The 46913-nt window shown below is 45.4% G+C and carries 59 protein-coding genes, 14 tRNA genes and 1 pseudogene; 65 read left to right on the top strand and 9 right to left on the bottom strand.

Features of this window, described 5'->3' with window-relative positions:
- The first annotated feature begins 103 nt into the window (after window positions 1–103).
- The 19 genes from FEFB_RS04460 (at window position 104) to FEFB_RS04375 (ending at window position 9505) form a co-directional block, all read left to right on the top strand.
- Window positions 104–176, top strand: a tRNA-Val gene (locus tag FEFB_RS04460).
- Between the two features lie 41 nt (window positions 177–217).
- Window positions 218–290: transfer RNA gene (locus FEFB_RS04455), tRNA-Thr, on the top strand.
- Between the two features lie 7 nt (window positions 291–297).
- Window positions 298–369: transfer RNA gene (locus tag FEFB_RS04450), tRNA-Gly, on the top strand.
- 5 nt (window positions 370–374) lie between these two features.
- Window positions 375–458: transfer RNA gene (locus FEFB_RS04445), tRNA-Leu, on the top strand.
- A gap of 4 nt (window positions 459–462) precedes the next feature.
- Window positions 463–536 (top strand) — tRNA-Arg (locus FEFB_RS04440).
- Window positions 537–579: 43 nt separating this feature from the next.
- Window positions 580–653, top strand: a tRNA-Pro gene (locus tag FEFB_RS04435).
- A gap of 26 nt (window positions 654–679) precedes the next feature.
- Window positions 680–753: transfer RNA gene (locus FEFB_RS04430), tRNA-Met, on the top strand.
- 12 nt (window positions 754–765) lie between these two features.
- Window positions 766–839 (top strand) — tRNA-Ile (locus FEFB_RS04425).
- A gap of 22 nt (window positions 840–861) precedes the next feature.
- A tRNA-Ser gene (locus FEFB_RS04420) sits at window positions 862–951 on the top strand.
- Between the two features lie 28 nt (window positions 952–979).
- Window positions 980–1053 (top strand) — tRNA-Met (locus tag FEFB_RS04415).
- Window positions 1054–1055: 2 nt separating this feature from the next.
- Window positions 1056–1129 (top strand) — tRNA-Asp (locus tag FEFB_RS04410).
- Between the two features lie 21 nt (window positions 1130–1150).
- Window positions 1151–1223: transfer RNA gene (locus FEFB_RS04405), tRNA-Phe, on the top strand.
- A 21-nt stretch (window positions 1224–1244) separates the two neighbouring features.
- Window positions 1245–1315: transfer RNA gene (locus tag FEFB_RS04400), tRNA-Gly, on the top strand.
- Between the two features lie 21 nt (window positions 1316–1336).
- Window positions 1337–1410: transfer RNA gene (locus FEFB_RS04395), tRNA-Ile, on the top strand.
- On the top strand, window positions 1410–1616 hold the full coding sequence (locus FEFB_RS08595; protein ID WP_152666238.1) for a hypothetical protein: 207 nt from the start codon (window positions 1410–1412) through the stop codon (window positions 1614–1616). Before FEFB_RS04395 ends, FEFB_RS08595 begins: the two co-directional genes overlap by 1 nt.
- A gap of 230 nt (window positions 1617–1846) precedes the next feature.
- Entirely contained in the window at window positions 1847–3157 is a 1311-nt protein-coding gene (gene serS / locus FEFB_RS04390; protein ID WP_047975039.1) for a serine--tRNA ligase, read from the top strand.
- Window positions 3158–3306: 149 nt separating this feature from the next.
- Window positions 3307–5718, top strand: coding sequence for a preprotein translocase subunit SecA (gene secA / locus FEFB_RS04385; protein WP_047975038.1), 2412 nt, complete (start codon window positions 3307–3309; stop codon window positions 5716–5718).
- 48 nt (window positions 5719–5766) lie between these two features.
- A complete protein-coding gene (prfB, locus tag FEFB_RS04380) occupies window positions 5767–6885 on the top strand; it encodes a peptide chain release factor 2 (protein ID WP_047975037.1) in 1119 nt (372 codons plus the stop codon).
- Window positions 6886–7021: 136 nt separating this feature from the next.
- A complete protein-coding gene (locus FEFB_RS04375) occupies window positions 7022–9505 on the top strand; it encodes an ATP-dependent Clp protease ATP-binding subunit (RefSeq protein WP_047975036.1) in 2484 nt (827 codons plus the stop codon).
- 144 nt (window positions 9506–9649) lie between these two features.
- Here FEFB_RS04375 and FEFB_RS09005 read toward each other — a convergent pair whose 3' ends face one another.
- Window positions 9650–9985: a hypothetical protein gene (locus FEFB_RS09005; RefSeq protein WP_053068949.1), complete on the bottom strand. Its 336-nt coding sequence runs from the start codon at window positions 9983–9985 to the stop codon at window positions 9650–9652.
- Between the two features lie 96 nt (window positions 9986–10081).
- Window positions 10082–10327 (bottom strand): annotated as a pseudogene (locus FEFB_RS09185) (prepilin peptidase); the annotation flags it as partial.
- A 256-nt stretch (window positions 10328–10583) separates the two neighbouring features.
- Between FEFB_RS09185 and rpsL the strand changes: the two are divergent.
- From rpsL to rplQ, 35 genes are all read left to right on the top strand, one after another.
- A complete protein-coding gene (rpsL, locus tag FEFB_RS04365) occupies window positions 10584–10997 on the top strand; it encodes a 30S ribosomal protein S12 (protein WP_047975034.1) in 414 nt (137 codons plus the stop codon).
- A gap of 14 nt (window positions 10998–11011) precedes the next feature.
- Window positions 11012–11482, top strand: coding sequence for a 30S ribosomal protein S7 (rpsG, locus tag FEFB_RS04360; protein WP_047975033.1), 471 nt, complete (start codon window positions 11012–11014; stop codon window positions 11480–11482).
- A 126-nt stretch (window positions 11483–11608) separates the two neighbouring features.
- Window positions 11609–13720 (top strand): elongation factor G, encoded by a 2112-nt coding sequence (fusA, locus tag FEFB_RS04355; protein ID WP_047975032.1) that lies wholly within the window; start codon window positions 11609–11611, stop codon window positions 13718–13720.
- A gap of 133 nt (window positions 13721–13853) precedes the next feature.
- Window positions 13854–15008, top strand: a complete 1155-nt coding sequence (locus tag FEFB_RS09180) for an ABC transporter ATP-binding protein (protein WP_047975031.1) — start codon at window positions 13854–13856, stop codon at window positions 15006–15008.
- Entirely contained in the window at window positions 15008–15838 is an 831-nt protein-coding gene (locus FEFB_RS04345) for an ABC transporter permease (RefSeq protein WP_047975030.1), read from the top strand. Before FEFB_RS09180 ends, FEFB_RS04345 begins: the two co-directional genes overlap by 1 nt.
- Window positions 15835–16638 carry an ABC transporter permease gene (locus FEFB_RS04340; RefSeq protein ID WP_047975029.1) on the top strand — a complete coding sequence of 268 codons (804 nt, stop codon included), beginning with the start codon at window positions 15835–15837 and terminating at the stop codon, window positions 16636–16638. The genes FEFB_RS04345 and FEFB_RS04340 overlap by 4 nt, the downstream gene beginning before the upstream one ends.
- Window positions 16635–17717 carry a PotD/PotF family extracellular solute-binding protein gene (locus FEFB_RS04335; RefSeq protein ID WP_047975028.1) on the top strand — a complete coding sequence of 361 codons (1083 nt, stop codon included), beginning with the start codon at window positions 16635–16637 and terminating at the stop codon, window positions 17715–17717. The genes FEFB_RS04340 and FEFB_RS04335 overlap by 4 nt, the downstream gene beginning before the upstream one ends.
- A 373-nt stretch (window positions 17718–18090) precedes the next feature.
- Window positions 18091–18399, top strand: coding sequence for a 30S ribosomal protein S10 (rpsJ, locus tag FEFB_RS04330; RefSeq protein WP_047975027.1), 309 nt, complete (start codon window positions 18091–18093; stop codon window positions 18397–18399).
- 58 nt (window positions 18400–18457) lie between these two features.
- Entirely contained in the window at window positions 18458–19147 is a 690-nt protein-coding gene (gene rplC / locus FEFB_RS04325; RefSeq protein WP_047975026.1) for a 50S ribosomal protein L3, read from the top strand.
- Between the two features lie 28 nt (window positions 19148–19175).
- Window positions 19176–19799: a 50S ribosomal protein L4 gene (rplD, locus tag FEFB_RS04320; RefSeq protein WP_047975025.1), complete on the top strand. Its 624-nt coding sequence runs from the start codon at window positions 19176–19178 to the stop codon at window positions 19797–19799.
- Window positions 19799–20086: a 50S ribosomal protein L23 gene (gene rplW / locus FEFB_RS04315; RefSeq protein ID WP_047975024.1), complete on the top strand. Its 288-nt coding sequence runs from the start codon at window positions 19799–19801 to the stop codon at window positions 20084–20086. Before rplD ends, rplW begins: the two co-directional genes overlap by 1 nt.
- A 22-nt stretch (window positions 20087–20108) precedes the next feature.
- Window positions 20109–20942: a 50S ribosomal protein L2 gene (gene rplB / locus FEFB_RS04310; RefSeq protein ID WP_047975023.1), complete on the top strand. Its 834-nt coding sequence runs from the start codon at window positions 20109–20111 to the stop codon at window positions 20940–20942.
- A 16-nt stretch (window positions 20943–20958) separates the two neighbouring features.
- The gene (gene rpsS / locus FEFB_RS04305; protein ID WP_047975022.1) at window positions 20959–21234 is read left to right on the top strand and encodes a 30S ribosomal protein S19; all 276 of its coding nucleotides are present in this window, start codon (window positions 20959–20961) and stop codon (window positions 21232–21234) included.
- Between the two features lie 14 nt (window positions 21235–21248).
- Window positions 21249–21605, top strand: a complete 357-nt coding sequence (rplV, locus tag FEFB_RS04300) for a 50S ribosomal protein L22 (RefSeq protein WP_010691186.1) — start codon at window positions 21249–21251, stop codon at window positions 21603–21605.
- Complete coding sequence (gene rpsC, locus FEFB_RS04295) at window positions 21605–22273, top strand: 30S ribosomal protein S3 (protein ID WP_047975021.1); 669 nt, start codon at window positions 21605–21607, stop codon at window positions 22271–22273. Before rplV ends, rpsC begins: the two co-directional genes overlap by 1 nt.
- Before the next feature lie 14 nt (window positions 22274–22287).
- Window positions 22288–22701 (top strand): 50S ribosomal protein L16, encoded by a 414-nt coding sequence (rplP, locus tag FEFB_RS04290; protein WP_047975020.1) that lies wholly within the window; start codon window positions 22288–22290, stop codon window positions 22699–22701.
- On the top strand, window positions 22701–22907 hold the full coding sequence (gene rpmC / locus FEFB_RS04285) for a 50S ribosomal protein L29 (RefSeq protein ID WP_047975019.1): 207 nt from the start codon (window positions 22701–22703) through the stop codon (window positions 22905–22907). The genes rplP and rpmC overlap by 1 nt, the downstream gene beginning before the upstream one ends.
- Before the next feature lie 22 nt (window positions 22908–22929).
- Window positions 22930–23196 carry a 30S ribosomal protein S17 gene (rpsQ, locus tag FEFB_RS04280; protein ID WP_047975018.1) on the top strand — a complete coding sequence of 89 codons (267 nt, stop codon included), beginning with the start codon at window positions 22930–22932 and terminating at the stop codon, window positions 23194–23196.
- Between the two features lie 51 nt (window positions 23197–23247).
- Window positions 23248–23616 (top strand): 50S ribosomal protein L14, encoded by a 369-nt coding sequence (gene rplN / locus FEFB_RS04275; protein ID WP_047975017.1) that lies wholly within the window; start codon window positions 23248–23250, stop codon window positions 23614–23616.
- A 21-nt stretch (window positions 23617–23637) separates the two neighbouring features.
- Window positions 23638–23946 carry a 50S ribosomal protein L24 gene (gene rplX / locus FEFB_RS04270; protein WP_047975016.1) on the top strand — a complete coding sequence of 103 codons (309 nt, stop codon included), beginning with the start codon at window positions 23638–23640 and terminating at the stop codon, window positions 23944–23946.
- A gap of 40 nt (window positions 23947–23986) precedes the next feature.
- Window positions 23987–24529, top strand: coding sequence for a 50S ribosomal protein L5 (rplE, locus tag FEFB_RS04265; RefSeq protein WP_047975015.1), 543 nt, complete (start codon window positions 23987–23989; stop codon window positions 24527–24529).
- 127 nt (window positions 24530–24656) lie between these two features.
- A complete protein-coding gene (gene rpsH, locus FEFB_RS04260) occupies window positions 24657–25055 on the top strand; it encodes a 30S ribosomal protein S8 (RefSeq protein ID WP_047975014.1) in 399 nt (132 codons plus the stop codon).
- Window positions 25056–25079: 24 nt separating this feature from the next.
- The gene (gene rplF / locus FEFB_RS04255) at window positions 25080–25616 is read left to right on the top strand and encodes a 50S ribosomal protein L6 (protein WP_047975013.1); all 537 of its coding nucleotides are present in this window, start codon (window positions 25080–25082) and stop codon (window positions 25614–25616) included.
- Window positions 25617–25704: 88 nt separating this feature from the next.
- Entirely contained in the window at window positions 25705–26058 is a 354-nt protein-coding gene (gene rplR, locus FEFB_RS04250) for a 50S ribosomal protein L18 (RefSeq protein WP_047975012.1), read from the top strand.
- 20 nt (window positions 26059–26078) lie between these two features.
- Window positions 26079–26585: a 30S ribosomal protein S5 gene (gene rpsE / locus FEFB_RS04245; RefSeq protein ID WP_047975011.1), complete on the top strand. Its 507-nt coding sequence runs from the start codon at window positions 26079–26081 to the stop codon at window positions 26583–26585.
- A gap of 11 nt (window positions 26586–26596) precedes the next feature.
- A complete protein-coding gene (gene rpmD, locus FEFB_RS04240; protein ID WP_047975010.1) occupies window positions 26597–26779 on the top strand; it encodes a 50S ribosomal protein L30 in 183 nt (60 codons plus the stop codon).
- 30 nt (window positions 26780–26809) lie between these two features.
- Entirely contained in the window at window positions 26810–27244 is a 435-nt protein-coding gene (rplO, locus tag FEFB_RS04235; protein WP_047975009.1) for a 50S ribosomal protein L15, read from the top strand.
- 1 nt (window position 27245) lies between these two features.
- Window positions 27246–28544: a preprotein translocase subunit SecY gene (secY, locus tag FEFB_RS04230; RefSeq protein ID WP_047975008.1), complete on the top strand. Its 1299-nt coding sequence runs from the start codon at window positions 27246–27248 to the stop codon at window positions 28542–28544.
- Window positions 28545–28567: 23 nt separating this feature from the next.
- Window positions 28568–29134, top strand: a complete 567-nt coding sequence (locus FEFB_RS04225; RefSeq protein WP_047975007.1) for an adenylate kinase — start codon at window positions 28568–28570, stop codon at window positions 29132–29134.
- Between the two features lie 99 nt (window positions 29135–29233).
- Window positions 29234–29449 (top strand): translation initiation factor IF-1, encoded by a 216-nt coding sequence (gene infA, locus FEFB_RS04220; RefSeq protein WP_010691205.1) that lies wholly within the window; start codon window positions 29234–29236, stop codon window positions 29447–29449.
- A 50-nt stretch (window positions 29450–29499) separates the two neighbouring features.
- Complete coding sequence (gene rpmJ / locus FEFB_RS08455; RefSeq protein WP_074717856.1) at window positions 29500–29619, top strand: 50S ribosomal protein L36; 120 nt, start codon at window positions 29500–29502, stop codon at window positions 29617–29619.
- A gap of 78 nt (window positions 29620–29697) precedes the next feature.
- Entirely contained in the window at window positions 29698–30069 is a 372-nt protein-coding gene (rpsM, locus tag FEFB_RS04215; protein ID WP_047975006.1) for a 30S ribosomal protein S13, read from the top strand.
- Between the two features lie 175 nt (window positions 30070–30244).
- On the top strand, window positions 30245–30631 hold the full coding sequence (rpsK, locus tag FEFB_RS04210) for a 30S ribosomal protein S11 (RefSeq protein ID WP_047975005.1): 387 nt from the start codon (window positions 30245–30247) through the stop codon (window positions 30629–30631).
- Between the two features lie 46 nt (window positions 30632–30677).
- Window positions 30678–31622, top strand: coding sequence for a DNA-directed RNA polymerase subunit alpha (locus FEFB_RS04205; protein WP_047975004.1), 945 nt, complete (start codon window positions 30678–30680; stop codon window positions 31620–31622).
- 36 nt (window positions 31623–31658) lie between these two features.
- Complete coding sequence (gene rplQ / locus FEFB_RS04200; RefSeq protein WP_047975003.1) at window positions 31659–32042, top strand: 50S ribosomal protein L17; 384 nt, start codon at window positions 31659–31661, stop codon at window positions 32040–32042.
- Window positions 32043–32160: 118 nt separating this feature from the next.
- Here the strand turns inward: rplQ and FEFB_RS08990 are convergent, their stop codons facing one another.
- From FEFB_RS08990 to FEFB_RS04185, 4 genes are all read right to left on the bottom strand, one after another.
- The gene (locus FEFB_RS08990; RefSeq protein WP_161795090.1) at window positions 32161–32499 is read right to left on the bottom strand and encodes an IS3 family transposase; all 339 of its coding nucleotides are present in this window, start codon (window positions 32497–32499) and stop codon (window positions 32161–32163) included.
- 16 nt (window positions 32500–32515) lie between these two features.
- Window positions 32516–32716, bottom strand: coding sequence for an IS3 family transposase (locus FEFB_RS08985; RefSeq protein ID WP_152666237.1), 201 nt, complete (start codon window positions 32714–32716; stop codon window positions 32516–32518).
- Between the two features lie 88 nt (window positions 32717–32804).
- Window positions 32805–33398 carry a hypothetical protein gene (locus tag FEFB_RS08980; RefSeq protein WP_152666236.1) on the bottom strand — a complete coding sequence of 198 codons (594 nt, stop codon included), beginning with the start codon at window positions 33396–33398 and terminating at the stop codon, window positions 32805–32807.
- Window positions 33399–33457: 59 nt separating this feature from the next.
- Window positions 33458–34681 (bottom strand): NAD(P)/FAD-dependent oxidoreductase, encoded by a 1224-nt coding sequence (locus FEFB_RS04185; RefSeq protein WP_047975001.1) that lies wholly within the window; start codon window positions 34679–34681, stop codon window positions 33458–33460.
- 240 nt (window positions 34682–34921) lie between these two features.
- Between FEFB_RS04185 and FEFB_RS04180 the strand changes: the two genes are divergently transcribed.
- From FEFB_RS04180 to FEFB_RS04140, 9 genes are all read left to right on the top strand, one after another.
- Window positions 34922–35788 (top strand): ABC transporter ATP-binding protein, encoded by an 867-nt coding sequence (locus FEFB_RS04180; protein WP_047975000.1) that lies wholly within the window; start codon window positions 34922–34924, stop codon window positions 35786–35788.
- Complete coding sequence (locus FEFB_RS04175) at window positions 35788–36654, top strand: ABC transporter permease (RefSeq protein ID WP_047974999.1); 867 nt, start codon at window positions 35788–35790, stop codon at window positions 36652–36654. Before FEFB_RS04180 ends, FEFB_RS04175 begins: the two co-directional genes overlap by 1 nt.
- A 19-nt stretch (window positions 36655–36673) precedes the next feature.
- Complete coding sequence (locus FEFB_RS04170) at window positions 36674–37288, top strand: LytTR family DNA-binding domain-containing protein (RefSeq protein WP_235271959.1); 615 nt, start codon at window positions 36674–36676, stop codon at window positions 37286–37288.
- Between the two features lie 8 nt (window positions 37289–37296).
- Window positions 37297–37689 (top strand): DUF3021 domain-containing protein, encoded by a 393-nt coding sequence (locus FEFB_RS04165; protein WP_047974998.1) that lies wholly within the window; start codon window positions 37297–37299, stop codon window positions 37687–37689.
- 285 nt (window positions 37690–37974) lie between these two features.
- A complete protein-coding gene (locus tag FEFB_RS04160) occupies window positions 37975–38796 on the top strand; it encodes an energy-coupling factor transporter ATPase (protein WP_047974997.1) in 822 nt (273 codons plus the stop codon).
- Entirely contained in the window at window positions 38772–39671 is a 900-nt protein-coding gene (locus FEFB_RS04155; RefSeq protein ID WP_047974996.1) for an energy-coupling factor transporter ATPase, read from the top strand. The genes FEFB_RS04160 and FEFB_RS04155 overlap by 25 nt, the downstream gene beginning before the upstream one ends.
- Window positions 39664–40464, top strand: coding sequence for an energy-coupling factor transporter transmembrane protein EcfT (locus tag FEFB_RS04150; RefSeq protein WP_047974995.1), 801 nt, complete (start codon window positions 39664–39666; stop codon window positions 40462–40464). Before FEFB_RS04155 ends, FEFB_RS04150 begins: the two co-directional genes overlap by 8 nt.
- 27 nt (window positions 40465–40491) lie before the next feature.
- Window positions 40492–41265, top strand: a complete 774-nt coding sequence (gene truA, locus FEFB_RS04145; RefSeq protein WP_047974994.1) for a tRNA pseudouridine(38-40) synthase TruA — start codon at window positions 40492–40494, stop codon at window positions 41263–41265.
- A gap of 84 nt (window positions 41266–41349) precedes the next feature.
- A complete protein-coding gene (locus tag FEFB_RS04140) occupies window positions 41350–41757 on the top strand; it encodes a pyridoxamine 5'-phosphate oxidase family protein (protein WP_047974993.1) in 408 nt (135 codons plus the stop codon).
- A gap of 345 nt (window positions 41758–42102) precedes the next feature.
- Here the strand turns inward: FEFB_RS04140 and FEFB_RS04135 are convergent, their stop codons facing one another.
- Window positions 42103–42336 (bottom strand): hypothetical protein, encoded by a 234-nt coding sequence (locus tag FEFB_RS04135; protein ID WP_047974992.1) that lies wholly within the window; start codon window positions 42334–42336, stop codon window positions 42103–42105.
- Window positions 42337–42644: 308 nt separating this feature from the next.
- Here FEFB_RS04135 and rplM point away from each other — a divergent pair, with 308 nt between their 5' ends.
- Both rplM and rpsI read left to right on the top strand, forming a co-directional pair.
- Window positions 42645–43088, top strand: coding sequence for a 50S ribosomal protein L13 (gene rplM, locus FEFB_RS04130; protein ID WP_047974991.1), 444 nt, complete (start codon window positions 42645–42647; stop codon window positions 43086–43088).
- 18 nt (window positions 43089–43106) lie between these two features.
- Window positions 43107–43502: a 30S ribosomal protein S9 gene (gene rpsI / locus FEFB_RS04125; RefSeq protein ID WP_047974990.1), complete on the top strand. Its 396-nt coding sequence runs from the start codon at window positions 43107–43109 to the stop codon at window positions 43500–43502.
- A 115-nt stretch (window positions 43503–43617) separates the two neighbouring features.
- On the opposite strand, the gene FEFB_RS04120 is transcribed toward rpsI, so the two are convergent.
- Both FEFB_RS04120 and FEFB_RS04115 read right to left on the bottom strand, forming a co-directional pair.
- On the bottom strand, window positions 43618–44667 hold the full coding sequence (locus FEFB_RS04120; RefSeq protein ID WP_235271958.1) for a Fic family protein: 1050 nt from the start codon (window positions 44665–44667) through the stop codon (window positions 43618–43620).
- A gap of 238 nt (window positions 44668–44905) precedes the next feature.
- On the bottom strand, window positions 44906–46879 hold the full coding sequence (locus FEFB_RS04115; RefSeq protein WP_152666235.1) for an ATP-binding cassette domain-containing protein: 1974 nt from the start codon (window positions 46877–46879) through the stop codon (window positions 44906–44908).
- Between the last annotated feature and the right edge of the window lie 34 nt (window positions 46880–46913).

Genomic DNA, 46913 nt, shown 5'->3' with positions numbered 1-46913 from the left:
AAGCTCTATAGCGCCGAAAGTAGTTGCCGGAACGCTGGCTGCGAGGATAGGACGACGCGATGCCGATACATATAAAAAAGAAGGGGACTTCTTTTTTTATTTTGGACGATTAGCTCAGCTGGGAGAGCACCTGCCTTACAAGCAGGGGGTCACAGGTTCGATCCCTGTATCGTCCATTGGCGAAGGCCAAGATATGCACGCCGCGTCGGGCAATCCAGCCGACTTAGCTCAGCTGGTAGAGCACCGCTCTTGTAAAGCGGGGGTCGAAGGTTCGAATCCTTTAGTCGGCATGATTATGCGAACGTAGTTCAGAGGTAGAACATCACCTTGCCATGGTGGGGGTCGCGGGTTCGAATCCCGTCGTTCGCTTGGATGCCGGCGTGGCGGAATAGGCAGACGCACAGGACTTAAAATCCTGCGATGGAAACATCGTACCGGTTCGATCCCGGTCGCCGGCATAATGCACCTATAGCGCAATTGGATAGAGTGTCTGACTACGAATCAGAAGGTTGCAGGTTCGACTCCTGCTAGGTGCATAAGGCCCCAAAAGGTCTAGGGCGAAGAAGTCCAAAAAGAAAGCGGGACGTAGCTCAGCTTGGTAGAGCACCTGGTTTGGGACCAGGGGGTCGCAGGTTCGAATCCTGTCGTCCCGATCGCTGTGAGTACTACAGCAAAGTATCGCGGTGTAGCTCAGCTGGCTAGAGCGTTCGGTTCATACCCGAGAGGTCGAGGGTTCGATTCCCCCTGCCGCGATGACTCGAGCTGGGACCATTAGCTCAGCTGGTTAGAGCAGACGGCTCATAACCGTCCGGTCGTTGGTTCGAGTCCAACATGGTCCATGGAAGTGGATTAAAAAAGCATGGAGAATTACCCAAGTCTGGCTGAAGGGAACGGTCTTGAAAACCGTCAGGTCGGGAAACCGGCGCGGGGGTTCGAATCCCCCATTCTCCTTACGGGTGTTACCCAAAAATAATATTATCGCGGGATGGAGCAGTTCGGTAGCTCGTCGGGCCCATAACCCGAAGGTCGTAGGTTCAAATCCTACTCCCGCAATTGGTCGCATGGTCTAGCTGGTTAGGACGCCTGCCTGTCACGCAGGAGATCACGGGTTCGAACCCCGTTGTGACCGTTTTCTGAAAAAAGAAAAGTTGGCTCTGTAGCTCAGTTGGTAGAGCAATGCATTGAAGCTGCATGTGTCGGCGGTTCGATTCCGTCCAGCGCCATTGGGGGAACCCAGAAAAGATGCGAATGTAGTTCAATGGTAGAATTCCAGCCTTCCAAGCTGGCTATGCGGGTTCGATTCCCGTCATTCGCTTAGGCAAGAAGCCGAAGAGATGGGCCATTAGCTCAGTTGGTTAGAGCGCTGTGTTGATAACGCAGAGGTCCCAGGTTCGAGTCCTGGATGGCCCATGACAAAGAAGACTCCGGTCTTCTTTTTTTTGCATTGTGGTGTGCACAGATTGTTTGCTAAGCCTCATACCGCATACGAATTGCCTCTTTGGTCTGTTACTAAGTCATCTACAGATATTTTTGCCGATTTGGTGATTGAACGCCGCCTTGTCTTGCCTTTTTTGATTAAAATAGCTATACTAAATTTAAGCAAATATCTGTTATAAGTAGATAAACATAGAGAGGCCCTGGTTGGTGAAAAGGGTCAGATCGAAACTCCGACAGATTTACGTTAGCGAGTAATGTCGCTCGGTTTACCACCGTTATCAGGCCTTAATTGAGTGCTGCATGCTTTGCAGAACTAGGGTGGTACCACGGATTGCGCTTTTTTCGTCCCTTGACTAGGAATAGTTGGATGAAAAGGCGCTTTTTATTATCCAAAAGAGGAGAAAAAACCATGTTAGATTTGAAGTACTTGCGAAAAAATCAGGAAGTTGCAAGACAAAAATTAGCAGATCGTGGCGTTCAAAGCGACGTTTTAGCTGATTTGTTAGCCGCAGACCAGAAGCGACGAGACGTGATCGCCAAGGTGGAAGAACTCAAGGCTAAGCGCAATGAGGCATCTGATAAGATTGCCTTTGCAAAGCGTCAAAAAGAAGATGCTTCGGCAGCTATTCAGGAAATGCAAGCCGTTGCCAAGGAAATCAAGGATCTCGACCAAGAATTAGAAGGCTTAGACAAAGTGGTTAAGGACCAGGCAGCACACTTGCCAAACATTGCCGAGGATGATGTGCCAGTTGGTCCTGATGAAGAAGCAAACGTTGAAATCAGAACTTGGGAACCTGAAGACTACCAAGGCCGTCCATTGGTTAAGACGGAAGCACCAGCCTGGCTGAAGCCTCACTATGAAATCGGTGAGGACTTGGGAATCTTGGACTTCGAACGTGGAGCCAAGGTTTCTGGTGCACGGTTCTTGTACTACGTTGGTGATGGTGCACGTTTGGAACGAGCATTGTATAACTTCATGCTAGACCAGCACCACGAAGAAGGTTACACCGAAATGATTACGCCAATCGTGGTGAATGATTCGGCCATGTTTGGAACTGGCCAGTATCCTAAGTTCCAAGATGATGCTTACCGGGTGGAAGGGTTAAATCAAACCTATATTCCAACGGCCGAAGTATCTTTGACGAATTACTATTCTGGGGAAACAATCCCTGCGGAGGACTTGCCAATCTCCATCACGGCTTTGTCACCATCTTTCCGAAAGGAAGCCGGTGCTGCGGGTCGTGATACGCGCGGATTAATTCGTTTGCACCAATTTAATAAGGTTGAAATGGTGAAGTTTGCCAAGCCTGACCAGTCCGATCAAGAATTGGAAAAGATGACGAACAATGCCGAAAATATTCTGCAAAAATTAGGTTTGCCATATCACGTGATTACGTTGTCAACAGGAGATATGGGCTTCTCTGCTGCTAAGACGCATGACTTGGAAGTTTGGTTGCCAGCTCAGGGAATGTATCGTGAAATTTCTTCGGTATCAAATACTCGTGATTTCCAGGCCCGCCGAATGCACATTACTTACCGAAATGAAGATGGTAAGTTGGAATTGGTTCATACATTGAATGGTTCCGGTTTGGCCGTTGGTCGAACAGTGGCTGCCATTTTGGAAAACTACCAAAATGAAGATGGAACAGTAACGGTTCCAGAAGTTTTGCGTCCATATTTGGGTGGTCAAGAAACATTGCAGGCAACGCCACATCATTAAAAACAACCAAGCTGTTGGCTGATTTCAGACTGCCACGTCTGTTATTTCCACGGCTTTTTTGCTATACTAGGCTGTAGTATTCTTAAAATTTAATGAACATTTTGTGATGAAGGGAGTGTGTCCGTTTTTTAACGGTCACCGATATAAGCATGGTTAATCCAGTCCGTAAACTTTACGACAATTCAAAGCGTCAATTAAAAAAGATTGAAAAGATTGCTGACCAGGTAGAGTCATACGCAGACACGGTTGCTGCCCTGTCTGATGAAGCCTTGCAAAAGAAGACGCAAGACTTTCAAATTCAAATTCAAGCAGCTTTAGCTGGTAAGACAAGTGCAGCTGAAAAGCAAAAGGCAACGGCTAAAGAGCTTGATGCCCTTTTGCCTGAAGCCTTCGCGGTGGCAAGAGAAGGTGCTAAGCGTGTCTTGGGTCTTTATCCATACCGAGTACAAATCATGGGTGCCATCGTTTTGCATGGTGGAAACCTAGCCGAAATGAAGACCGGTGAAGGAAAGACATTAACGGCCACAATGGCAGTTTATTTGAACGCATTGGCCGGCCAAGGTGTCCACGTTGTGACGGTGAACGATTACCTTTCAAAGCGTGATGCGGAACAGATGGGTCAACTCTATAACTGGTTGGGTCTGACTGTTGGTGTGAACGTTGGTGATGCTGCTCCTGATGAAAAGAGGGCTGCTTACGACGCTGATATCACTTATTCAACAAACTTTAATATTGGTTTTGACTACCTCCGTGACAACATGGTTACTCGGGCAGAAGACCGCGTGATGCAACGTGGTTTGAACTACGCTTTGATTGATGAAGCGGATTCAATTTTGATCGATACGGCACGAACGCCATTGATTATTTCTGGTCCTGGTTCAGGGGTTTCACCTTTGTACCAACAGGTTGACCGATTTGTTAAGACTTTAACTCGTGACGAAGACTATAAGGTCGATGAAGAAAGCAAGAATACTTCACTCACGAGTGAGGGGATCAAGAATGCTGAAGTCTTCTTTAACTTGGATAACTTGTACGATGCGCAAAACACAGCTTTGACCCACCACGTGGACCAGGCTTTGCGTGCCAACTTCAACTACTTGAACGATAAAGATTATGTTGTTCAGGATGGTGAAGTCAAGTTGATTGATCAATCAACTGGCCGTATTTCAGAAGGAACTCGTTTGTCCGATGGTTTGCACCAGGCTATCGAAGCCAAAGAAGGCGTCGAGGTTCGTGAAGAAAATAAGTCAATGGCTCAAATCACTTATCAGAACCTCTTCCGGATGTACAAGAAGTTGTCTGGTATGACTGGAACGGCTAAGACGGAAGAAGAAGAATTACGCGAAATCTATAACATGGAAGTCGTTGAAATTCCAACCAACCGGCCAATCCAACGTCAGGACTTGCCTGATTTGCTTTACCCATCATTGAAGACTAAGTTTAATGCGGTTATCAATAAGGTAGCGGAATTGCACAAGAAGGGCCAACCCGTCTTGTTGGGAACAGGTTCAGTTGAATCTTCTGAATTAGTGGCGAAGTTGTTGACGGCGCACAAGATTCCACATAACGTTTTGAATGCCAAGAACAACGAAAAGGAAGCCGAAATTATCGCTAATGCTGGTCAACGTGGTGCCGTTACGGTGGCGACGAACATGGCCGGTCGTGGAACTGATATTAAATTAGGCCCTGGTATCGACGATTTGGGTGGCTTGGCCGTGATTGCCACGGAACGTCACGAATCACGTCGAATTGATAACCAGTTGCGTGGTCGTGCTGGTCGTCAGGGAGACCACGGATCTTCACAATTCTTTTTGTCATTGCAAGATGACTTGATGATTCGTTTTGGTGCCGAACGAGTACGGACGATGCTGCAGCGGATGAACATGGACGACGAAGATACGGTAATTACTCACCGTTGGATTACGCGTTCGGTTGAATCAGCTCAAAAGCGAGTTGAAGGAAACAACTACGATACTCGTAAGAACGTCTTGCAGTATGATGATGTTGTCCGTGAGCAGCGTGAGCTGATTTATCGTGAACGTGACCAAGTTTTGGATGAAAAGAAGAGCTTGGATGATGTTTTGTTGCCAATGGTTAAGCGGACAATCAACCGTGTGGTTGATGCCCAAACGCCTGGTAAGGACGAAAAGGAATGGGATTTGGAGGCCCTCTCTGCCTTCGTAGAAACGTCATTAACCTCTAAGGACCTCGGTGCTGTTCGTTTGCAAAACTTGAACCGCCAAGAAATCAAGGACCGCTTGTACCAGTTGGCCCTTGATAATCTGGCCGAAAAGAAGCAAGACTTGCAGGAAGCAGAACAATTGTTGGCTTTCGAGCGCATTGTTATCTTGCGAACAGTTGACCAACACTGGACGGACCACATTGATGCCTTGGATCGTTTGCGCCAAGGAGTCGGCTTGCGTGGTTATGGCCAGTTAAATCCATTGGTGGAGTATCAAAACGAAGCCTTTGCAAACTTTAATCGAATGATTGCTGATATCGAATACGATGCTACCCGGACCTTTATGAAGGCCGAGATTCGTACGAACTTAACAGCGTAAACAAAAAGCGAACGCTCAGTTCGCTTTTCTTATGTGGGAGGGCCCGCCATGGAAACAGTGGCAGCCAAACAGGCGCTAACAGCCATCCAAGAGGATATCGAACGTTTTGCCAAAACGTTGGATTTGGATGCGCTAACAGAAGAAATTGCTGATTTTGAATACCAAATGACAGAACCGGGGTTTTGGGATGACCAAGAAAAGGCCCAGGGAATCATTGAGCAAAGCAATGTATTGAAAAATCGGCGTGATTCTTTCTTGAACCTATCCGAACAGGCCGATGAAATCGAGGTCTTGATTGAGATGGTGGAAGAAGATCCTGAAGATGAAGACAGCCAAGAAGAATTAACCAACTTGGTTGAAAAGACACAAAAAGACGTTGAGGCTTATAACCTGGAGCAATTGTTGACGGGTGAGTACGATGCTAACAATGCCATTTTGGAAATTCATCCTGGTTCTGGTGGAACCGAGTCAACCGACTGGGGCGCCAACTTGTACCGGATGTATACCCGCTGGGCTTCAGCCCATGACTTTAAGGTTGATGTTTTGGACTATCACGCTGGTGATGAGGCTGGTATTGATTCAGCAACCTTGAAGATTACCGGTCACAATGCTTATGGCTTTTTACGGTCTGAAAAGGGTGTTCACCGTTTTGTCCGGATCTCACCTTTTGATTCTGCTGGCCGGCGACACACATCTTTCGTTTCCGTTGATGTGATGCCAGAGTTGGACGACAGTATCGAAGTCGAAGTTCGCGATGATGACATTAAGATGGATGTCTTCCGTTCCGGTGGAGCTGGAGGACAAAACGTCAACAAGGTTTCAACGGGTGTCCGTTTGACCCACGAACCAACAGGAATCGTTGTTTCTTCAACCGTTGAACGAACACAATATGGTAACCGTGATTATGCCATGCGCCTCTTGAAGGGAAAGCTCTACCAGTTAGAGTTGGAGAAGAAGGAAGCGGAACGGGCGGCCTTGTCAGGGGAAAAGATGGAAAACGGCTGGGGATCTCAGATTCGTTCTTATGTCATGCACCCTTACCAGATGGTCAAAGACCACCGGACCAATTACGAAAGTAACCAACCACAAGAAGTTTTGGATGGCGATTTAGACCCATTGATTAATGCTTATCTCCAATGGCAACTAAGTCTGAAGAATCCAGATTAAAACACAGAAAAGAAAACCAGGAATTTCCTTGGTTTTCTTTTTCTTATTTCAGAATTATTTCCGAAAAAATAAACTTGCGTTATAATATGTACCAATATCGGATTTGACATTCCCCGTTATGATATAAGGAGGGAAAATGGAAAACAAGTATACTAGTTCTGCAGAAAACGTCTTGTCATTGGCACAAGACCAAGCAAAGTATTTTCAACACCGTGCCGTTGGGACGGAACACCTACTCCTAGCCTTGTCTTTGGAACAAGCGGGTGTGGCAGCTAAAGTTTTGGCTGAATTTAACGTCAATAGTGACAAAATCAAAGAGGAAATCGAGCGGTTTACGGGCTATGGGATGGACCAGGATGCCAACCAGGAATCCTACCTGCCATACTCACCTAAGGCGGCTTCAATTTTGAAGTGGGCCGCTGATCAAGCAGATTTGATGGGTCAGACTGAAGTGGGAACGGAGCACTTGCTCCTGTCACTGCTCCAGGATTCAAGCATCTTGTCATCACGCATTTTGATCGGCTTAGACGTCAACTTGAAAGACATGAACAAGGCGATTTTGCGGCGTCTAGGCGTGACTGATTTACGCAAACAGGCAAAACAGCAGAAATCCAAGGAGTTGGGCACGCCCACTTTAGATAAATTAGCTCGGGACATGACCGAAGTTGCCAAGGCTGGTAACTTGGATCCCGTCATCGGTCGCGATACTGAAGTCCGGCGTGTTGTCCAAATTTTGTCACGGCGGACAAAGAACAATCCTGTCTTAGTTGGTGAACCAGGTGTTGGAAAGACCGCGATTGCCGAAGGATTGGCCCAGCGCATTGTGGCCGGTTTGGTACCGGATTCTTTGAAGAAAAAGCGACTGATGGCCTTGGATATGGGGTCATTGGTCGCGGGTACCAAGTACCGTGGTGAATTCGAAAGCCGATTGAAGCAGGTTATCGAAGAAATTGAGGCGGATGGGCATGTGATTCTTTTTGTTGATGAATTGCATACGCTTGTTGGTGCCGGTGGCGCTGAGGGGGCCATTGATGCGGCCAACATTCTAAAGCCTGCCCTTGCCCGGGGCGATTTGCAGATGTTAGGTGCGACTACCTTTGATGAGTACCAACAATACATTGAGTCTGATGCTGCTTTGGAACGCCGTTTTGCTCAGGTAACGATTAATGAACCATCAACGGCCGAAGCAATTACGATTTTGAATGGGATTAAAAAGAAGTTTGAAAACTTCCACCAGGTTGATATCGAACCAGAAGCTGTTGAAGCTGCTGTTAATCTATCATCACGGTATATTACCGGCCGCTTCCTGCCTGATAAGGCCATCGATTTGATGGATGAAGCGGCGGCAAAGGTGCGGATTGACGATGTCGATCGCGCAACGCCACTTCACAAGGACCGAATTGAATTAGTCAAGATTCAAAAGGCCAAGGATGAGGCCATTGCTGCAATGGACTTTGAAAAGGCTGCTGATTTGCGCTTGAAGGAAATGAGTTTGCGGAAGAAGATTGACCGTGCTTTGCTTCGCAAGGAAAAGAAGCAAGAAAAGGACCAAAGCTTTGGTTTGAAGGTGGCACCGGCCAACATTGCCCAAGTCATTTCTCAGCAAACCGGGGTACCGTTGACTCAGGTTGAAAAATCAGAATCCGATCATTTGGTGAACCTGGAAAAGGAATTGGGTAAACGCGTCATCGGCCAGAAAAAGGCGATTTCAGCGGTTTCCCGTGCGATCCGCCGATCACGGTCAGGCTTGTCTGACCCCAACCGCCCAATTGGAACTTTCCTATTTTTGGGCCCAACTGGTGTTGGTAAAACTGAGTTAGCCAAGGCTCTGTCTGAAATCATGTTTGGTTCGGAAGATAATATGATTCGGGTTGATATGTCCGAGTACCAAGAACAGTACTCTGCTTCACGCTTGATTGGTTCAGCCCCTGGTTATGTTGGTTATGACCAAGGTGGGCAATTAACAGAACAGGTGCGCAACCATCCTTATTCCATTATTCTTTTGGATGAGGTGGAAAAGGCTCACCCAGACATCTTTAATTTGATGTTACAGGTCTTTGATGATGGCTTTTTGACGGATGCGAAGGGCCGGAAGGTTAATTTCCGTAATACCGTGATTATCATGACCTCAAACTTGGGCGCAACTCGATTGCGAGACGAGAAGATGCTTGGCTTTGGCTCAACTGATTTGAAAAATGATGACCAGGCTGTGGCCAAAAAGATTCGCGAGACGGTTAAGGAAACTTTCCGCCCAGAGTTTATCAACCGAATCGACGAAGTCTTGGTCTTTGATGCATTGACCAAGGACGAGGTTCGACAAATTGTGCGCTTGATGACCAAGTCATTGCTCCGCCGAGTAGCAGAGCAAGGCATTAAGGTTAAGATGACGATGGCTGCAATTGATGCCATCGCTGACGCTGGCTATGACCGCGAATACGGTGCAAGGCCAGTTCGGCGGGTTATCCAGACCGAGGTTGAGGACCGGCTCTCAGAGGCGCTTCTGGACGGTGAAATTACCACGGAAGATGTTGTCACGATTGGCGCACAACACGGTCAAATTAAGCTAAAGATTAAGAAATGCGAAACGCCCGAAAAGAAGGGCGAACTCGTTAAGGAATAGCACAACAAATGGCCACCAGAGTGGTAACAATCTGGTAGCCAGCGTGCACAGAGCTAGGGAAACCGAGCTTTTGAAAACAGAGGTTAAGCCCCCAGGGCTTGACCTCTGTTTTTGTGTCAGCAATTGCCTGAATCATCGCCAGTCCTATGTTAAGAGGGGGTTAAGCAGTCCGGCCAAAACAAAACCGACAAACAAGAAGGGGATGAAGGGGAGACACCTTTGCTGATTTTCTTGTTGAAACGCTAAATAAATCAATACACTGGTACTAGACAAGAGTAAGAAGAGGGAGAAGGCTTGCTCAGTTAGTGAGAAAAAACCAATTGCTAAAACTGGTATATCACCTATGCCAAGAAAGTCATTGAGTGTTAGCCATAGAACTAGAAGAATCAAGGCGGTGAGAAACCAACCACTATAGGGATGGTGAACGAACGAGATTAAGACGGCAACCCACAGCCAGGCTAACCATGCTGAGCAGGTCATGGTGGACCAATCTTCCTTGGCTAAATAAAGCAAAAGGTAGGCAGAGCCAAGAACCCACAGGTTATTCTGGTGAAAAAGAGCTGTGAGGAAAAGCGGTAGAATTCCTTCAAGGATAGCCAGTAACGGCCAGTTGGCAAAAGGTTGTTTACAGTAACGACAGCGTCCTTTCAAAAACCAAGCTGAGAAAACAGGGATGAGGTCATACCAAAACAGAATGTGGTGACAACTGAAACAAAATGAACGCTTTGTCCACAGAAAAAGATGTTGACTGGAGCGGTCGGCCAGGCAAAAAATCAGTGAGACGATGATTAAGTTGGTTAAATATAGTAAAATGTTAGTCATAGGGAGTTAGACGAAAGTCAACCCTAAAAATTGAAATCGACCCTTAAAAAACTGGCAAAAAGCCCTTGACATTAGCTCTAAACCTGCTATTATATTCAACGTGCTTTTAAGTCATTAGTCCTTTTGCGCGGGTAAAGCCGGCAAAAGGCCTGTGTAAAGGCAAGTCGAAGCAGGACTTCCAGGAGCACTTTTGTTTATGAACAAAAGTGATACGCCTGGAACTGTGAAAAAAACAAGAATGAAGGAGTATAGTAGGATGCCTACAATTAACCAATTGGTTCGTAAGTCACGTAAGTCTCAAGCGACTAAGTCAAAGTCACCAGCCTTGAACTTCGGCTACAACTCAATGAAGAAGAAGGCAACAAACAATGTTGCCCCACAAAAGCGTGGAGTTGCGACTCGTGTCGGAACTTTGACACCAAAAAAGCCTAACTCAGCTTTGCGTAAGTACGCTCGTGTACGTTTGTCAAACTTGTACGAAGTAACTGCTTACATCCCAGGTATTGGTCACAACTTGCAAGAACACTCAGTTGTTTTGATCCGTGGTGGTCGTGTTAAGGATTTGCCTGGTGTGCGTTATCACGTTATTCGTGGAGCCTTGGATACTGCTGGTGTTGACGGCCGTATGACTTCACGTTCAAAGTATGGAACGAAAGCTCCTAAGAAGTAAGGAAAGGACAACTCATGCCACGTAAAGGTTATACGAAGCGTCAGGAAGTTTTGCCTGACCCAATTTACAATTCAAAGTTAGTTTCACGTTTGATCAACAAGTTGATGGTTGATGGAAAGCGCGGAACTGCTTCAACTATCTTGTATGCAGCTTTTGACCGCATCAAGGAAACTACTGGTAACGAACCATTGGAAGTTTTCGAACAAGCAATGGAAAACATCATGCCAGTTTTGGAAGTTAAGGCCCGCCGTGTTGGTGGATCTAACTACCAGGTGCCAATCGAAGTTCGTCCAGACCGTCGGACTACTTTGGGCTTGCGTTGGTTGGTAAATTACGCTCGTTTGCGTAACGAACACACAATGGAAGAACGCTTGGCTAAGGAAATTATTGACGCAGCCAACGAAAACGGTGCTTCTGTTAAGAAGCGTGAAGACACGCACAAGATGGCTGAAGCCAACCGTGCCTTCGCACACTACCGTTGGTAGGATTTTCGTAAAAGTGGACTTTGGTTCGCTTTTACGGGCCTACTAATAGGCTCATAATTTTTAAAAAAGCGAACAAATATTGCTCGCTTTTTGTTGCAACTAGGATAAAAAAATTAGGAGATCATCATGGCAAAGCGTGAATACCCGCTTGATCACACTCGTAATATCGGTATCATGGCCCACATCGATGCCGGTAAGACGACGACGACAGAACGAATCTTGTACTATACAGGTAAGATTCACAAAATTGGTGAAACACACGATGGTGCTTCACAAATGGACTTCATGGAACAGGAAAAGGAACGTGGAATCACGATCCAATCAGCCGCTACTACTGCTGTTTGGCGTGGCTTCTTCGACCAATATGAAAAGAACCCATTCCGTGTTAACATCATCGATACTCCAGGTCACGTGGACTTCACAATCGAAGTTGAACGTGCCTTGCGTGTCTTGGATGGTGCCGTAGCCGTGTTGGATGGTGCTGCTGGTGTTGAGCCACAGACTGAAACTGTTTGGCACCAGGCAACGACTTATAACGTTCCCCGGATTGTTTTCGTTAATAAGATGGACAAGTTGGGTGCTGACTTTGAAATGTCAGTTAACTCAATGCACGAACGTTTGCAAGTTAACGCCGAAGCTATTCAATGGCCAATTGGTGCCGAAGATGATTTCGAGGGTGTTATTGACCTAATCGAAGAAAAGGCTTACTGGCCTACTGATGACTTGGGTTCAAAGTGGGAACCACGTGAAATCCCAGCTGACTACCAAGACATCGTTTCAACAAAGCGCGAAACTTTGATTGAAGCCGTTTCGGATGTTGATGAAGAATTGATGGAAAAGTACCTTGAAGGTGAAGAAATTTCTATCGATGAATTGAAAGCTGCTATCCGTCGTGCCACATTGAATTTGGAATTCTATCCTGTTTTGGCTGGTTCAGCCTACAAGGATAAGGGTGTTCAAATGATGTTGGATGCTGTTGTTGATTACTTGCCAGGTCCTCTAGAAGTTCGTCCTTATGTCGCAACTGACCCTAAGACTGATGAAGAAGTTGACTTGGTTGCCGATGACTCAAAGCCATTTGCTGCTTTGGCCTTCAAGATCATGACAGATCCATTCGTTGGTCGTTTGACATTTATGCGTGTTTATACTGGTACTTTGCAATCCGGTTCATACGTACAAAACACTTCTTCAGATACTCGTGAACGTGTTGGTCGTTTGCTCCAAATGCACGCTACTTCACGTACTGAAATTGAAGAAGTCTTCTCAGGTGATATCGCTGCTGCGATTGGTTTGAAGAACACTACTACTGGTGACTCTTTGACTGCTGTGGACCACCCATTGATTCTTGAATCAATGGAATTCCCAGAACCAGTTATTGAATTGGCCATCGAGCCAAAGACAAAGGCCGACCAAGACAAGTTGGCAACTGCTTTGCAGAAGTTGGCTGAAGAAGACCCTTCATTCCGTGCCACAACGAACCAGGAGACTGGTGATACTTTGATTGCCGGAATGGGTGAATTGCAGTTGGATATCATGGTGGATCGTATGAAGCGTGAATTCAACGTTGAAGCCACTGTTGGTGCCCCTCAGGTTGCTTATCGTGAAGCATTTACGAAGACTGTTCAAGCTCGTGGATTCTTTAAGCGTCAGTCTGGTGGTAAGGGACAGTATGGTGACGTTTGGATTGAATTCTCACCAAACGAAGAAGGTGCTGGCTTCGAATTCGAAGATGCTATCGTCGGTGGTGTTGTTCCTCGTGAATACATCCCTTCAGTTGAAGCAGGTTTGAAGGATGCCTTGAATGCTGGTCCTTTGGCAGGCTTCCCATTGGTTGATTTGAAGGCCAAGTTGTACGATGGTTCTTACCACGATGTCGATTCTTCTGAAGCTGCCTTTAAGATTGCCGCTTCATTGGCTTTGAAGGAAGCTTCAAAGACTGCCGGTGCCGTTATTTTGGAACCAATCATGGCTGTTGATATCGTTGTTCCTGAAGAAAACCTTGGTGATGTGATGGGACACGTTTCTGCACGTCGTGGTTTGATTGAAGGACAAGAAAACCGTGGACCTGTTTTGGCTGTTAAGGCACAAGTGCCTTTGTCAGAAATGTTTGGTTATGCAACGACTTTGCGTTCAGCTACGCAAGGACGTGGTACTTTCCAGATGGTTTTCGACCACTATCAAGCCGTTCCTAAGAACGTTCAAGAAGAAATTATCAAAGCACAAGGTAAGGAAGCTTAATTGCTTCTTTCACTCATTGTCTGAAAACCAGGTTGCTGCGGCAGCCTGGTTTTTTGTTTCCGATAAAATTTTAAAGTTTGGTCTGTTGTCTCATTTGTTGTAAGATGGTGACAATAATGATTGGAGAAGTAACATGGTTGAAAAGATGCCAATTCTTGAATTTTCCAAGGTCGCCCTTTCTTTTGGCGATACGGAAGTATTAAAGGAAATTGACCTGGTCTTAGAATCAGGTAAGTTTTATACCTTATTGGGCCCATCCGGTTCCGGAAAGTCGACGATTTTGAAACTGATTTCTGGTCAGTTACAGGCCGATGCGGGCAAAATCTTTTTTGAAGGCCAGGTCATCAATGATGTGCCGGCTGAAAAACGACGGGTCAACACGGTTTTTCAGAATTATTCCCTCTTTCCAAATATGAATGTCTTTGATAACGTGGCCTTTGGTCCGCGATTAAAGAAAATGTCTGAAAAAGACATTCAAGACAAGGTTAAAGAAATGTTGGGATTGGTCAAGCTGTCAGGCTTTGAGCGCCGAGAAATCAGCGAACTTTCAGGTGGGCAGCAACAGCGTGTGGCTATTGCCCGTGCTTTGGCTAACGACCCAGAGGTCCTTCTTTTGGATGAGCCGCTGTCGGCCTTGGACTATAAGTTGCGTAAGGAATTGCAGCAGGAATTGCGTAATATCCAAAAGCGCTTAGGGATAACCTTTGTCTTCGTGACGCACGACCAAGAAGAAGCCCTGGCGATGTCGGATTGGATTTTTGTCATGCATGATGGTTTAATCCAACAAAATGGGACGCCAGAAGATATTTATGATGAACCGATTAATCACTTCGTTGCTGATTTTATTGGGGAAACCAATATCGTGCCCGGGATTATGAAACATGATTACCTGGTTCACTTTGTCGGTAAGGATTTTGAAAACGTTGATGCCGGCATGCGGCCAAACGAACGGGTGGAAGTGGTCTTGCGGCCAGAAGACTTGGATTTGACTGATCCCGCTAATGGTAAATTAGTGGTCACCATTCAAGACCAACTTTTCCGTGGGGACTACTACGAGATCACAGCCGTTGATGATGACATGAATACCTGGCAGGTCCAGGCGACAAACCCAGCAACTGTTGGTGCTCGGGTTGGCCTGACCTTTGACCCTGAGGATATTCACATTATGCGCTATAACGAAAGTGAAGCTGCCTTTGATGCCCGGCTGGAATCCTATGAAGATGAAGAGGCCGAAGCGGCTTTGCAAGCTGCTAAGGATGATCAGTCGCAATCAGGAGGACAAGGCTAATGGCACTGTCTTTTAAAAAACAAAAGCAGGGCTTTACCTCTGCTTATATGGGGATTTATGGTCTGTGGCTCTTGGCCTTTGTAGTGTTGCCGCTCTTGTTGCTCCTCGTTGAATCCTTGCAGGACCAGAACCACCACTTTACGCTGGCGAATTATCAGGCCTTTTTTACCTCGGGTTCCTATTTGGCCATGACCTTTAATTCCATCTGGTACGCCTTTTTGATTACCGTGATTACGCTGGTCTTTGCTTATCCAACCGCTTATTTTTTGACAACGCTGAAAAATAAGCAGTTTTGGCTGTTGCTAGTCATATTGCCAACCTGGATTAACTTGTTGCTGAAAACCTATGCCTTTATTGGTTTGTTAGGGCAGGGGGGCTTAGTTAATTCAACTTTGACGGCGGTTGGTTTGCACCCCATGCAGTTACTGTTTACTGACTGGTCATTTCTCTTGGTGGCGGCTTACGTGGAGTTGCCCTTCATGATTTTACCGATTTTTAACGCCTTAAGTGATATCGACCCATTGCTGACGGCTGCTAGTCGCGACCTTGGGGCAAACTCTTGGCAAACTTTGAAAAAAGTAATCTGGCCCTTATCGATGCCTGGGGTAAAAGCCGGTATTCAAGCGGTCTTTATCCCCAGCCTGTCACTCTTTATGATTACCCGTTTGATTGGTGGTAACCGAGTGATTACTTTGGGAACAGCAATCGAAGAGCATTTCTTAGTGACTCAAAACTGGGCCTTTGGATCAACGATTGGTGTCATCCTCATCGTAGCGATGGTGATTACGATGCTCTTAACACAGGATAAGCAGAAGGGAGGCCGGTCATGAAAAAAATCAGAACCCCATATTTGATTGTGATGTTTTTGATTCTTTACTTGCCAATTTTGTACCTTGTCTTCTATTCCTTTAATGCGGGGACAACGATGAAGGGCTTCGCGGGCTTCTCCTTTAAGCACTATGGCGAACTGTGGCAGGATACCCGCCTAATCGACATCGTTTTTGAAACGGGAATTGTAGCCTTGCTGTCTTCCTTATTAGCAACCATTATTGGAACATTGGGTGCATTGGCAATCTTTCGTGTTCACCGGGGAGCGGTTAAAGGGGCTTTGCTTTCCCTGAATAACGTCTTATTGGTTTCGCCCGATGTTATTATTGGGGCGGCGTTCTTGATTCTCTTTACGACCTTTAAGTTCTCGCTTGGCTTTGTCACGGTGTTGCTGGCTCACGTTGCCTTTTCAATTCCAATTGTAGTTTTGATGGTCTTGCCTCGATTGCAGGAAATGAACCCGGACTTGGTCTTGGCCGCCCAGGATTTAGGGGCTCGGCCAACCCAGGTCTTGGGGCAGGTCACCATTCCGGCAATTACGCCAGGGATTGTGGCGGGCTTTTTTATGGCCTTGACCTATTCATTGGATGACTTTGCCGTGACCTTCTTTGTCACTGGAAACGGTTTTTCGACTTTGGCTGTTGAAATTTACTCACGTGCCCGCCAGGGGGTTTCATTGGAAATTAATGCCTTGTCGGCACTGATTTTCCTCTTTTCTCTGGTAATTGCCGTGGCCTACTACTTTATTAACCGGTTAAATCAGCGCCAAAAGGCCCCGGAACTAAGGGAGAAGGTTAAATGAAAAAATTTTTCTTAAGTATTTTAGCCATTTTACTGGTTGTTGTTGGCCTGGTGGCTGGGAAAGCCGTCTTTGACAATAGCCGCAAGGATGAGGTGACAGGTGAAAAAGTCTTGAACTTCTATAATTGGGGCGATTATATCGATCCTGATTTGCTGACAAAGTTTACCAAGGAGACTGGCTACAAGGTGAACTATCAGACCTTTGACTCGAACGAGGCTATGTACACCAAGATTAAGCAGGGTGGGACAAACTATGATTTAACGGTCCCATCCGATTATATGGTAGATAAGATGGCCCAGGAGGGCCTGCTGGCACCATTAGACAAGTCCAAGATTACGGGCATGAACAACATCGATTCACGCTTCTTAAATCAGACCTTTGACCCGCACAATAAATATTCCGTTCCATATTTCTGGGGAACGCTGGGAATTCTTTATAATAAAAAGAAGGTCAGTGCTGATCAAATTGATACCTGGGCGAAGTTGTGGTCACCGCAATTCAAGAAACAAATTATGTTGGTCGATTCAGCCCGTGATATTTTGGGGATGACCCTGATTTCCCAAGGTAAGTCCGTTAACGACCAAAATGTTGCGGATTTGGCGGCGGCTAAGGGGAAGTTAGATACTTTGATGCCAAACGTCAAAGCTATTGTGGCTGATGAGTTAAAGATTTATATGGCCCAAGGAGAAGCTAGCATTGGGGTAACTTACTCTGGTGAAGCGGCTCAGGCAATGTCGCAAAACTCGGACTTAGCCTATTTGGTACCTAAAGATGGCTCAAACGAATGGTTTGATAACTTGGTGATCCCAAAGAATGCCAAGCATAAGGAGGCGGCCTACGCCTTGATTAACTTCTTAAATAAACCCGAGAACGCAAAGCAAAATGCTGAATACGTTGGCTATGCGACGGCAAACAAGGGGGCCTATGCCCTGTTGCCGGCTGATGAGAAGTCTGACCCAGCCTTTTATCCATCCGCTGCCACTTTGGACCGGTTGCAGGTTTATCAAACCTTCAATCAAGAGTGGACACAACGCTATAATGACGCTTTCCTAGAATTCAAAATTTCACGACCATCATAAAATGAATGATTTTACTGATTTTTTGATGGATAAAATCCGCGTGAGTGGTTAAAACGAAGAATTTTTGTTAAAATTAACAAATATTGTAAAAAATAATTGCTGATTCTAAACGAAAAGAATTTGGCAAAAAAATAAAATAAATCAGTGAAAACCCTTGCTAGTCAAGGGTTTTTCTGTTATTATATTCAAGTACGCCTTTTGGGGTTGCCGATGCAAACCCCTTAAAAAGACTGGTGTATCAACGTTTAGCGATGATGATTAAGGTTGCGACACGCGCGGCCGCGTTGCCAAGGGCGCGCAAAACACCGCAAAAGGTGTTGTCGGTTTTTGATCGGAGTTAGCTGATTTACAAAATCAACGAGGAGGCACGAAAATGGCACAAAAGAAGATCCGTATCCGCTTGAAGGCATACGAACACCGTATCTTGGACCAATCAGCAGACAAGATTGTTGAAACAGCAAAGCGTACTGGCGCAGAAATCGCCGGTCCTATTCCTTTGCCTACTGAACGGACATTGTACACGGTGCTTAGTTCACCCCACAAGTACAAGGATGCTCGTGAACAGTTCGAAATGCGAACTCACAAGCGTTTGGTCGACATTGTGAACCCTACTGACAAGACAGTTGACGCATTGCGTAAACTTGAATTGCCAGCTGGTGTTGCAATCGAAATCAAGCTCTAATTTAAAGTACCACCCCGCTAGATAAAATAGTTTAGCGATGAAATGAAGGAGATTAGTCATGACTAAAGGTATCTTAGGCCGTAAAGTCGGTATGACTCAGGTTTTTACTGAATCTGGTGAATTGATCGCCGTGACTGCTGTTGAAGCTACTCCAAACGTTGTTTTGCAAGTTAAGACGCAAGCAACTGATGGATACAACGCTTTGCAGTTGGGTTACCAAGACAAGCGCGAGATTTTGTCAAACAAACCTGAACAAGGCCACGTTGCAAAAGCCAACACAGCCCCTAAGCGCTACATTCGTGAAGTCCGTGATGCGGAAGGCGAATACAGCGTTGGGGATGCAATTGCTGTTGACACTTTCCAAGCCGGTGAATATGTTGATGTTACCGGTATTACTAAGGGACACGGTTTCCAAGGTGCTATCAAGCGCTTGGGTCAATCACGTGGTCCTATGAGTCACGGTTCTCGTTACCACCGTCGCCCAGGTTCAATGGGTGCCATCATCAACCGGGTATTCAAGGGTAAGCTCTTGCCTGGTCGTATGGGTAACCAGAAGCGGACAATGCAAAACATTGCGATTGTTCACGTTGATGTTGAAAACAACTTGTTGTTGTTGAAGGGGAACGTTCCTGGAGCAAACAAGTCACTTTTGACAATCAAGTCAACTGTTAAGACAAATGCTAAGCACCCTGAAGTGAAGATGGCCGGCGCAAAGCCAGCTGCTGAAGCTCAGGCTGAAGAAGCTTAATACTTTATAGAAAGGAGAACAATCAATCATGACAAAAGTTGCTGTATTAAAGCAAGATGGTTCAAAGGCTGCTGACTTGGACTTAAACGAAGCAGTTTTCGCCGTTGAACCAAACAATGCTGTGATTACTGACGCAGTTTTGATGCAACGCGCATCAATGCGTCAGGGAACGCATGCGGTTAAGAACCGTTCCGCTGTTTCTGGTGGTGGCCGTAAGCCATGGAAGCAAAAGGGAACTGGTCGTGCCCGTCAAGGTTCTATCCGCGCGCCACAATGGCGTGGTGGTGGAATCGTATTCGGTCCAACCCCACGTTCTTACTCTTACCGGATCAACAAGAAGGCTTATCAATTAGCCTTGAAGTCAGCTTTGTCACAAAAGTTGGCTGACAACAAGTTGGTCGTAGTTGATGCTTTGGCATTTGATGAAGCTAAGACAAAGAACTTCAAGGAAGTTTTGGCAAACTTGGCTGTTGATTCAAAGGCCTTGGTAATCGTTGATGAAGGTAACCAAAACGCTTTGTTGTCAGCTCGTAACTTGGCAAACGTTCAAGTGATGACAACAAACGGTATCAACGTCTTGGACGTTGTTAACGCTGATAAGCTGGTGGTTGTTCAAGCAGCGATCGAAGAAATCCAAGGAGGTCTCGCCTAATGGATGCACGCGATATTATCCGCCGCCCAATCATTACCGAAGCTTCAATGGCGCAAACAGAAATGAAGCGTTACGTATTTGAAGTTGATGTTCGGGCTACTAAGCCAGAAATCAAGCGTGCTATCGAAGAAATCTTCGATGTACAAGTTGCACGTTTGAATACCGCAAATGTTCGCGGCAAGAAGAAGCGTCAAGGACGTTATGTTGGATTCACTCGTAAGATGAAGAAGGCTATCGTTACTTTGAAGGCTGACTCAAAAGATATTCAAATCTTTAACGAAGGTTAATTTTTAATAGGAGGATAAGACATTGGCTATCAAGAAATACAAGCCAACCTCTAACGGACGTCGTAACATGACGACTTCTGATTTTGCAGAAATCACGAAGTCAACGCCCGAAAAGAGTTTGTTGGCAAAGAAGTCAAAGACCGGTGCGCGTAACGCACAAGGTCGCATGACAGTTCGCCACAAGGCTGGTGGACACAAGCAAGCCTACCGTATTATTGACTTTAAGCGTACAAAGGACGACAAGTTCGCAACGGTTAAGGCAATCGAATACGATCCAAACCGTACGGCTAACATCGCCTTGCTCGTTTATGAAGACGGTATCAAGGCCTACATCTTGGCGCCTAAGGGACTTAAGGTTGGCGATAAGGTTCAATCTGGTCCTGATGCCGACATTAAGGTCGGTAATGCCTTGCCATTGAGTGCTATTCCTGAAGGTACTTTGATTCACAACATCGAATTGAAGAACGGTAAGGGTGGTCAATTGGCACGTTCCGCTGGAGCATCTGCTCAGATTTTGGGACGTGATGGTAAGTACACTATCGTTCGTTTAACTTCAGGTGAAGTACGTTTGGTTTTGAGCACTAACCGCGCCACTATCGGTGAAGTTGGTAACTCAGAACACTCATTGATCAACTGGGGTAAGGCCGGACGTAACCGTTGGCGTGGAAAGCGTCCTCACGTTCGTGGTTCTGTAATGAACCCTAACGATCACCCACACGGTGGTGGTGAAGGAAAGGCCCCTGTTGGCCGTCCAAGTCCACTTTCTCCATGGGGTAAGAAGACTGCTGGTAAGAAGACTCGCGATAAGAAGAAGAACTCAACAAAGTTCATCGTTCGCGGTCGGAAGAGTAAGTAAGGGAAGGAGATAACTAATGGCTCGTAGTTTGAAAAAGGGACCATTTGCGGACCCACACTTGCTTAAGAAGATTGAGGCCCAAGCGGACCAAGAAAAGAAGTCAGTGATCAAGACATGGTCACGTCGCTCAACAATTTTCCCAAGTTTTATCGGATTTACAATTGCAGTCTATGATGGCCGCAAGCACGTTCCAGTTTATGTCCAAGACGACATGGTTGGTCACAAGTTAGGTGAATTTGTGCCAACTCGTACGTTCAAGGGTCACAAGAACGACGATAAGAAGACTAAGTAAGGAGGAAATGAAAAATGGCTGAACAAGTAACATCAGCTCGGGCGACCGCCAAGATCGTTCGCGTTGCCCCTCGTAAGGCGCGCTTAGTTCTTGACACGATTCGTCGGAAGAATGTCAACGAAGCATTCGCAATTTTGAAGTTCCTGCCTAATACTTCTACTGAAGATATTTATAAGGTTTTGAACTCAGCAGTTGCTAACGCTGAAAACAACTTTTCACTTGACCGTGAAGATTTGATCGTTAAGGAAGCATTTGCCAACGAAGGACCAACGCTTAAGCGTTTCCGTCCTCGTGCCAAGGGTTCTGCTTCTGCAATTAACAAGCGCACAAGCCACATCACAATTGTGGTAGCTGAGAAGGAGGAAAAGTAATGGGTCAAAAGATTAACCCAACTGGCTTCCGTGTCGGTGTCATCCGTGACTGGGATGCGAAGTGGTTTGCTGATAAGGCAGACTTTTCTAACCAACTTCTTGAAGACTTGCGTATTCGTAAGTACATCGAAGAGAACTTGACGGACGCTTCAGTTGATCGCGTAGAAATCGAACGCTCAACTAAGTCACGTATCGATTTGACTTTGCACACTGCCAAGCCAGGAATGGTTATTGGTAAGGGTGGTTCCGAAGTTGAAAAGTTGCGGACTCAATTAGCTAAGTTGACGAATGTTGACGAACGTGGACGCCACAAGCGTGTCTTCATCAACATCGTTGAAATTAAGAAGCCTGATTTGTCAGCTCACTTGGTGGGCTTGCAAGTTGCAGGTGATTTGGAACGTCGTATCGCTTTCCGTCGTGCAATGCGTGGTGCTATCCAACGTGCCCGCCGTGCCGGTGCTAAGGGAATCAAGATTGTTGTTTCAGGTCGTTTGAACGGGGCAGATATGTCACGTATCGAACAGTATACTGAAGGAACTGTTCCACTCCACACACTTCGTGCAGACATCGACTACTCATGGGACGAAGCAGCTACTGCTTACGGAAACTTGGGTATCAAGACTTGGATCTACCGTGGTGATGTGTTGCCAAAGAAGAAGAACAAGTAAGGAGGGAAGCAGACATGTTAGTACCAAAGCGTGTTAAATTCCGTCGTGTACACCGTGGTCACATGCGTGGCGAAGCTAAGGGTGGAAAGACGGTGGCTTTTGGTGATTATGGCTTGCAAGCAACAACTTCAAGCTGGATTACCAATCGTCAAATCGAAGCTGCCCGTATTGCAATGACCCGTTATATGAAGCGTGGTGGTAAGGTTTGGATTAAGATCTTCCCTCACAAGTCATATACATCTAAGGGTGTTGGTGTTCGAATGGGTAACGGTAAGGGTGCTCCCGAAGGATGGGTTGCCCCAGTTAAGCGTGGTAAGGTAATGTTTGAAGTTGGTGGCGTGGCTAAGCCTGTTGCCTTAGAAGCATTGCGTCTTGCACAACACAAGTTGCCTGTACGTACAAAGATTATTGCTCGGGAGGCTGAATAATGACGAAAGCAAATGAATTAAAAGCTTTGTCACTTGCGGATTTGCAAAAGCGCGAAGCCGAATTCAAGGAAGAATTGTTCAACCTTCGTTTTCAATTGGCTACTGGTCAATTAGAAAACACGGCCCGTATTTCAAAAGTTCGTAAGGACATCGCACGTGTGAAGACTGTCATTCGTGCACAACAATTGGCAGAAGCCAACAAATAAGACGAAAGGAAGAAGCTGAAAAATGAGTGAAGAACGTAACGCTCGTAAGACTTATCGTGGTCGTGTCGTATCTGACAAGATGGACAAGACTATCACTGTTGCCGTTGATACTTATGTCAACCACCCAGTTTATGGTAAGCGAGTTCGCTATACTAAGAAGTTCAAGGCCCATGATGAAAAGAGCATCGCTAAGATGAACGATATCGTTGAAATCATGGAAACTCGTCCTTTGTCTGCAACGAAGCACTTCCGTTTGGTAAAGGTTGTTGAAGAGGCAGTTATCCTCTAATCGGACTTTAATCCAATCGTCGTAAACTATTGCTAACAAGGAGGATGAACCATGATTCAACAAGAGAGTCGTTTGAAAGTGGCTGATAACTCTGGCGCACGTGAAATCTTGACGATTAAAGTGCTCGGTGGTTCTGGCCGTAAAGTTGCTGGTATTGGTGACATGATTGTTGCTACTGTCAAGCAAGCTATCCCTGGTGGTAACGTTAAGAAGGGTGACGTCGTTAAGGCTGTCATCGTACGAACTGTATCTGACGTACGTCGGACTGACGGTTCATACATCAACTTCGATGAAAACGCTGCTGTTATCGTTAAGGATGACAAGTCACCAGTTGGAACGCGTATTTTTGGCCCTGTCGCACGTGAATTGCGTGACAACAACTTTACGCGAATCGTTTCATTGGCACCAGAAGTGCTTTAATACTACTAGGAGGAGCCAATCATGTTTGTAAAAACAGGTGATAAGGTTCGCGTCATCGCTGGTAAGGACAAGGGTAAGGAAGGAACAATCACTAAGACTGTTGCTGCCAAGAACCGTGTCGTTGTCGAAGGCGTAAACCTCGTTAAGAAGCATCAAAAGCCTTCTAACGAATACCCACAGGGTGGTGTTATCGATATCGAAGCACCTATCCACGCATCAAACGTACAATTGATTGACCCATCAACTAACGAACCAACCAAGGTTGGCTTCAAGTTTGAAGATGGCAAGAAAGTACGTTTTGCTAAGAAGTCTGGCAATGTGTTAGGCTAAAAAAAGCTATAATCTATTTTGAAAGGTAGAAATCATTATCATGGCAAATGAATTAAAAGTAAAATATGTTAATGAAGTTCAACCTGCTTTGATCAAGAAGTTTAACTTTACTTCACCAATGCAAGCCCCAAAGATCGAAAAGATCGTTTTGAACATGGGTGTTGGTGATGCGGTTTCAAACTCAAAGAACCTCGATGAAGCGGTTGAAGAATTGAAGTTGATTGCTGGACAACAACCAGTTATCACTCGTGCAAAGAAGTCAATTGCTGGATTCCGTCTTCGTGAAGGAATGGCTATCGGTACAAAGGTTACTTTGCGTGGAGAACGTATGTTTGAATTCTTGGACAAGTTGATTAACATCTCTTTGCCTCGAGTTCGTGACTTCCACGGTGTTTCTTCTAAGGCCTTTGATGGTCGCGGAAACTACACTTTGGGAATCCGTGAACAGTTGATTTTCCCTGAAATCGACTTTGACAAGGTTAACCGCGTTCGTGGTTTGGACATCGTTATTGTAACGACTGCTGCAAACGACGAAGAAGGTTTCGAATTGCTTTCTGGCTTGGGTATGCCTTTTGCCAAGTAAGTAATTTAAAAATGCGGTCACTCATTTGGGTGGCGCGTTTTTAAGTGTTTGTGACAAGTGTCTTGAACACTTAAGAGCGTGTCAAATTCTTGATGACGTTCAAAATATAAAAGGAGGATATCGATAGATGTCTATGACTGATCCAATCGCTGATTTTTTGACTCGAATCCGTAACGCCAACATGGCGCGTCACGCTTCCGTTGAAATTCCAGCATCAAAAATGAAGAAGAGCATTGCCGAGATCTTGAAGCAAGAAGGTTTCATCCGTGATGTAGAATACTTGGAAGACAACAAGCAAGGTGTTATCCGTGTATTTTTGAAGTACGGAGAAGATCAAGAGCGTGTCATCACTGGTATTAAGCGTGTTTCGAAGCCTGGTTTGCGTAAGTATGCTAAGGCCGAAGAAATGCCAAAGGTCTTGAATGGTCTTGGTATCGCCATTGTTTCAACATCAAACGGTGTTGTAACTGATAAGGTAGCACGTGCTAAGCAAGTCGGTGGCGAAGTGCTGGCTTACGTTTGGTAATATATCTAAGAAAGGAGACTTACCATGAGCCGTATTGGAAACAAAATCGTTACGATCCCTGCTGGCGTTGAAGTTAAGCAAGATGGTCAATTTGTGACTGTTAAGGGACCTAAGGGTGAATTGAACTACACGATCAACCCTGAAATCACGATGCACATGGATGGTACTGAAGTATCATTTACTCGTGCAGCGGAAGATAAGAAGCACCGTGCATTGCACGGTACGACTACTGCAAACTTCTCAAACATGGTTGAAGGCGTTACTAACGGCTTCTCAAAGACTTTGAAGATGGTTGGTGTTGGTTACCGTGCCGCAAAGTCTGGTTCAAAGTTGACTTTGTCAGTTGGGTATTCACACCCAGTTGACTTTGAAGACCGCGAAGGTTTGACTGTTGAAGTTCCTGATGCCTTGACTATCAAGATTTCTGGAATCTCAAAGCAAGCAGTTGGTGATTTTGCTGCGGAAGTTCGCGCAATTCGCCCACCTGAACCATATAAGGGTAAGGGAATTCGTTACGAAGGCGAAGTTGTCCGTCGTAAGGAAGGTAAGACTGGTAAGTAAGCTTTTAGCTTCTTAACCCGTTTTACATTTAATAAACAAAGATTATTTGAAAGTGGTTGAACCACTTAAAGAAAAGGAAAGCACAGCTATGATTACGAAACCAGATAAGAATAAGCTTCGCGTACAACGCCACAAGCGTGTCCGCGGCAAGATCTCTGGTACTGCTGCTCGCCCACGTTTGAACGTTTTCCGTTCTAATGTCAACATCTACGCTCAATTAATTGATGACGTAGCGGGTGTAACGCTAGCAAGTGCCTCATCACAAAGTGCCGATGTTACCGGTACAAAGGTTGAACAAGCCGTTAAGGTTGGCGAGATGATCGCTAAGAATGCTAAGGCTGCTAACATCGAAGAAGTTGTCTTCGATCGTGGTGGTTATGTTTATCACGGACGTGTGAAGGCCTTGGCCGACGCTGCTCGTGAAAACGGTTTGAAGTTCTAAGGAAAGGAGGAATAATACAAATGGTTGAATTCGTAAACCCTAAGGAATTAGGCGAATTAGAAGAAAACGTTGTTGCAATTAACCGTGTTACCAAGGTTGTTAAGGGTGGACGTCGTTTGCGCTTCGGTGCTTTGGTTGTCGTTGGTGACAAGCAAGGTCACGTTGGTTTTGGAACTGGTAAGGCACAAGAAGTGCCAGAAGCTATCCGTAAGGCCGTTGAAGACGCAAAGCGTAACTTGATCACTGTACCAACAGTTGGTACTACTATTCCTCACGAAGTTCTTGGTGAATGGGCTGGTGGTAAGATCCTGGTTAAGCCTGCTAAGGAAGGTGCTGGGGTTGCCGCCGGTGGTGCTACTCGTTCCGTAATGGAATTGGCTGGTATCAACGATGTGACTGCTAAGTCATTGGGTTCATCAACTCCTGTCAACGTTGTTCGTGCAACTTTTGATGCATTGAACAACTTGAAGGATGCTGAACAAGTGGCAAAGTTACGTGGTGTTTCATTGGAACACTTGGCTGAATAAGGAGCGATAACATGGCTGATTTGAAAATCACTTTGATTAAGAGTGCGGCTCATCGCTTGCCTAAGCAACGTGCCATTGTTAAGTCACTTGGACTTAACCGTGTGTCAAGCTCAGTGGTGAAGCCTGATAACGCAGCTACTCGTGGCGCAATTTTCCATATTGCTCACTTGGTTGCTGTTGAAGAAGTAAAATAAAAAAATTTTAGAAAAAGGAGGGACCAAACGATGAATTTGAACGAATTGCAACCTGCTTTGGGTTCACGCCAGACACGTAACCGTGTTGGTCGTGGTACTTCATCTGGAAACGGTAAGACTGCTGGTCGAGGCCAAAAGGGACAAAAGGCCCGTGGTAAGACACGTCTTGGGTTCGAAGGTGGACAAATGCCTTTGTACCGTCGTATTCCAAAGCGTGGATTTACAAACATCTCACGCAAGGAATTCGCAGTTGTTAACTTGGACAAGTTGAACAACTTCGATAACGGCACTGAAGTAACACCTGCTTTGTTGATTGAAAACGGTGTAGTAAAGAACCAAAAAGACGGAATCAAGGTCTTGGGTAATGGTCAATTGGAAAAGAAGTTGACGATTAAGGCCCACAAGTTCTCTGCTGCTGCAGTTAAGGCCATCGAACAAGCTGGTGGTACAACCGAGGTGATCTAAAATGTGGCGCACGCTATTTAATGCAATCCGACAAAAAGATATTCGTAAGAAGATGCTTTGGACGATTTTGATTCTCTTTGTTTACCGCATTGGGACTCATATCACTGTTCCAGGTGTTAATCCTGCTGCCTTGAATTCAGTTTCTGGCTCAGGCTTGCTGAATATTTTAAATATTTTCTCGGGTGGAGGCTTACTGAACTTCTCGCTCTTTGCGATGGGGGTCTCGCCTTATGTTACTGCACAGATTGTTGTGCAGTTGCTGCAGTTAGATATCGTGCCACGTTTTGTTGAATGGAGTAAACAAGGCGAAGTTGGTCGCCGGAAGCTGAATCAAGCTACCCGGTACTTGACCATTATCTTTGCCTTTTTGCAATCAGTGGGAATTACCGCTGGGTTCAACTCCTTAGCCGCCTATGGTTTGGTGAAGCAGACCAATAACGTGACCTCCTTCCTACTGATTGGGTCGGTCATGACAATTGGAACTTTCTTTGCCATGTGGTTGGGAGAAATGATTACCGAAAAGGGTCTTGGAAACGGTGTTTCCATGATTATCTTCTCTGGAATTATTTCTCAAACGCCTTCTGGTTTGTGGGAAATTTTCAAGGAAAATGTTCTGCAATCTAGTGGCAACGACAAGGTTACCGGCTGGATTTTCATGGCGGTTTTGCTGACGGCAATCATTTTGGTTGTGGGAATTACGACTTGGTTCTATGAAGCAAGTCGTCGTTTGCAAATCCAATATACACGGTCAGCTTCCTCCTATGGGGCGGAAGCTTACCTACCTTTGAAGTTAAATGTTTCTGGGGTGATTCCTGTGATCTTTGCTTCGTCATTGATTTCAACACCACAGACAATTCTCTTCGCCTTCCAGAGTAAGTATAGTAATGTTGGCTGGTTTAAAATTTTACAACAGATTTTCTCCATGCAAACAACAACCGGAGCGATTTTCTACACCGTTTTGATTATTCTCTTTACTTACTTCTACGCCTTTGTACAGGTTAACCCTGAAAAGTTGGCCGAAAACTTGCAAAAGCAGGGGGCTTACATTGTTGATGTTCGTCCTGGTGTCGAAACGCAAAAGTTCGTCACAAAGTTGCTCTTACGCTTGTCGTTTGTTGGGGCTTTGTACCTTGGCTTTGTTGCCTTGGTACCATTGATTGCATCTGATGTATGGGGACTTAATGAAAAGATTGGCTTGGGTGGAACTTCTTTGCTGATTGCCATCGGGGTTACCCTTGATTTGATTCGTCAAATTGATGGTCTCTTGCAAAAGAAGAACTACGTAGGCTTCATCCGTTAAGCTGGTTTAAAAGGAGTTCAATCATGACGAAAAACCTAATTTTATTGGGTCTACCTGGTGCAGGTAAGGGAACCCAAGCTGAGAAGATTATTGCTGACTACCCAATGGTTCACATTAGTACTGGCGATATCTTCCGGGCCAACATGAAAGAAGAAACTGAGCTTGGACAACAAGCAAAAGCCTTCATGGATGCTGGTAACTTAGTTCCTGATGAAATTACAAATGCGATGGTCGCTGATCGACTATCACAACCTGACGTAGTTGAAAACGGCTTTATGCTTGACGGCTACCCACGTAATGAAGAACAGGCCAAGTTCTTGGACCAATTCTTAGCCGAAAAGAACGACAAGGTTTCGGCTACCTTGTATTTTGAAGTTCCTGACCAAGTTTTGGTTGACCGGTTAATGAACCGGGGACGGGCCGATGACACAAAGGATGTCATCGCACACCGTTTGGAAGTCAACAAGAAGGCCAACTTGCCTTTGGTTGATTACTATGAAAATCATGGTGTCTTGCACACCATCGATGGTAATGGTGAATTAGATCGAATTTACGCTGATGTAAAATCGGTCTTGAATGCCTTGGACTAAAAGGCTTTTCTTGATAATTCAGGGGAATCCTGGTATAATCAATAAGGTTGACCGCCTTATCGATTATGTTGAATGATGGTTACATAGGAGGTAATCTGCGTGGCCAACGATGTCATTGAAATTGAAGGCAAAGTGAAAGAAACGATGCCAAATGCAATGTTTCAAGTCGAACTTGAAAATGGTGCGGTCATTTTAGCACACGTTTCCGGGAAGATTCGTAAGAATTATATTCGGATCTTGCCAGGTGACCGTGTCACGGTTGAAATGTCACCATACGACTTGACAAAGGGTCGTATTACTTACCGTTTCCGCTAAAAATCAGCGAGGCGGTCTATAATCAGTTAACCGAATAGGAGGAATAGATTATGAAGGTACGTCCATCAGTTAAAAAAATGTGCGAATCTTGCCGTGTGATTAAGCGTAACGGCCGGACAATGATTATTTGCCCAGCTAACCCTAAGCACAAGCAACGCGCAGGTAAGTAATTTTTACTTACAAAGATAAAAAACGCTTGAAAATGAACTTAGAAGTTCTTTCAAAATATTAAAAGGAGGTAAATTGTTATGGCTCGTATTGAAGGTATCGATTTGCCACGTGACAAGCGAATTGTCATTGGTTTAACATACATCTACGGAATCGGTAATACAACTGCCCAAAAGATCTTGGCTACTGCTAAGGTTTCTGAAGACGTTCGAGTTCGCGACTTGACGGTTGATCAAGAAGATCAAATCCGTGAAGCTATCGCTGCTTTGAACTTGCAGTTGGAAGGTGACTTGCGTCGTAAGGTATCCCTTGATATCAAGGGATTGCAAGAAATCGCCTCATACCGTGGTATTCGTCACCGTAAGGGATTGCCCGTTCGTGGACAACACACGAAGAACAACGCCCGTACTCGCAAAGGCCCAGCTACGGCAATTGCTGGTAAGAAGAAGTAAAACACTTTTTACTAATCTCTTTAACAAGAAAACGGCATATTGTCGCAAGACTGCTGTCCTTTTCTAAAAGAGCCTCACTTTTGTGAGAAATGATTATCACAACCACAGTTGTGTAATGTTGGTTAGTCATCACTAACCCGAGAAATTATAAAGAATTTGAAAAGGAGGCAAAATTATGGCAGTTCGTACTACACGCAAGCGTCGTGTGAAAAAGAACATTGAATCTGGTGTGGCACATATCCACGCAACTTTCAATAACACTATCGTCATGATTACCGATGCCCAAGGTAACGCTGTTGCCTGGTCATCAGCTGGTGCCCTTGGATTCAAGGGATCACGTAAGTCAACACCATTCGCTGCTCAACAAGCAGCGGAAGCAGCTGCTAAGTCCGCATTGGAAGTTAACATGCGCACTGTTGCTGTTACGGTTAAGGGCCCTGGTTCCGGTCGTGAATCAGCAATTCGTGCATTGGCCGCAGCTGGTCTTGAAGTAACGTCAATCAAGGATGTTACCCCAGTTCCCCATAACGGATCACGCCCACCAAAGCGTCGTCGTGTTTAATTAATTTCATTGCGCTTGCTTTGAAAGAGGGGGTTAGAGTTAACAGATGATTGAATTTGAAAAGCCAGATATTCATAACATCGAAGAGGATGCCAACTACGGTAAGTTCATCGTGGAACCTCTGGAGCGTGGCTACGGTACGACTTTGGGTAACTCCCTTCGTCGTGTCTTGCTATCATCGCTTCCTGGCGTAGCGGTCAACACCGTCCAAATCGACGGTGTGGTCCACGAATTCTCAACCGTTGATGGTGTCGTAGAAGACGTGACCCAGTTGATTTTGAACTTGAAAAAAGTTGTTTTCGCTACGGACTCAGCTGAAGAGCACGCTTTGGAAATTGATGTTCAAGGACCAAAGGACGTTACTGCAGCTGATTTGACAGGATCAGCTGACATTGAAGTCTTGAACCCAGATTTGCATATTGCAACTTTGGCAGCTGGAAAGTCATTACACATGACCGTTACGGCTGTAAAGGGTCGGGGTTATTCTTCAGCTGAAGAAAACAAGCAATTACGTGATGAAATGCCAATCGGTGTTTTAACGGTTGATTCGATTTATACACCAATCGAACGAGTTAACTACCACGTTGAAAACAAGCGTGTTGGTTCTCGCGACGATTACGATAAGCTGACCATGGAAGTTTGGACTAACGGTTCAATCAAGCCAAGCGATGCTTTGAGTCTTGGTTCAAAGATTCTAACAGAACACTTGAACTTGTTCACGGATATTTCCCCTGTTGCCCAAGAGACTAAAGTCATGGTTGAAACGGAAAAGGCTACAAGTACTGCAGCTGATGCCGCTCCAATCGAAGATTTGGACTTGTCCGTTCGTTCATACAACTGCTTGAAGCGAGCAGGAATCAACACGATTGAAGAGTTGACTGATCGTTCAGAAGCCGACATGATGAAGGTCCGTAACTTAGGACGTAAGTCATTAGACGAAATTCAAGAGAAGTTGACCGAAATGGGCTTAGGCTTCCGTCAAGAAGATTAATATTCATCAAAAGTTTAGAAAAAGGAGGATTAACCGATGTCATACCGTAAGCTAGGCCGTACTTCATCACAACGTAAGGCAATGTTGCGTGACTTGACAACTGACTTGTTGATCAATGGTCGGATTCAAACTACTGAAGCCCGCGCCAAGGAAGTTCGCAAGACTGCTGACAAGATGATCACGCTCGGTAAGCACGCTGATTTGGCAGCCCGTCGTAAGGCCGCTAAGTTCGTGCGTAACGAAGTTGCTGATGTCAAGGAAGATGGCGACAACATTCGCGTACAAACTGCTTTGCAAAAGTTGTTTGAAGAAGTGGCACCACGTTTTGCAGAACGTAATGGTGGTTACACTCGCATCTTAAAGACTGTTCAACGTCGTGGCGACGCTGCACAAATGGTTATCTTGGAGTTAGTTGACTAATTGCTCGATAAGCAAAAAGCTCGAAACCTTAATTGGTTTCGAGCTTTTTTATCAACATTGTTTTTAAACTAAACAAGGTGCAAAACATTTCTGATATGAACCTCAAAATTAAAACATGTCATTGAGCAGCCTTGAGGACCGACACCCGATATTCAATCGGTGTCAGTCCTTTTAATTTGCTCTTAATTCGTTTTGTATTGTAATAGTGAATATATTCTTTGATGGCTTGATTGAGTTCGGTAAGTGATTGAAAGTTTTGTTGAAACTCAAAAAACATTTCTCGTTTCAACGTGCCGAAAAAACTCTCAATCAAGCCATTATCTGTTGACTTTTCTTTGCGTGACACGGACTGACTCATACCATGGCTCGATAGCCACTGTTGGAAGTAACGATTTTGATATTGCCAACCTTGATCAGTATGAAAGGTTAGCTTAGCAGCGATCGGATAGCGTTTCACATCCTTTTCCATCATACTAATTGTTTGGGCTAAATTTGGATGCCTGACACTTCATAAGAAACGATTTCTTGTGTACAAGCGTCCAGTAAGGCGGACAAATAAGTCTTTTGACCCTCTTATGATTCACAATCATCCTTTCACGCTTTAACTTTAGTGTGATGCAACGATAACCATAGAGAGCATGATGTTCCTCAAATAACTCACGAATTCGGTTCATGAGCTTTTCATTCTTGACGTCCTTGCCAACTTTTTTCAAGATGTAGTAGTAATCGCTACGAGACAGGTGTGGTAAATCCGGATTACCGTTAATGGTATTCAAGATGAATGTGAGGGGTATTTTCAGTTTTCGCCTTAGTTGGGTTACCGCTTGGGTGATTTTTTTCGGCTTGTCCTGTTTTTCGCGTTCGATTCGTTCGTCCACTAAGGCATCTTAATTTTTTGTATATTTGTTGATGGTACGCAGCCTCAAGTTCTTCTCTTGTATGGCTTGGTTTTCGTTCTTGAGCTTGCGATTTTCCGCTTCGAGCCGTTCTTTCTCCTGATCGATCATTTGGCTTTCGTCCTTTTTTCTTAGTAACGATAGTATAACTGTTTTCATGGAAAGAACGAAGCCAGTTGTAAAGAAGTCCATTACTTGCTAGAGCAAATTCAAGTGAGATAGACCGTATTGATTGATTGGAATAAAGGATCTTCCGTATAATTTCAAGTTTCAAAACATTTGAGTATGACTGATGAGGAGGATTTAAAACAGATAAACCATTTTTATCAATTAAAGCAATTAAGGACTCGATATTGCTAAAACTAAGGTTGTAGTTTTTAGCAATTTGTCTTGAACTATCATGTTGGTTCTTCCAAAGATAATAAATATTAATTTTGTCTTCTTTTGATAATTGGGACATAGTAAAACCCCGAAATGCTTTGCATCTTTTGTGTTGTTAAGTTGTCTATCACCCAATGATTATCGCTTTGGACGACCATAGCGGAAGTAACGGAAGAAACCGTAAGCAGATCCAATTCCAGCGAAAAAGGATAGGTTAATGGCATGCTTTGCCCAGCGAGCAACTAGTCCCGCAGAACCATTGCGACCATAGGCGTTTGAGAGGCCATAGTTCTTACCAAGGGAAACAAAATAACCTGGATTTTTTTGCTCTTTAGCACTTTGTCCATGATCCTTAGCTAGTCCTAATTGGCAAATCAATCTGTTGATAATGATATTACCAGCATATTCGGCCGCTAGCGCTAATTGGGGCAGCCCTTCCTGATTGTTTTGAGTAAAGGCGGCAATGTTACCAGCCGCAAAAACGTTTGAGAGTGGCACACCCTCTTCGGTGAGGACACGGAAGTGCTTATCGACGGTTAGCTGGCCATGATCGTTGATGGCAATTCCCCAACGATTAGAAATTGGTTCAACTTGTAAGCCGGTTGCCCAGTAGACCTTATCGGTTAATAGTTGCTGTCCGTCTAGCAGAGTTAGTCGGTGCTTGGTCATCCCCAGTACCCGCGTATCATTCAAGACTTCAACACCTCGCCTCGTCAAAAAATCTTTTGCCTTTTGACTTAACTCAGGCTCTGTTAAGGCTGGCAAGAGAACTTGACTAGCATTCACCAAGGTTAGTGTAATGCGTTCTGGATCAATTTGGTGATAGTTTTTAAAGTTTGCTAGTTCGGCCATTAGTTCGACCCCGCTCGGACCACCACCAACAACTGTAATATTTAAGCTTTGCTCAGGATTGTTTTTTTGCTGTTCCAAAAATTCCTCTAAATCAGCTCGAACCGCTAATGCCCCATCAAATGAGTTAAATAATGTGGCGTGTTCAGCCACACCGGGAATACCAAAATCAGAACCGATACTACCCATTGCTAAAATTAGATAGTCATAGTGGTAATCGTTTTTCTTAGTCATCAAGATGCGTTTGTTAAAGTTGATGTCGTCAACTCGTTGGTTGATGAAGGTGACGCTTTTGTCGTTTTTAAAAAGCAAGTAGAGGTCGTAACGGGCGCTCTCAACGGGAACAGTATTAACAGCGATTTGTGGTAAGACGCTTTGTAAGGTCATCGCGTTGCTGCCATCATTAAAAAGCAGAACTTGGTGATCAGTTCTGCGGAGTTTGCGGGCTAACCGCTTAGCAATGTAAACGCCAGATAATCCTGCTCCGACGATTGCAATGGTGTTTTTGGACATTCATGGATCCCTTTTCCTCTATTTCAACCTATTATACACAGGTTTTTTACAAAAATGCGGATAATATGGAATATGCTGACATATATTAGAATTAATTCGAAAAATATTCAAAATACAGTGGTAAATCAGTCAACACTACTGATTTGTTAACCGCTTAAGGTCAAAAGTTAACCGCTTAGCGAGGATTGCGAGACAGCAAACTAAAATATGGTTAGAATAAAGAAGTTGGAGGAGAGACGAATGATTTTAAAAGCGATTAACTTGAGTCAACGCTATGGCAGCTTTGAGGCTGTTAGGCAAATTAATTTATCAATACAAAAGGGTTCCTTAACGGCGTTGCTCGGACCAAACGGGGCGGGTAAATCAACCACGATGCGAATGCTGACGGGTTTGGATCAAGCAGCCGGTGGGGAAGTCGTTTATGCAGAAAAAACTAAGATCGGCGTGGTCTTTCAGAACAGTGTCCTAGACGGGGAACTAACTGTTCATGAAAACCTTGCAATTCGGGCTGCCCAGTACAAGGGAGTTCCTACAGATCGAATAGAAATCTTAATCCACGATTTAGGACTAACGTCCTTTGCTGATCAACGTTATGGGACATTATCCGGTGGTCAAAAACGACGGGTTGATATTGCCAGGGCATTGCTGAACAAGCCGGATATTCTTTTTTTAGATGAACCGACGACCGGTTTGGATATCCAGACAAGGCGGGCAATTTGGCACTTGTTAGCGGACCTGCAGAAAAAAGACCAGCTCACGATTGTTTTGACGACACATTACTTGGATGAAACGGACCAGGCTGATCAAGTTTATATCATCGATCACGGCCAGGTAATTGCCAGTGGGTCCTCAAAGGAAATTAAACACCAGTATGCACCGAGTCAATTGCGCTTGGAGGTCCATGCTGATGGACCAGAACGGTTGTTGAGCCAGGGCTATGACTTTGAGAGCAACCAAGGCGAGGGCCAGTTACTGATCAGGGGACTAACGGCTAGCGAAGTGATTGCCTTGCTGAGTCAAAATAAAGACGTCGTGACTGATTTTGAATACTTACAAGGCACAATGGACGATGCCTTTATTGCTTTAACCGGGCAGGAGGTGCGCTAATGTTTGCCTTAATGAAACGAAACCAATTATTGTATTTCCGTAACCGCAGTGGTGTGGTGATGTCCTTGATGGGCGCTCTGATTTCCTTTATTCTTTACATTGTTTTCTTGAAGAAGGGGATTAGTTCGGCTTGGACCGGTATTCCCCATAAAAATCAGCTCCTTGATACCTGGTTGATTGGTGGGACTTTGACTATTACTGGGGTTACAACAACGCTGACGGCCCTCTCACAGCTGGCGAAGGACAAGGAGACTCATGTCAGTGCGGACCTTTTCTTAACGGATACAAAGCCAATTGTCCGTCGTGCTGCCTATCTTTTGAGTGCAGCGGTTGTGGGCTTCTTGATGCAGGTAGCAGTATTTGCAGTGATGGCGGTTTATTTTATGATGGTTGATGGTCTGAGTTTGACGGTGGAAAGCTTGGTGGGCCTCGTTTGGGTCATGCTGTTAAGCGCTGTTCTATCGACGATTATGAATGCCTTGATTCTGAACCGAATTGAAACGGTCGATAATTTATCAAAGGTGGCAACGATTGTCGGGACCGCCAGTGGCTTTTTGGTTGGTGGTTATATTCCAATCGGCTCCTTACCTGATTTTGCCCAGACAATGATGAAGGTGACCCCGAGCTTCTATGTGGCGACGCTTTTTCGCCAGGTACTGATGAACAAGACAATTTCATCCTCTTTTGCCGGACAGAGCACGGTCATCAAGAGCTTTGACCAAGAAATGGGTATTCGGGCCCAATGGGGGCACTTGTTGACGGGGCTGGAAAGCAACCTAGTTGTGTTGGGATTAATAGGAATCGGTTGTCTCTTATTACTGGCACAGGTTCTGCACGACGGTGGGAGCCAGGCGAAGACGAAATAAAATTTGTTGGAGAAGCTTAGTGGAAGTTCATTTTCGAAAAAATCAGCAAATGAAAACTGACCAGGTGGAGGTCACGGTAGAAGCGGTAGAAACTACCCAAGAGGTGACCAACTTGTTGGCTTATTTGCGGCGCTACCAATCGAGAGAAGCAGCTAATTCAGACGCATCGCTAAAATCGTCTGTCGTAATGGCTGACCAATCCCTGTTGGCGTATTCACAGGAGCTCACGGCCCACTCAGCAAATTCAAACTCAGATGAGAGTGGTGACCACTCGGCGCCTTCTGCCAAACAGGCAACGACGGCTCAATCCGGTATTCTCTCGGTCAAAACAGCCGATGAAATTATTTTGTTGAAGGTCGCTGACCTGATTTTGATTGATGTGGAAGCCGGTCAGCTCGTGATTACGACTACAAACCGGCAGGTTTTGGCGAAGGAGCGGTTAGGACATTTTGTTGACCGGTTGGGTCAGGCGAACTTTGTTCAAATTTCCAAGCACGCCGTGATTAACCTCGACCACTTGCAGTCGCTGTCAAACAGCTTTTCTGGGAATATGACGGCGGAATTGGCTGGTGGCAATCAGGCCTTAGTCAGCCGGCGTTACGTGAAGGCCCTGATGGCCCACTTAGGCCTATAGGAGATAAAATGAAGAAAATATTCTTAAAAATAATTCGTGGTATGGAATATGGTTCGTTAACCTACTTACTGGCCCTGCTGGTTTCTGTCCAGACAATTGAAATCACAACAAAGGATATCGTTGGCGTCTTGCTGATGAGTGCTGCGATTGGCCTATTAACTTTGATTTTTACCATTGACCGCCTATCTTATTTGGCGGCCATTATCATTCATCTGTTGGGGACCTTTGCCTTGGTCGTCCTTACGGATCGGTTGGCTGGTGTCTTCCATGGCATCTTAAACCTGAACTTTTGGTTGATTTTTGTGACCGCCTACTTGGTGATCTGGTTGATTATCAAGGTTGACCAGCAAACGCAGGTGGACCGAATCAATGCCGCCTTGAAAAGAACCCAGACAAAATGAAATCGGTGATTCGAGCAAACTGGTAAAGGAACTTTAAGCCCGAGGCCTAAGAGTTGTGGTGCTCCACGAGAACTTTAAGCCCGAAGCCTTGGGATTGCGGTCTACTACGAAAACCTTAAGGGCTGCCGCCTAAGGATTGAATAATAAGTCGACCGTACTGGTCGGCTTTTTTCGTGGCGCTCGTCAACTATCTCAGCCAAATCAAAATTGGTTCGTTTCAAACTTGTCACCAAGCAAGGCACCGTGACCGGCCCTCAGCCTACAAATATGGTAAAATGTTTGATAATGACAAACGCAATTACAATTAACAATTTGACTTATGGGTACCCAGACCAGGACCCACTCTTTCATGATTTTGACCTCGAAGTCCAAGAGGGCCAGTGGTTATCGATTGTTGGCCATAATGGATCGGGGAAATCGACGCTCGCCAAGCTAATCCTGGGCCTCTTAGAAGCCAACAGTGGTACGATTAGTATCTTTGGTCAGCAACTGACCATTGAGACACTGGCAGAAGCCCGTGCCCAGGTGGGGATGGTTTTTCAAAACCCAGATAACCAGTTTGTCGGCGCTACCGTCGCTGACGACGTTGCCTTTGGTTTGGAAAACCGCCAGGTCCCGTCTGAGGAAATGCCGAAGATGATTGAGGCAGTCTTGCAGCAGGTGGGGATGGCTGATTTTGCCGATCGGGAACCACACACGCTCTCGGGTGGCCAGAAGCAGCGAGTCGCATTGGCATCCGTTTTGGCCCTGAAGCCCAAGGTGATTATTTTAGACGAAGCAACGGCCATGCTCGACCCAGCCGGGAAGAGTGCTGTTTTGCAGACTTTAAAAGACCTGAAAAATCAGTATCAGGACCAATTGACGCTCATCGTCATCACTCACGATATGGCGGAGGCCGCCCTGGCGGACCGCGTGGTCGTCATTAACGACGGTCAGTTAGCCTTTGATCAACGGCCACAAGACCTCTTTGTCCAGGGACAGGCACTCAAAGAGCTTGGTTTAGACCAACCTTTTGAATCCCAGCTGTCTCAGGCCTTGCCAAAGGCCCCCAATCAGTATTTAACGAAGCAGGAGTTGGCAGCATGGCTATCAACATTGAAGGATTAAGCTTTCACTATGGCGCCGGGAAAAATGCCAAACAGATTCTCGACGATATCAATTTAACGGTTGAAGCCGGTCAGATTACAGCCATTGTTGGCCAAACTGGGTCGGGCAAGTCAACCTTGGTTCAACACCTGAATGCGCTCTTGTTGCCAAGTGGTGGACAAGTCGTGGTTGGCGACCAAGTTGTCACCAGCAAGACCAAGGAAAAGGCGTTGGGACCGGTCCGCGCGCAAGTGGGGATGGTTTTCCAATTTCCGGAAAATCAGCTTTTCGCCAGCACAGTTTTAGAGGATGTCATGTACGGCCCCAAAAACTTTGGCAAGAATGACGAGGAAGCGGAAGCCCTCGCGAAAGAAGCATTAATCCAGGTCGGCATGAAGGAAGAATTTTGGCAGCACTCGCCCTTTGACCTTTCGGGTGGACAGATGCGCCGGGTGGCGCTGGCAGGTGTTTTAGCAATGGACCCGCAGGCCATGGTTTTTGATGAGCCAGCTGCCGGTCTCGACCCCAAGGGCCAAGAGGAACTTTTGGACTTGCTCCAGGAGTTAAAGGCCGCCCAGAAGACGGTGGTCCTGATTTCTCACCAGATGGACCAGGTGCTAGCGCTCGCAGACCAAGTGGTCGTGATGCAAGACGGTCGCGTGGCGGCCATCGAAGCCCCCGACCAGCTTTTTTTGCGTGACCGACAATGGTTCTTGGACCACGCCTTGGACTTGCCGGAGCCAGTGGCTTTCGCCAAGGACCTCGAAGACCATGGTTATCATTTTGACCATTTGCCAAAATCAGTGACGGACTTGGCCGAGCAAATTAAGTGCCAGGTCGATTGGGACCGGGTGACCATGCCAAATTCTTTGACGGGAGGTGACCGAGATGAATAACCTCGTGATTGGTCAATTTATTCCTGGCAAGGCTTGGCTTTACCGGGTTGATCCTAGAACCAAAATTTTGGTCACGGTAGTCTATGTCTTTCTCTTAATTTTTGCCAATACCTGGCCGGCCTACGCCCTTGCCACCTTGTTTTTGGCCCTAACGTTGGTCTTAACGGGACAAAGCCTGGAACTTTACTGGCGGGGGATTAAACCCGTGATGTGGCTTATCATCTTTACCGTCTGCCTACAGCTCTTCTTTACTGGTGGCACGCCCGTCTTGTTCCATTGGCAGTTCTTAAAAATTACGTTGCCGGGCTTGATTAACGCCCTCTATGTAGTTTTGCGCTTTGTCCTGATCGTCCTGATGTCAACGGCGCTAACGCTGACGACGCCGCCAACGGCTATTGCTAGTGCCATCGAGTCGCTCTTAAAGCCCCTGAAGGCGATTAAGGTACCAGTTGCGGAACTGGCACTGATGCTCTCGATTGCTTTGCGTTTTGTGCCATTGCTGATGCTGGAAACGGATAAGGTGATGAAGGCGCAAAAGTCGCGGGGGATGTCACTGTCCACCGGGTCACTCATCAAGCGGTCGAAGGCCGTTTTACCCCTGTTGATTCCGCTCTTTATCGGGGCCTTGCAACGGGCGTTAGACTTAGCCAATGCCATGGAAGTTCGCGGTTTTGAATCTGCGGATAATCGGACACGGTACCGGGTCTTATCCTTTAGCAAGCAAGACTTAGTGGCTGCTTTGGGCACTGGATTGTTTGTCCTTCTTTTTATCGGATTACTATGGATCAATTAAACAACACTAGCAAGAAGGGAGCCGCCGATGCCGCGTTATCGTGCGATTGTCGCTTACGACGGGTCTGATTTTTTAGGCTTTCAAGTACAAAGTAAAAATGGGGTGGAACGCCACCGTACTGTTCAGGGAGAATTAATCAAGGCCGTCAACCAGATGGGCAAGAATCCTGCTGAACGAATTAAGGTTGTCGGGGCCTCACGGACTGATACGGGCGTTCACGCCAATGGTCAGGTCGTTCACTTCGACCTGCCTTTTAATATTCCGGGTGAGGGCGTCCGCAAGGGGCTAAACACCATTTTGCCCAGGGACATTTTGATTAAGCAGGTGGACCAGGTCTCAGACGACTTTCATGCCCGTTTTGCTTCCCACCAGAAGCGTTACTACTACCGGGTTTCGACCCAAGACTATGTCGATCCCTTTAAGCGCCGCTATACCGGCCACTTCCACTGGCATTTGGACCCGAAACGGATTGAGCAGGCTCTGCCTGATTTGATTGGCGAACACGACTTTGCCACCTTTGCTGCCTCTGGAAACCAGACGGCGACAACCGTCCGGACCATCACGAAGGCCGAAATCGAGGTCAAAGAAGACGAACACGAACTGGTCTTTACCTTTGAGGGGAACGCCTTCTTGTATAACCAGATTCGCATTATGGTTGGCGTTTTGCTGGAAATCGGCACGGGCCGGCGGGCTGTTGATGCCATTCCTGCTTTGATTGCTGCCAAGGACCGTGAGCAGGCGCGCTACACGGCGCCCGCAGCCGGTTTATATTTGGATGAAGTAGTGTATAATAGTTTGTGAGTTAGGATAATTTTTCGCTTTAAAAAATCAGCTTGCACTTTTGCTGGCTGATTAAGTGATGGTAGTCGACACACGGAGGTTAACATGACATTATTTGAAGAATATATTCAGGCTGCTCGAGGATTGATTTTTGTGGCAACGGCCAAGGATGATCAACCAAGCCTGCGGATTATGGGCTTTGCGGCTGATCCGGACCGCCCCAATGTTTGGTACCTGGTTTCACAACCAGATACGGCGAAGATTGCCGATTTGGACCAGAACGCCAAGGTGGCTATCATGACGCCTTTGAATGAAAACGGTGCCCGAATCGAATCCAACCAAGTGACCATGGTGCGTTCCAAGAAAACTTGGCAGGATGTGCAATCTTACTTTACCAACCCTGTTTTCTTGAAGAACCACCCACACCCTGAAGAAGAAGTGTTGTTGGAATTAACCTTTAAGTCTGCTCGTTTAGCCGCCTATGCCGGTACTGAAGTAGTAGCTTTTGCTTAATTAACGGGTCGATAGCCTACAGCCAAGCAGTAACGGTGTTAGTAGCGAAGGCCAGGCGATTAATCGTAATTTTTTTACCTTTAAATTCAAACAACAAAAAGCCCCAACCGATGAATCACGGTTGGGGCTCCTTTTTTATCAGTGCTGCCAGTGAACTGAAAAGTTTATTGAGGAGAAGTAGGGTCGTGGCTAGGCCGACGGTTTACTAAAGGAGATGACGGGGAGAAGAGTATGGGACTCCAATTTGTCTTTGTTAGCAAACTGGGCAGCGTTCGGGTAGCCAGTGTTCTCGATTATTGAATCCGGATTTTGTCGATAGCAGAAGTAAACCAATGCACACCCACATTACTCAGCATGTTTTTTTGCGATATCTACCTGCTTCATCAGGATGTGTTTAGCATTGGTATTTGTAATCGGTGTGCTTGGTTGAGCGACCTTGGTGGGGGCTTGCTGTTGCTGCTGTAAGGGGCTAGGCCCAACTGAAGCAATGGCGGTGTTACCACCAAGGACGATTAAGCTCATTAAGACGATAAAAATCCAGAAGGGTTTTGTTTTCCATATATCTCTAAGATGTAGCATACGGATTCCTCCTTTAAAGGTACTATAACACGACTGTGACTTATTTGTCACATTAAATTAAATACTTTGTAACATAATGTTGAAAATTAGAATTCTTTGGGCTCTTTGCTGAAGAAAATGGGCTTGAATAAAACTGATTTTTTTGATGGAAAACCAGCAAGAAAATCGGGAAAATAATTGACAGTGCCGGCCTTAATGGATATAATAGTTGTTGGTATTGTTTACCTCACGATAAGCCCCGGAAACTTATTGTAAAAGTTAGGTAAGGAACGACCTGACATGTAAACAACTAATCAAAGGAGCGCGCCATGCGTACAACATTTTTAGCAAAGCCTAGCGAAATCGAAAAGAAGTGGTACATTATTGATGCCAAGGACGTCGTTTTGGGACGTTTGTCAACAGTAGTTGCTTCTATTTTGCGCGGTAAGAACAAGCCAACTTTCACACCTAACGTTGATATGGGTGACAATGTCATCATCATCAATGCTGGTGAAGTAAAGTTGACTGGTAAGAAGGTAACTGACAAGATTTACTACCATCACTCAAACCACCCAGGTGGATTGAAGGAACGTACTGCCGGTAACTACCGTCAATATGATCCAGAAAAGTTGTTGGAATTGTCAATCAAGGGTATGTTGCCTAAGACATCTTTGGGACGTAAGCAAGGCTTGAACTTGCACGTATACGCTGGAGCAGACCACAACCATGCTGCTCAGAAGCCTGAAGTACTTGACATCAACAAGTTGGTCTAAGAAAGGAGTGCCGATAATATGACTGCAGCAGTACAATATGCCGGAACTGGTCGTCGTAAGAACTCAGTTGCTCGGGTCCGTTTGGTTCCTGGTAACGGTGCCATCACTATGAATGGCAAGTCAATCGAAGACTACATTCCTTTCCCTAACTTGCGTGAAGTTGTTTTGCAACCATTCAACGCTACAGATACATTGGGTAACTATGACGTTTTGGTTAACGTTAATGGTGGTGGTTTCTCTGGTCAAGCTGGAGCCACTCGTCACGGTATCGCCCGTGCCTTGCTCACTGTTGACCCAGATTTCCGTTCTGCATTGAAGCAAGCTGGTCTTTTGACCCGTGATGCTCGAATGAAGGAACGTAAGAAGCCAGGTTTGAAGAAGGCCCGTAAGGCTTCACAATTCTCAAAGCGTTAATCTTTACATTATCGTTTTACGAGAACATGGAAAAGCACCAACCGATTGCGGTTGGTGCTTTTTTGTCGTTCATTTAAAGTAATAACTGGTGTTGGTAAAAGCTGGACGATTATTTTTACCCCATTAGAATATATTTTGTTGAACGTCCGGCACCAGTCATCTGAATTTTATTCGCTTCTCTCAATTCCAGTAAGGCTCTTTCAATCGTCTTTTTACTGTACGTCGGAATAAGTGAAATCAGTTCGGATTTTGACAAGGGCTTTAATTGATCCTGCAATGTTTGTAGAATGAGCTCTTCTGCAGACGTTTTATCTTGTTCTGAAAGAGTAATTCGCTCGTTTAATTCACGGTATGCTTGCAGTACGACGCTTAAAAAGTAATTGAGAAACGGCGCATAATCGTTAGTATTTTCATGCCAGCCTGTAGAACTATTTCCTAAAGACTCGTAGTAATCATTCTTTGTTTTTTCAATTAGTGCTTCGATACTGATATATTTGCCCACATCAAATTGTGACTGATACAGGGTTAACAGCATTAATAAGCGCGACATGCGTCCATTGCCATCTCTAAAAGGGTGAATCGAAACAAAATCAAAAATAAAGGCACCGCAAAGGAGAATCGTGGGGAATTTATTTAGTTGTTGTGCTTCATTGTAGTCAGTACAGAGCTCTTCAATCAGTGTGGGGGTCATGTGAGCTGCAGGCGGAGTAAACCTGACTTTGGTTGAACCATCAGCGTATTGCGTGATGATTTGATTATTGATGTCTTTGAAATGACCGCCCCAAGTACTTTCTGTAAAACTAAGTAAGCGTTTGTGTATGGTTAAAATCGTATTCCCAGAAACCGGAATGTAAGGGTAACTTTCATGGATAAGTTCTAAAACATCCCTGTACCCAGAAATCTCAGCCTCGCTTCGGTTATGCGGTGAGGTTTTCTTTTCAACTAATTGCTTCAGCCGGGTATCACTAGTGTAGATGCCTTCGATTCGATTAGAAGAATCTGTACTTTGAATTTTTGCAACTTCGACTAAACGATCTAAAATGGGTGTTTTTACTTTGTTTAAGCCAGTGAGTTTACCACGTAATTCAAAAATCTGATTCATTTTGTTAATCATTTCTGGAGAAATAACAAGGTGATTGAGTGTTTGATAATCAAAATTTTTCAATGTCACTTTCTCCTTTCGATGTCATTTTATGCTTTTTGACATCGAAAATCAATTAATGGGTCGAATAGATTCCGTCATTATGATTTAGCTGACTTGTCATTCATATTAAGAAAAATCGATAAAAAAATATAAAACTAGTCTAGGGTTGTAGCCCAAATTTGCCCATAACAAAAACCCCAGAATTATGTTTCAATTCTGAGGTTTCATATTATTTATTTATCTATTCAATGATGAAAGCTTAGTCAGCTGACAATGCATCGATTGGGTTCAACTTAGAAGCTTGACGGGCTGGCAGCATAGCGGCCAACAATGAAATCAAGATTGCTAAGACGAACGCTGTCGTCACATTGCCGACAGTAATTTGAACGAAGGCGTAATCAGCAGTGCCCTTCAAGGCAGCGTTGACCCCAGCTTCAGCCAAGAAGGCCAAACCAGTAGCAAAGACTGCTGAAATCAGACCAGTGATCAATGATTCAGTAATGAACAACCATTGGATATCACCCTTTGATTCACCGATGGCACGGAGAATTCCGATTTCCTTAGTCCGGGCAGAAACTGACATGTACATCGTGACGATAATCATCAATGCTGAAACAATCAATGAGATACCTGCAATGGTTGCCAAAACGTTAGTTGCCAAGTTGACGTAAGTCTGAGCTTGGTCAATGATGCTCATAACAGAAGAAGTCTTGTAAAGGCGGTTAGAAGAACCATCCTTGATGTCGTCAATCTTCTTCGTGGTTGCCTTGACGTTGTCCATATCGTCAACCTTCAAGCTCAATGTGCTTGGGGCAGTTGATAAGCCGGCTTTTTCCATGGCTGCTTCGATTGTCCGTGTGCTTGTAGAAGCTTGCGGGATACCTTGGCTGTTAGCCTTTGTCACACCAGAAATCTTAGCAGTGAATGTCACGGGAGTAGCGGATTGTCCATTTTGGACTTGGTAAGTCAAAGTGACTTCCTTACCGATGGCATCCTTGTAGTTACTGAAGCCAAGACGCTTTGTCACGGTTGTTTCATCTAAGAGGATTTCATTAGTCTTCGGAACGCGACCGGCTTTGATTGAGTCGGTTGTGTTTTGTGAGGTCCAGTTGGTCAATGATGTGACGGTTGTTGACTTGCCATTGTAGGTTGTATTGACATTGGAAGCGTTATAAGAGTTTTCAACCTTTGACACGTGGGAAGTGTCTTTGATTTGCTTAATTTGGTCAGCAGTAAAGGCTTCCGTGCTGCCACCACCAAGAAGGGTGGCAGCGCTTGATTCGCCGTCAGTTTCTTTACTATAACGAGAAACGGTGACTGACTGTGGGTTGGCTACCTTGGCAATCTGATCACCAATATAGCCGGAAATTCCATTTCCAAGTCCTGAGAACAAGACCACGGCAAACAAACCAATGGCAGTTCCCAAGATAATCAATGAATTGTGCTTGATGTTGTACTTAAAGTGTTTAGCGGCTGTTCGCATACTAGCCATCAAAGGCAATGGACGAGAACCAAGCATTTCTTTATCGGCCGTTTCAAAGGCTGGCTTGAGACGCTCGTCAGACTCGATTTGGCCATCAGCCAAACGCACAATTCGCGTACCGGCATCGGCAACGGCCTGTGAGTGGGTAACGGTAATAACCAAACGACCTTCTTTGGCGATGTCGTTTAATAATTCCAATACTTCGAGCGTATTTTCGGCATCCAAGGCACCGGTTGGCTCATCGGCAATGATGACCTTCGGGTCAGAGGCCAAGGCACGGGCGATGGCTACTCGTTGCTTCTGTCCACCAGACAGCTGATTTGGATACTTTTTGATTTGCTTTTCCAAGCCAACTTTTTGCAAGAGTTCCTTGGCGCGGTCTTCACGTTCCTTCTTGTTTAGCGTCGTCATGTCTAATGAAACTAAGACGTTGTCTAAGACGGATAAGTGTGAAACCAGGTTATAGGACTGGTAAATGTAGCCAATCGTTTCTCGACGGTAACGGTCCAATTCCTTTTCTTGCTTGTGGTCGAGCAACTTGCCCTTGACTAAAACTTCACCAGAGAAGTTACGGTCCAGCCCACCAATGATGTTCATCAGTGTTGACTTACCACCACCTGATTCACCCAGGATGGAAACGAAGTCGCCAAGGTCGAAGTTTAAATCGATGCCTTTTAAGACCGGAAATTCTTCCTTTCCGAGGAAATAGGATTTCCTAATGTTCTTTAATTGGCAGATTACAAGTTTAATTCGAACAACTCCGAAAAACTTCTAGTGGCGTCTG

Origin of the sequence: Fructobacillus sp. EFB-N1, from assembly GCF_001038455.1 — a bacterium.
GTDB lineage: Bacteria > Bacillota > Bacilli > Lactobacillales > Lactobacillaceae > Fructobacillus > Fructobacillus cardui.
This window is presented reverse-complemented; position numbering and strand designations above follow the sequence as displayed.

What these genes read in the sequence shown, in the direction of transcription:
- FEFB_RS08595 (WP_152666238.1), top strand. Translation starts at nt 1,410, where the DNA reads ATGACAAAGAAGACTCCGGTCTTCTTTTTTTTGCATTGTGGTGTGCAC.
- serS (WP_047975039.1), top strand. Translation starts at nt 1,847, where the DNA reads ATGTTAGATTTGAAGTACTTGCGAAAAAATCAGGAAGTTGCAAGACAA.
- secA (WP_047975038.1), top strand. Translation starts at nt 3,307, where the DNA reads ATGGTTAATCCAGTCCGTAAACTTTACGACAATTCAAAGCGTCAATTA.
- prfB (WP_047975037.1), top strand. Translation starts at nt 5,767, where the DNA reads ATGGAAACAGTGGCAGCCAAACAGGCGCTAACAGCCATCCAAGAGGAT.
- FEFB_RS04375 (WP_047975036.1), top strand. Translation starts at nt 7,022, where the DNA reads ATGGAAAACAAGTATACTAGTTCTGCAGAAAACGTCTTGTCATTGGCA.
- FEFB_RS09005 (WP_053068949.1), bottom strand. Translation starts at nt 9,985, where the DNA reads ATGACCTGCTCAGCATGGTTAGCCTGGCTGTGGGTTGCCGTCTTAATC.
- rpsL (WP_047975034.1), top strand. Translation starts at nt 10,584, where the DNA reads ATGCCTACAATTAACCAATTGGTTCGTAAGTCACGTAAGTCTCAAGCG.
- rpsG (WP_047975033.1), top strand. Translation starts at nt 11,012, where the DNA reads ATGCCACGTAAAGGTTATACGAAGCGTCAGGAAGTTTTGCCTGACCCA.
- fusA (WP_047975032.1), top strand. Translation starts at nt 11,609, where the DNA reads ATGGCAAAGCGTGAATACCCGCTTGATCACACTCGTAATATCGGTATC.
- FEFB_RS09180 (WP_047975031.1), top strand. Translation starts at nt 13,854, where the DNA reads ATGGTTGAAAAGATGCCAATTCTTGAATTTTCCAAGGTCGCCCTTTCT.
- FEFB_RS04345 (WP_047975030.1), top strand. Translation starts at nt 15,008, where the DNA reads ATGGCACTGTCTTTTAAAAAACAAAAGCAGGGCTTTACCTCTGCTTAT.
- FEFB_RS04340 (WP_047975029.1), top strand. Translation starts at nt 15,835, where the DNA reads ATGAAAAAAATCAGAACCCCATATTTGATTGTGATGTTTTTGATTCTT.
- FEFB_RS04335 (WP_047975028.1), top strand. Translation starts at nt 16,635, where the DNA reads ATGAAAAAATTTTTCTTAAGTATTTTAGCCATTTTACTGGTTGTTGTT.
- rpsJ (WP_047975027.1), top strand. Translation starts at nt 18,091, where the DNA reads ATGGCACAAAAGAAGATCCGTATCCGCTTGAAGGCATACGAACACCGT.
- rplC (WP_047975026.1), top strand. Translation starts at nt 18,458, where the DNA reads ATGACTAAAGGTATCTTAGGCCGTAAAGTCGGTATGACTCAGGTTTTT.
- rplD (WP_047975025.1), top strand. Translation starts at nt 19,176, where the DNA reads ATGACAAAAGTTGCTGTATTAAAGCAAGATGGTTCAAAGGCTGCTGAC.
- rplW (WP_047975024.1), top strand. Translation starts at nt 19,799, where the DNA reads ATGGATGCACGCGATATTATCCGCCGCCCAATCATTACCGAAGCTTCA.
- rpsS (WP_047975022.1), top strand. Translation starts at nt 20,959, where the DNA reads ATGGCTCGTAGTTTGAAAAAGGGACCATTTGCGGACCCACACTTGCTT.
- rplV (WP_010691186.1), top strand. Translation starts at nt 21,249, where the DNA reads ATGGCTGAACAAGTAACATCAGCTCGGGCGACCGCCAAGATCGTTCGC.
- rpsC (WP_047975021.1), top strand. Translation starts at nt 21,605, where the DNA reads ATGGGTCAAAAGATTAACCCAACTGGCTTCCGTGTCGGTGTCATCCGT.
- rplP (WP_047975020.1), top strand. Translation starts at nt 22,288, where the DNA reads ATGTTAGTACCAAAGCGTGTTAAATTCCGTCGTGTACACCGTGGTCAC.
- rpmC (WP_047975019.1), top strand. Translation starts at nt 22,701, where the DNA reads ATGACGAAAGCAAATGAATTAAAAGCTTTGTCACTTGCGGATTTGCAA.
- rpsQ (WP_047975018.1), top strand. Translation starts at nt 22,930, where the DNA reads ATGAGTGAAGAACGTAACGCTCGTAAGACTTATCGTGGTCGTGTCGTA.
- rplN (WP_047975017.1), top strand. Translation starts at nt 23,248, where the DNA reads ATGATTCAACAAGAGAGTCGTTTGAAAGTGGCTGATAACTCTGGCGCA.
- rplX (WP_047975016.1), top strand. Translation starts at nt 23,638, where the DNA reads ATGTTTGTAAAAACAGGTGATAAGGTTCGCGTCATCGCTGGTAAGGAC.
- rplE (WP_047975015.1), top strand. Translation starts at nt 23,987, where the DNA reads ATGGCAAATGAATTAAAAGTAAAATATGTTAATGAAGTTCAACCTGCT.
- rpsH (WP_047975014.1), top strand. Translation starts at nt 24,657, where the DNA reads ATGTCTATGACTGATCCAATCGCTGATTTTTTGACTCGAATCCGTAAC.
- rplF (WP_047975013.1), top strand. Translation starts at nt 25,080, where the DNA reads ATGAGCCGTATTGGAAACAAAATCGTTACGATCCCTGCTGGCGTTGAA.
- rplR (WP_047975012.1), top strand. Translation starts at nt 25,705, where the DNA reads ATGATTACGAAACCAGATAAGAATAAGCTTCGCGTACAACGCCACAAG.
- rpsE (WP_047975011.1), top strand. Translation starts at nt 26,079, where the DNA reads ATGGTTGAATTCGTAAACCCTAAGGAATTAGGCGAATTAGAAGAAAAC.
- rpmD (WP_047975010.1), top strand. Translation starts at nt 26,597, where the DNA reads ATGGCTGATTTGAAAATCACTTTGATTAAGAGTGCGGCTCATCGCTTG.
- rplO (WP_047975009.1), top strand. Translation starts at nt 26,810, where the DNA reads ATGAATTTGAACGAATTGCAACCTGCTTTGGGTTCACGCCAGACACGT.
- secY (WP_047975008.1), top strand. Translation starts at nt 27,246, where the DNA reads ATGTGGCGCACGCTATTTAATGCAATCCGACAAAAAGATATTCGTAAG.
- FEFB_RS04225 (WP_047975007.1), top strand. Translation starts at nt 28,568, where the DNA reads ATGACGAAAAACCTAATTTTATTGGGTCTACCTGGTGCAGGTAAGGGA.
- rpmJ (WP_074717856.1), top strand. Translation starts at nt 29,500, where the DNA reads ATGAAGGTACGTCCATCAGTTAAAAAAATGTGCGAATCTTGCCGTGTG.
- rpsM (WP_047975006.1), top strand. Translation starts at nt 29,698, where the DNA reads ATGGCTCGTATTGAAGGTATCGATTTGCCACGTGACAAGCGAATTGTC.
- rpsK (WP_047975005.1), top strand. Translation starts at nt 30,245, where the DNA reads ATGGCAGTTCGTACTACACGCAAGCGTCGTGTGAAAAAGAACATTGAA.
- FEFB_RS04205 (WP_047975004.1), top strand. Translation starts at nt 30,678, where the DNA reads ATGATTGAATTTGAAAAGCCAGATATTCATAACATCGAAGAGGATGCC.
- rplQ (WP_047975003.1), top strand. Translation starts at nt 31,659, where the DNA reads ATGTCATACCGTAAGCTAGGCCGTACTTCATCACAACGTAAGGCAATG.
- FEFB_RS08985 (WP_152666237.1), bottom strand. Translation starts at nt 32,716, where the DNA reads ATGAACCGAATTCGTGAGTTATTTGAGGAACATCATGCTCTCTATGGT.
- FEFB_RS08980 (WP_152666236.1), bottom strand. Translation starts at nt 33,398, where the DNA reads ATGTCCCAATTATCAAAAGAAGACAAAATTAATATTTATTATCTTTGG.
- FEFB_RS04185 (WP_047975001.1), bottom strand. Translation starts at nt 34,681, where the DNA reads ATGTCCAAAAACACCATTGCAATCGTCGGAGCAGGATTATCTGGCGTT.
- FEFB_RS04180 (WP_047975000.1), top strand. Translation starts at nt 34,922, where the DNA reads ATGATTTTAAAAGCGATTAACTTGAGTCAACGCTATGGCAGCTTTGAG.
- FEFB_RS04175 (WP_047974999.1), top strand. Translation starts at nt 35,788, where the DNA reads ATGTTTGCCTTAATGAAACGAAACCAATTATTGTATTTCCGTAACCGC.
- FEFB_RS04165 (WP_047974998.1), top strand. Translation starts at nt 37,297, where the DNA reads ATGAAGAAAATATTCTTAAAAATAATTCGTGGTATGGAATATGGTTCG.
- FEFB_RS04160 (WP_047974997.1), top strand. Translation starts at nt 37,975, where the DNA reads ATGACAAACGCAATTACAATTAACAATTTGACTTATGGGTACCCAGAC.
- FEFB_RS04155 (WP_047974996.1), top strand. Translation starts at nt 38,772, where the DNA reads ATGGCTATCAACATTGAAGGATTAAGCTTTCACTATGGCGCCGGGAAA.
- FEFB_RS04150 (WP_047974995.1), top strand. Translation starts at nt 39,664, where the DNA reads ATGAATAACCTCGTGATTGGTCAATTTATTCCTGGCAAGGCTTGGCTT.
- truA (WP_047974994.1), top strand. Translation starts at nt 40,492, where the DNA reads ATGCCGCGTTATCGTGCGATTGTCGCTTACGACGGGTCTGATTTTTTA.
- FEFB_RS04140 (WP_047974993.1), top strand. Translation starts at nt 41,350, where the DNA reads ATGACATTATTTGAAGAATATATTCAGGCTGCTCGAGGATTGATTTTT.
- FEFB_RS04135 (WP_047974992.1), bottom strand. Translation starts at nt 42,336, where the DNA reads ATGCTACATCTTAGAGATATATGGAAAACAAAACCCTTCTGGATTTTT.
- rplM (WP_047974991.1), top strand. Translation starts at nt 42,645, where the DNA reads ATGCGTACAACATTTTTAGCAAAGCCTAGCGAAATCGAAAAGAAGTGG.
- rpsI (WP_047974990.1), top strand. Translation starts at nt 43,107, where the DNA reads ATGACTGCAGCAGTACAATATGCCGGAACTGGTCGTCGTAAGAACTCA.